The organism is Undibacterium sp. Ji22W (assembly GCF_049340305.1).
In the GTDB taxonomy this organism is placed as follows: domain Bacteria; phylum Pseudomonadota; class Gammaproteobacteria; order Burkholderiales; family Burkholderiaceae_D; genus Undibacterium.
In genome coordinates, this window is record NZ_JBMPOU010000005.1 from 57,672 (window position 1) to 114,761 (window position 57,090).

Below are 57,090 nucleotides of genomic sequence, written 5' to 3' on the forward strand. Positions count from 1 at the left end.
CGCGCACAGTAGCACGATGTGACTCGCGCGTACCGATCAAACCCTTGACCAATTGTACTTTAACTGTAGTTGTCATTTCGCTCACCTTAGCCCAAAATTTCTTCAACGGACTTACCGCGCTTTGCAGCGATATCGGAAGGCGTACTCATTTTCGACAAACCGTTCAAAGTTGCACGAACCATGTTGTATGGATTAGTAGAGCCATTAGACTTAGCAACTACATTAACCACACCCAACACTTCGAAAATCGCGCGCATTGGACCACCAGCAATAACGCCAGTACCTTCTTTAGCAGGCATCATCATGACTGATGAGGCGCCGTGCTTACCAGTCACTGCATGTTGCAATGTACCGTTTTTCAAAGTTACTTTAATCATTTTGCGGCGGGCTTCTTCCATCGCTTTTTGTACGGCTACTGGAACTTCTTTCGATTTTCCTTTACCCATACCGATGCGACCGTCACCATCACCAACGACTGTCAGTGCTGCGAAACCCATGATACGACCACCTTTAACCACTTTGGTTACACGGTTGATCGCGATCATTTTTTCGCGCATGCCATCATCCGGCTTGTCGGCTGCTGTTTTTGCTTGCATTTTTGCCATGACAATATTCCTTAGAACTTCAAGCCGGCTTCACGCGCGGCTTCTGCCAACGCCTTCACACGACCGTGGTAACGAAAACCGGAGCGATCAAACGCGACTTCGGTAACTCCTGCTTTCAATGCTTTTTCCGCAACGCGCTTACCAATCAAAGTGGCTGCCGCAGCATTACCACCGTGCTTAGATGCCGCTGCCAATTCTGCACGCACTTCAGCTTCCACTGTAGAAGCAGATGCCAATACTTTGGAATCTGCATCAATGATGCTAGCGTAGATATGCAGGTTCGTACGGTGCACAGATAAACGTGTGACCTTGAGCTCTGCGATCTTGGCACGGGTTTGAGTCGCGCGGCGCAGACGTGATTGTTTCTTATCCATCGTCTAACCCCTATTACTTCTTCTTGGTTTCTTTAATCACAACCACTTCGTCCGCGTAGCGGACACCCTTGCCTTTATAAGGCTCTGGGCTGCGGTATGCACGAACTTCTGCAGCGACCTGACCAACCTGCTGCTTATTCACACCTTTGATGAGAATTTCAGTTGGAGTTGGTGTTGCACATGTCACGCCAGCTGGCATGTCATGAACGACAGGATGAGAAAAACCCAAGGAGAGATTCAACTTGTCGCCTTGCGCTTGCGCTTTATAACCAACGCCGACGAGGTTCAACTTCTTCTCAAAACCTTTAGTAACACCGTTAACCATGTTATTAACCAAGGCACGCAAGGTACCGGTCATAGCATTGGCTTCACGGCTGTCATTTGCCGGTTTGAAATTCAGGACACCACTTTCGTTTGCGATAGACACTAAGCCATTCAAGCTTTGTGTCAACACGCCCATTGGACCTTTTACTGTAATCGCCGCTGCTGAGATTGCAACTTCTGCACCTGCTGGCAACGCGATTGGCATTTTACCTACTCGAGACATCTTGCACTCCTTAGGCGACGTAGCAAATAACTTCGCCACCGACACCGGTTGCGCGCGCTTTGCGGTCAGTCATAACGCCCTTAGGTGTGGACACAATGGCCACGCCCAAACCGTTCATCACACTTGGGATCTCGTCTTTACCTTTGTAAATACGAAGACCTGGACGTGATACACGTTCCAAGCGTTCAATAACAGGACGTCCTGCATAATATTTCAAACCGATTTTCAATTCAGATTTACCAGCAGCGTCAACTACTGCGAAATCCTCAATGTAGCCTTCGTCCTTCAGTACATTTGCAATTGCAATTTTTACCTTAGAGGACGGCATCGCGACGGCAGTTTTTTGAACAACTTGCGCGTTACGGATGCGGGTCAGCATATCGGCGATAGGATCGCTCATACTCATTGCTTATTCTCCTATTACCAGCTAGCTTTAGTCATACCCGGGATTTCACCACGCATGGCGAATTCACGGACTTTAATACGGCCCAAACCGAACTTACGGAATGTGCCACGTGGACGACCTGTCAAAGCGCAGCGATTGCGCTGACGAGTCGGATTAGAATTACGTGGCAATGCCTGCAACTTCAAACGAGCTAAATATTGCTCTTCTGGAGTTTTTGATTGGTCATCAATGATGGCCTTCAATTCGGCGCGTTTGCCAGCGAATTTCTTCACCAAATCTGCACGCTTTTGCTCACGATTAATCAGTGCCAATTTTGCCATGGCGACCTCAGTTTCTGAACGGAAATTTAAATGCGGCGAGAAGCGCTTTTGCTTCTTCGTCGGTCTTAGCTGTCGTAGTAATACTGATATTCATACCACGCAACGCGTCAATCTTGTCGTACTCGATTTCAGGGAAAATGATCTGTTCCTTAACACCGATATTGTAGTTACCACGACCGTCAAATGCGCGGCCAGATACACCACGGAAGTCACGAACGCGTGGCAAAGCCACAGTCACGAAACGATCCAAGAATTCGTACATATGATTACCACGCAGGGTGACCATACAGCCGATTGGATAACCTTCGCGGATTTTGAAACCAGCGATCGCTTTACGCGCCTTAGTTACGACAGGTTTTTGACCTGCAATCTTCGTCAAATCGCCAACTGCGTGCTCAATAATTTTCTTATCAGCGATCGCTTCGGACAAACCCATATTCAGGGTGATCTTCAAGATGCGAGGAACTTCCATTGGTGATTTGTAAGAGAATTTCTCAGTCAAATCAGCAACGATTTTTTCTTTGTATAATGCTTGTAGACGGGCCATGACCTTATGCCTTCACAACTTCGCCAGTAGACTTATAGACGCGGACTTTCTTACCATCCACGACCTTAAAACCTACACGGTCTGCTTTACCAGATGCAGCATTAAACAACGCCACATTGGAAACATGAATCGGCATCACTTTATCCACGATGCCACCAACTGCTCCAGTCATTGGGTTAGGCTTAGTCGCTTTTTTGGCAACGTTAACACCTGCAACAACAACGTAATTTGCATCAACGCATTGCTGCACTTGACCGCGCTTACCTTTGTCTTTACCCGTCAAGACGATGACTTCGTCGTTTTTACGAATCTTATTCATCACGACTCCTTACAGCACTTCTGGAGCAAGCGAAACGATCTTCATGAAACGCTCAGTACGCAGTTCACGCGTTACTGGGCCGAAAATTCGAGTTCCGATAGGCTCAAGTTTTGCATTTAACAACACTGCAGCATTGCTATCGAACTTAACCAAAGAGCCATCTTGACGACGAACACCTTTAGCAGTACGAACCACAACTGCATTGTAAATTTCACCTTTTTTTACGCGACCGCGTGGAGCAGCAGACTTGACTGTTACCTTGATAACATCACCGATCCCTGCATAACGACGCTTAGAGCCACCCAATACTTTAATGCACAAAACTTCGCGCGCACCAGTATTGTCAGCCACTTCTAGCCGGCTTTCTGTTTGAATCATATTGTTCTCTTTCCCAACTTAATCCACACAATCCGCACACTGCAAATCTGTAGTCAGTCTTGGTCCCGCCAGCCAACTCTTTTATTGTCAGACGCCTTAGAAGCACAAATAACAATGCACGAGTCAACCGATTAGGTGGACGATTTTTTAACCACTCTCAAACTACTCCTTGAGAGACATTTAAGCTGTCATTCGCAAGCTTTGCAAATGACAGCCCATCATTATTACATCAAAAAACGATTGCTGCAACAACTATTTATAAAACTGGCGCAACTTGTACCACGCGAGTCAAAGTCCAAGCTTTAGTTTTAGAGATTGGACGACCTTCTTGAATCTCGACTGTGTCACCGGCTTTTGCTTGGTTAGCTTCATCGTGCGCATGATATTTCGCAGTGCGCATAATGATCTTACCGTACAAAGGATGTTTAACGTGACGCTCAACCAATACTGTCACCGTTTTATCCATCTTGTCAGAGACAACTTTGCCAATCAATGTGCGCTTCAATGCAACTTTAGTTTGATCGTTCATTATTTGGCATCCTTCTGATTCATGACTGTTTTAACTCTGGCGATGTCACGACGAACTTTTTTGAGTTGCGAAGTGTTATTCAATTGTTGCGTAGCGATTTGCATACGCAGGCTGAATTGTGCCTTCAACAAATCATTCAATTCTTTCGTCAAAGCTGCGGAGTCTTTGCCTTGGAGTTCAGATACTTTCATTTACAACTCCCTATTAAGTGCCGACTTGACGTACGACAAACGTTGTCAACAATGGTAATTTAGCAGCTGCTAAGCGGAAAGCTTCGCGTGCCAGCGCTTCATCAACGCCATCCATTTCGTACAACATTTTGCCTGGTTGAATCTCGGCTACGTAGTACTCTGGATTACCTTTACCATTACCCATACGAACTTCAGCTGGTTTCTGAGAAATTGGCTTATCTGGGAAAATACGAATCCAGATACGGCCACCACGTTTGATATGACGAGTCATAGCACGACGTGCAGCTTCAATTTGACGGGCTGTGATACGACCACGTGCAATTGATTTCAAACCAAATTCACCGAAAGAAACTGCTGTGCCACGGTCATGGGAAATACCCTTGTTGCGGCCTTTTTGTTCCTTACGATATTTTCTGCGTGCTGGTTGCAGCATGATTATTCTCCTGCTTTCTCAGCTGGTGCCGCCGCGCCGTCAGCTGCTTTCGTGCGAACACGCTTAGCCGCTGGAGCTGCTGCTGTACCAGTTGGAGTTTGACCTTCAGGGCGCTTTGCACGTGGACGGCTATTTGGCTTGCCATCTTCGCGACGTGGGCCACGACGTTTTTTGTCGTCTTCTGGTGTGGATTCAATTACAGGAGCATCGCCATTAGCTAAACGATCGCCTTTATAAACCCATACTTTAACGCCAATAATACCGTATGTCGTAGATGCTTCACTTGTACCGTAATCGATATCAGCGCGCAAAGTATGCAGAGGCACTCGGCCTTCGCGATACCATTCTTTACGAGCAATTTCGATACCATTCAAACGACCACTAGACATGATCTTGATACCCTTAGCACCCAGACGCATTGCGTTTTGCATCGCACGTTTCATCGCGCGGCGGAACATAATACGTTTTTCGAGTTGCTGAGAGATAGAATCAGCGATCAATTGCGCATCGATTTCTGGCTTACGAATTTCTTCGATATTCACGTGCACAGGCACGCCCATAATCTTTGCCAAATCCGTTTTCAAGGATTCGATATCTTCGCCTTTTTTACCAATCACAACACCTGGACGGGAGCTGTAAATAGTAATACGTGCGTTTTTCGCTGGACGCTCAATAGTGATACGACCTACTGATGCATTTTTCAATTTCTTTTTGAGGTACTCACGTACTTTGATATCTTCGTTGAGCATAGTGGCAAAATTTGCATTGCCAGCATACCAACGTGAAGACCAATTACGTGTTACCGCTAAACGGAAACCGGTTGGATGTATCTTCTGTCCCATCGTGACTCCTTAGTTACCAACAGTCACATAAATGTGACAGGATTGTTTAGAGATACGATCACCACGACCTTTTGCGCGCGCTGTAAAGCGTTTGAGAATTGGTCCTTTTTCGACATAAATCGTCGTAACTTTCAATTCATCGATATCGGCACCATCATTGTGCTCGGCATTAGCAATTGCTGATTCCAAGACTTTCTTAATGATAGTCGCGCCTTTTTTCGGACTGAAGGCTAAGATGTTTAATGCTTGATCGACTTTCTTACCACGGATCAAGTCTGCAACCAAGCGACCTTTTTGCTCGGACAGACGTACACCCTTCAATATTGCTTTGGTTTCCATATTATCTCTTCGCTTTCTTATCCGCGATATGACCTTTAAATGTGCGAGTCAATGCGAATTCGCCCAATTTATGGCCTACCATGTTTTCAGAAACGTACACTGGTACGTGCTGCTTACCATTGTGTACAGCGATAGTCAGACCGATGAAATCAGGCATGATTGTCGAACGACGTGACCAAGTCTTAATTGGCTTTTTGTCTTTATTTGCTTGCGCAGCTTCGACTTTCTTTACCAAATGGGCGTCGCAAAACGGCCCTTTTTTAGCTGAACGTGTCATGTGTTACCCCTTATTTCTTGCCACGGCGTGAAACGATCATGGAAGTCGTACGCTTGTTGCGACGTGTCTTCTTACCCTTAGTTTGCTGACCCCATGGAGAAACTGGATGACGTCCCGCTGCTGTCTTACCTTCACCACCACCGTGTGGGTGATCGATCGGATTCATGACAACACCGCGAACTGTCGGGCGTACACCGCGCCAACGCATCGCACCAGCTTTACCAATTTTACGGAGGTTATGCTCACCGTTACCGACTTCACCGATAGTTGCACGGCATTCGATATGGATACGACGAACTTCACCAGAGCGCAAACGCACTTGAGCGTATGTACCTTCGCGAGCCATCAACACCACACCAGCACCAGCAGTACGAGCGATCTGCGCACCCTTGCCTGGCAACATTTCTACGCAATGCATAGTTGTACCAACTGGGATATTGCGGATTGGCAAGCAGTTACCAGATTTGATTGGCGCTTGTGAGCCATTCATTACCTGATCACCAGCAGCCATACCTTTGGATGCAATGATGTATGCACGTTCACCATCCGCGTAGCACAACAAAGCAATGTGCGCTGTACGGTTAGGATCGTATTCAATGCGTTCAACTTTCGCAGGAATACCATCTTTAGAACGTTTAAAATCGACTAAACGATAGTGCTGCTTATGACCACCGCCGATATGACGAGTAGTGATATGACCATTGTTGTTACGGCCAGCAGTTTTATTTTTCTTTTCCAACAAAGCAGCAAACGGACGACCTTTATGCAGGCCTTCAGTTACCACTTTAACCATACCACGACGGCCTGGTGAGGTTGGCTTCATCTTAACGAGTGCCATGCTTATGCCCCCTCGGTAAAGTTAATTTCTTGACCTGGTTTCAAGCATACAAAAGCGCGTTTTGTATGATTGCGACGGCCATTAAATTTACCAGTACGTTTTTGTTTGCCCAAGCGGTTAGCTACTTGCACAGATTCAACTTGAACCTTAAACAGCAACTCAACAGCAGCCTTGATTTCTGGCTTAGTTGCATCTGGCATAACCAGGAAAACAACTTGCTCGTTTTTCTCTGCAACCATAGTTGCTTTTTCAGAGATCACCGGAGCCAGCAACACCTTCATCAGGCGTTCTTCACTATGCTTGATTACGCTCATGCCAGCATCTCCTCAATCTTTGTCAAGGCCGCTTTAGTGATCAACACTTTCTTGTAGAACACCAAAGAAACTGGATCAGCATAACGTGGCTCAACAACCAAAACGTTAACCAGATTGCGAGCAGCCAACATCAAGTTTTCGTTGAAGTCTTCAGTAATAATCAACACTGAATCCAAGCAACCCATTGTCTTCAATTTTTCAGACAACAACTTAGTTTTTGGCGCATCAACAGTCAGACTGTCAACAACATTCAAACGACCTTCACGAGCCAGCTGAGACAAGATCGAGCAGATACCTGCGCGATACATCTTCTTGTTAACTTTGTGAGAGAAGTTCTCATCAGGAGAGTTAGGGAAAGCGCGACCACCTCCACGCCACAATGGAGAAGATGACATACCAGCACGAGCACGACCCGTACCTTTTTGACGCCATGGCTTCTTAGTTGTGTGGTGAACTTCGTCACGACCCAATTGTTTGCGGTTACCACTGCGAGCATTCGCCTGATAAGCAACAACAACTTGATGGATCAAGGCTTCATTGTAATCACGACCAAAAATAGTATCTGGCGCAGCGACATTAGAAGCAGATTGACCATCTGCATTTAGGAGCTTCAGTTCCATAGATTAAGCCCCCTTCTTTGCTTTAACTTTAACAGCTGGCGATACAATCACCTGACCGTTTTTCGCGCCTGGAATAGCACCTTTCACCAACAACAATTGGCGATCAGCATCTACACGAGCGATAACAAGATTTTGCACTGTACGCGTCACATCACCCAAGTGACCAGTCATGCGCTTACCTGGGAAAACGCGACCAGGATCCTGCGCCATACCGATAGAACCAGGAACATTATGCGAACGTGAGTTACCGTGAGTTGCACGACCAGATGCGAAGTGGTGACGTTTAATAGTACCGGCGTAGCCTTTACCAATTGTCACACCTTGCACGTCGACTTTTTGACCAGCTTCGAACAAGCCAACAGGTACAACATCGCCCGCTTTCAGTTCAGCAGCTTTAGCAGCGTCAACACGGAATTCTTTTAAGACAGTACCAGCTTCCACGCCCGCTTTTGCGAGGTGACCTGCAGCCGCTTTAGTTACACGGGATGCACGGCGCTGACCGAATGTTACCTGAACAGCGGAGTAACCGTCTGTTTCAGGAGTTTTGATTTGTGTCACGCGGTTGTTTGATACATCTAATACTGTGACTGGAATTGAATCACCATCATCAGTAAAAATGCGCATCATACCAACCTTGCGACCAACTAGGCCCAAGCTCATTGTTTTCTCCATTCTCACCTACGATTGGGTGAGGCTGATGTTTAGAAACTTACTTTTAAGACTTAAAATAGACAGGCAAAAGCCTATCAAAATCTAAGCCTTCGATTGTAACCCGAAAAATTTCCACTTACAAGAAAAATTTATTTGAAAATGGAATATTTTATGGTATGTCAATTTTTCTGATTTCTTGATGATTACTTCGATTCAAGCAATCATCAATTCCTCGAGAATTATTACTGATTATTGCAATTTGATTTCTACGTCAACGCCAGCTGGTAAGTCGAGTTTCATCAAAGCATCAACAGTCTTGTCCGTTGGATCGACGATGTCCATCAAACGCTGGTGCGTGCGGATTTCGAATTGATCACGGGAAGTTTTGTTGACGTGCGGGGAACGCAATACGTCGAAACGTTGAATACGTGTTGGCAAAGGAACTGGGCCCTTAACAACAGCGCCGGTACGCTTAGCTGTTTCTACGATTTCCAAAGCTGATTGATCGATCAATTTGTAATCGAAAGCTTTCAAGCGGATACGGATTTTTTGATTTGCTGTAGACATGATATTTCCTATAAAGAACGAGCCACGATGTACGAAATGTGGCATTTTAAACAAAGAGCAATTATTACTAATACTAAAAAAACTACGGCTATCGAGCTAAAAAGCACGACAGCCGACTAGTGTACACCAAATTTCGAATTATTCTAAATTTTATCGATGAAGCCAGCTTTGGCCTCATCGATAACTTTTGAAGAATAATTAACCAACGATAATTTTAGCAACAACACCTGCACCAACAGTACGACCACCTTCACGAATCGCGAAACGGAGACCTTCTTCCATCGCGATCGGATTGATCAACTTAACTGTGATAGAAACGTTATCACCTGGCATAACCATTTCTTTATCTTTCGGCAACTCGATCGAACCAGTTACGTCCGTTGTACGGAAGTAGAACTGTGGACGATAGTTATTAAAGAATGGCGTATGACGACCACCTTCATCTTTAGACAAAACGTAGATCTCGCCTGTGAAATGATCATGCGGCTTGATTGAACCTGGTTTCGCCAAAACTTGACCACGTTGAATATCTTCACGCTTAGTACCGCGCAACAATACACCAACGTTATCGCCTGCTTGACCTTGGTCGAGCAATTTGCGGAACATTTCAACACCAGTACATGTTGTTTTTACTGTATCTTTAATACCAACGATTTCGATCTCTTCGCCGACTTTAACGATACCGCGTTCGATACGACCAGTCACAACTGTACCGCGACCAGAGATTGAGAATACGTCTTCTACTGGCAACAAGAATGCGCCGTCAACAGCACGTTCTGGAGTTGGGATGTAAGAATCCAAAGCATCAGCCAATTTCATGATTGCTTCTTCGCCCAATGGGCCTTTGTCGCCTTCGAGCGCCAATTTTGCGGAACCTTGGATGATAGGCAAATCATCGCCTGGGAATTCGTATTTAGACAATAACTCACGAACTTCCATTTCAACCAATTCCAACAACTCAGCGTCATCAACCATGTCGCATTTGTTCAAGAAAACGATGATGTATGGAACACCAACTTGACGTGCCAACAAGATATGTTCACGCGTTTGCGGCATTGGGCCGTCAGCTGCGGAACAAACCAAGATCGCGCCGTCCATCTGAGCAGCACCAGTAATCATGTTTTTAACATAATCAGCATGGCCTGGGCAGTCAACGTGAGCGTAGTGACGCGCTGCTGTTTCGTATTCTACGTGGGCTGTATTAATTGTAATACCGCGTGCTTTTTCTTCTGGAGCTGCATCGATCTGATCGTATGCTTTAGCTTCGCCGCCGAATTTCTTAGACAATACTGTCGCAATCGCTGCTGTCAATGTCGTTTTACCGTGATCCACGTGACCAATTGTACCGACGTTAACGTGCGGCTTGGTGCGTTCGAACTTACCTTTTGCCATTTTATTCTTCCTTCAAAAAGAACGATTAGATTAATTACCTACTCGACTTACATGGCGTAAGACAGGTAGGATTTCCGATTTAAATTACTTAGCTTTAGATGTAACGATTGCGTCGATAACATTCTTCGGTGCTTCAGAGTAGTGCTTGAATTCCATAGAATAAGTCGCACGGCCTTGAGTCGCTGAACGCAAAGATGTTGAGTAACCAAACATCTCAGACAATGGCACTTCAGCTTTAATGATCTTGCCGCCACCACCAGCAATCTCATCCATACCTTGAACCATACCGCGGCGTGAGGACAAATCGCCCATCACTGTACCAGCGTAGTCTTCTGGTGTTTCTACTTCCACAGCCATCATTGGCTCCAGAATAACTGGACTTGCTTTACGGCAGCCATCTTTAAACGCCATCGAACCCGCCATACGGAACGCGTTTTCGTTGGAGTCAACGTCATGGTATGAACCGAAGAACAAAGTGACTTTAACGTCAACCACTGGATAACCAGCCAACACACCAGATGTCAATGTTTCACGTACACCTTTTTCAACTGCAGGGATGTATTCACGTGGAACTGTACCGCCTTTGATCGCGTCAACGAATTCGAAACCTTTACCTGGTTCTTGCGGTTCGATCTTCAATACAACGTGACCGTATTGACCACGACCACCGGATTGCTTAACGAACTTACCTTCGATTTCTTCGCAAGTTTTGCGAATTGTTTCGCGGTATGCAACTTGTGGCTTACCAACAGTTGCTTCCACGTTGAATTCACGCTTCATACGGTCAACGATAATATCCAGATGCAATTCACCCATACCGGCGATAATTGTCTGCCCAGATTCTTCGTCCGTACGTACGCGGAAAGATGGATCTTCAGCCGCCAAGCGATTCAATGCCAAGCCCATTTTCTCTTGATCTTGCTTAGTCTTTGGCTCAACTGCTTGAGAAATAACTGGCTCAGGGAAAATCATGCGCTCTAATACAACGATCGCTTTTTCGTCGCACAATGTATCACCAGTCGTTGTGTCTTTCAGACCAACTACCGCAGCGATATCACCCGCTAACATTTCTTTGATTTCTTCGCGTTGGTTTGCATGCATCTGCACCAAACGACCGATACGTTCTTTTTTCTCTTTAACAGAGTTATAAACTGTATCACCAGAATTCAAAGTACCTGAGTAGCAACGAACGAAGCATAATTGTCCAACAAACGGATCCGTAGCAATCTTGAACGCCAAACCGGAGAACTTCTCCGTGTCTTTTGCTTCACGAACTACTGGCTCATCATCTTCATTCGTGCCAGGAACTGGTGGAATATCTACAGGAGATGGCAAGTACTCAACAACCGCATCCAACATCGCTTGAACACCTTTGTTCTTAAATGCTGTACCGCACAACATTGGAACAATCTCAGAAGCAATCGTACGTTGACGCAAAGCGGCTTTGATTTCAACTTCAGACAAATCACCTTCTTCAAGGTATTTGTTCATCAATTCTTCACTGGCTTCAGCAGCTGCTTCGACCATGTTTTCGCGCCATTTTTTCGCATCAGCTAACAAATTCTCAGGAATTTCGCCGTATTCAAACTTCATACCTTGCGATGCTACATCCCAGATGATCGCTTTCATCTTGACCAAATCGATCACGCCTTCAAACAAATCTTCAGCGCCGATAGGTACTTGCAAAGGCACAGGATTTGCTTTCAAACGCGCGCGCATTTGATCGTAAACTTTGAAGAAGTTCGCACCAGTACGATCCATCTTATTGACGAATGCCAAACGTGGAACCTTGTACTTGTTAGCTTGACGCCAAACTGTTTCAGATTGTGGCTGAACGCCGCCAACTGCACAGTAAACCATGCAAGCGCCGTCCAATACACGCATGGAACGCTCAACTTCAATCGTGAAGTCAACGTGGCCTGGGGTATCAATAATATTAATATGATGTGGTGCGAAATTGTTCGCCATACCACTCCAGAAACAAGTTGTCGCAGCGGAAGTAATAGTAATACCGCGCTCTTGCTCTTGCTCCATCCAGTCCATGGTAGCCGCGCCATCATGCACTTCACCGATTTTGTGATTTACACCGGTGTAGAACAAAACACGTTCGGTTGTCGTGGTTTTACCAGCATCAATGTGAGCCGAAATACCGATGTTACGGTAGCGCTCAATGGGGGTCTTACGGGCCATAGCTATTCCTAAATCTTTTAATGGACAAAACCGAGCGTAATTTTCAAGAAGAAATCACGCCCGGCCTGATTCAATATACCTAGAAAAACCACTGTAAAAAATTCATACAATGGCCTCTCACTTTTAACGCAACGACTAAATAAATTAGAAGCGGAAGTGGGAGAAGGCTTTGTTGGCTTCAGCCATACGATGCACTTCATCACGTTTCTTCATTGCGCCGCCGCGACCTTCAGCAGCTTCCAACAATTCACCAGCCAAACGTTGTGGCATAGATTTTTCGCTACGCTTGTTTGCAGCTTCACGCAACCAACGCATAGACAAAGCCAAACGACGAACTGGACGAACTTCAACTGGAACTTGATAGTTAGCACCACCAACGCGGCGGGACTTAACTTCAACCAATGGTTTAGCATTGTTAATTGCAGTTGCGAACACTTCCAAAGGATCTTTACCAGATTTAGTTTGGATGTGATCAAACGCGCCATAGATAATGCCTTCAGCAACAGATTTCTTGCCAGACAACATCAACACGTTAACAAATTTTGATACTTCAACATTACCGAATTTTGGATCCGGCAAAATATCCCGTTTCGGGACTTCACGACGACGTGGCATTTCAATTCCTTTCAATCTTCAGTTGAGCGGTCGATAACAAATTTATCAACGCTCGCGGTGAACCATCATAGCCACCACTTACTCGGCTCATTCGAGACCGACACCTATCCGAATTACGGAGATTTTACAGAGGTTAATTTACAAGCTGATTACAAAACAAAATTCTAATGAATTAGAAAATTACTTCTTAACAGCCTTAGCGCGCTTAGAACCATACTTGGAACGAGCTTGCTTACGGTCTTTAACGCCTTGAGTATCCAAAGCACCACGAACCATATGGTAACGCACACCCGGCAAATCCTTTACACGACCACCGCGCAACAAAACCACGCTATGCTCTTGCAAGTTATGGCCTTCACCGCCGATATACGAAATAACTTCGAAACCGTTGGTCAAGCGTACTTTGGCAACTTTACGCAAAGCCGAGTTAGGCTTTTTTGGAGTTGTCGTATAAACGCGAGTACATACGCCGCGTTTTTGTGGGCTGTTTTCCAGCGCCGGAGATTTGCTCTTAACCACTGCAGAAACACGTGGTTGGCGAATCAGTTGATTGATGGTTGGCATCGTTTTTAATCCAACAAAATACAACGTTAAACACACGCCCGGAAACGGTTGCCCGGGCACTTAAAATCTATATATTCACTCGCAAACAAAGTCTGCAAGTCCCCGAACATTCACGCTCACTCACAAATTGGCAGTGCGTAAGAATAAACCATATAAAATCGAGAACTCGCGAGTGTACACCTTTATTTCAAGCAAAGTCAATGAAAAACAATGGAAACAACAACTTAGCTCAGCACCCAGCACGCCCGACACCAGTTCAAAATGACTAGATAAAGTGCATTATTTATAGGGCGGCATCTATTTAGGAAAGCTATTTACGCCCTTCAAGGCTAAAATGCCTGACAATTTATAACAAGGGATAGCAGAGGCAAGGCTCATCTCACTTATTTTGCCCTTATTGAATGCACAGCCCTTCCAGAATCTCCAAATTTTACTTATTAACCAGTTACTTCCTTATCAGTTGCTTGCCCTTTTTTGATTATTTATTAGGCAAACCTGTGGAGCATGCGTCACGCATAGTGGCGTATGAAGTCGTTTGTTGGCTACTGTTGTGGAATATTTTCCAGGGACCGCGCTGGTTTCACTACTTATTGTTACCAGCGTTTTTAGCGATTCCAGTCGAGATTTATCTGCGCCTCTACTTTGGACAAGGCATTTCCACCCACCATCTCGGGATCATCACAGAAACCAGTCCAAAAGAGGCTTTGGAATTTTTAGGCCATAAAGTCTGGCTACTATTGCTGATCGTCATTGCGATTGTGGCGTGGTGGTGGTCGTTATTGCGTGCGTCAAAAACAACGCCCTCGCTAGATTGGCGACATTCATCGCGTTGGATCTGTCTCGCCATTTTCGCAAGCCTCTCAATATGCTGGAGCTATGGTCTGCGTGTCGGCGTTGCCAGCGCCTCCGCCAAAGAAAATGCCAGCACCATAGCAGTGAGCTCCAGTGATGGAGCGCATTTATGGCAGATACGCTCTTGGTCGTCACTTCAGGAATTCTTAGATCAGCAACCAGCGCTTCCCAATTGGGTCGAGGCACTTTACGATCTCGATAGTTTTTCACGTAGCTGGCCAGCAGGAATCTGGGTGCGCGCTGTCGACTTTTATCAAGAACGTAGTTATCTGGCGACACTGAGTGAAAAAAGCCGCTCATTTCGCTTCAATGCTCAACAAGCTGCGGGCAATGATTTTCAACAAACGATCGTTGTCGTCATTGGAGAATCATCGCGCTATGATCGTTGGAGTTTAAATGGCTACCAAAGAATCACCAACCCTTACCTAAGTCAAGAATCGAATCTGGTTAGCTTAAGCAACATGATTACTGCCGTTGCAGCTACCCGCTTATCGGTCCCCATCATCGCTACCCGCAAACCTGCGACCCAAAGCCTCAAGCCTGGATTTAGCGAAAAATCTTTTCTGAGCGCGTATCAGGAAGCAGGATTTAAGACTTTCTGGATTTCGAATCAGATGAGTTTTGGACAATTTGATACGCCGACCTCGGTGATTGCCAAAGAAGCCGATGTCACGCAATTTTTGAATCTTGGCGGCTTCACAAATAATTCCAGCTACGACCAAATTCTATTCACCCCGCTGCAAAATGCCCTGAATGACGGCGCGCCCAATAAGCTCATCGTGATTCATAGTCTTGGTAATCACTGGAATTATAGTCATCGCTATCCACAAAGCTACGATCAATGGAAGCCTTCCTTATTTGGCATTAGCAATCCAGCATATACCAATTTAAAAAACAAAGAAGCGCTGAATAATAGCTATGACAATTCCATTTTGTACAACGACTGGATCTTGGCGCGCATGATCGCGCAACTCAAGACAATGCCTTACATGACAGCTCTTTGGTATGTGTCAGATCATGGGCAAACCTTGTATGACGGCAGCTGCAATCTGGCGTTTCATGGTCACAACACCCAGTTTGAATTTCATATTCCGGCATTTGTCTGGTACTCCGATCAATATGCAGCGCAACATCCACAAAAAATTCACCAACTAAAAGCACATCAGAACGCGAAACTGACGACTGAAAACATCTTCCATTCGGTCGTCGACATGGTAGACATTCGCTATCCTGACGAAAAGTTAGACCGTAGTATTTTTAGCCCGCTTTGGAAATTTCATACCCGCTATGTTGATAGCTACGGTTGGACCAACTATGACGATGCGCATCTAAAAGGTGATTGCCGCGAAGTGATCGACAATAAAACGCCGCTGGCGCAAGAAAAATAGTTTGGGAAAGTGAGCCTTTTCCCAGAATGGAAGGCAAAACCATAAATGCCTCCCATATCAATTGCCCACCTTCCATTTGTGCCTTACACTTAAGTCATGCGTCACGACATCACACCCACTGTCCTTTTTATCCCCACCGCCCAGCCTACTGTGCAAATTTACGGTGCCTGGCTGACTGACATGTTGGCTGAAGCGAGCCTGATGCAAACCATCCATCTCAGCTTACAAGAACTCCAAGGGAAGCTGGAATTGGAATGGGACTTAACGCAACTAACTGCACTCGACCATATCGGTGCGCAACTCCTGTGGCAAGCATGGGGCAAATCTTTTCCAGCCAAATTAAAAGTCCTTGAGCAACATCAAGCCTTATTTGAACGACTGGCGACAGTACAAAAGATTGTCATGCCGGTCACGCAAAAGCCACTCGTACCGCCATTTGGCAAACTTGGCCGTTTGTCATTAAATTTCGCTTTACATCTGATCGGCGTGACTGAATTACTCGGTCAGCTCGTATTGGATTTAGCGCGCTTAGTGCGCCATCCAACGCGTGGTCCTTGGAAAGAAATTTCTGCCAATATCTATCGCACAGGGTTTCAAGCGATGGCCATTACTGCCCTAGTCGGGCTCTTGATCGGCGTGGTCTTATCGTATTTATCGGGGCAGCAATTACGCAGTTATGGCGGTGACTTATTCATCGTAAACCTGCTGGGGATCAGTATTATTCGCGAATTAGGACCAATGTTAGCGGCGATCTTAATCGCTGGACGTTCTGGTTCGGCAATTACCGCTCAATTGGGCGTGATGAAAGTCACCGAAGAACTCGATGCCATGCGCGTGATGGGGATTCCCGTCGGGTTTCGCTTGATCATGCCAAAAGTGATTGCACTAGCATTTACAATGCCCTTGATCGTCATTTGGACCGATGTCATGGCGCTGATCGGTGGTGCCATTTCTGCCCTATTCATACTCGATATGTCGCCCGGATTCTTCTTACACAAATTACCGGATGTCGTCAGTCTGGCTAATTATTGGATAGGGTTAGGGAAAGGCGTAGTGTTCGGCATACTGATCGCCGTAATTGCTTGTCATTATGGTTTAAGAATCAAACCAAATACCGAAAGTCTAGGTCTGGGAACGACCAGTTCCGTCGTTGTTTCAATTACCTCTGTCATTGTTGCAGACGCTTTTTTCGCGGTATTGTTCCGCAATATTGCGTATTGAATCTATGGAAACCTTGCCTCCAACACCGCCGATCAAGCATGTCATAGAAATAGAAAATCTGCGCACGCAATTTGGGCGCACGGTAATTCATGATGACCTAAATTTGCAAATACGCCGAGGTGAAATCTTCTCTATTGTCGGCGGCTCAGGTTCTGGAAAAACAGTACTTATGCGCCAGATGCTAGGATTAGAGATTCCCAAAGGCGGCATCATCAAAGTGTTTGGCGAAGATATTCATGCGCCAAAACAGCACCATGTTGAACACCTACGTCGACGCTCGGGCATGTTATTTCAACACGGCGCTTTGTACTCGGCGCTCAACGTGATTGAAAACGTAGCCCAGCCGTTACGCGAATTAGGCGACTTGCCTGAATCCTTAATCATGGATATCGCGTATCTGAAGCTACACATGTCAGGTATCGGATTTGAACACGCAAAAAAAATGCCCTCAGACCTATCGGGCGGCATGATCAAACGTATCGCTTTAGCCCGTGCCATTGCGCTCGATCCTGAATTATTGTTCTTAGATGAACCGACTGCAGGTCTAGATCCTGACAGTTCAGACAGCTTCGTCAGCTTAATTCAATCGCTGCATCAGTCACTCAATTTAACAGTCGTGATGGTCACCCACGATCTCGATACTCTATTTGCACTGTCTTCAAGGATAGGTGTCATCGCTGATAAAAGAATGATCGCAGTTGGCAATGCACGCGAAGTCACACAAGTTGCGCATCCTTTTATTCAAACTTATTTCCGTGGTGGCCGCGGTTTGCGCGCCATGGAAGTATTGCCGTTGTCGGGTGACCAACTGCCGATGATCGATCCCAAGTCAGTAGATAATTTAGAAGACAATTCAGGAGCAATACATCATGGAAAGTAAATCTCACGCCTTAATCGCCGGAGTATTTGCGATAAGCTTGGCTATCTTGGCGGGGGTATTGGCGCTTTGGTTAGGCAAAGACGAAATCCAGCGTACACCATATACCATAGCGACATCGTTAAAGGTGTCTGGCCTGAACATACAAGCTGCAGTGCGCTACAAAGGAATTAAGGTTGGCAAAGTCACCGATATTGATTTTGATAGCAAAGTTCCTGGTCAATTATTACTGAGTTTGGATATCGTTTCTGATACACCAGTCACGCAATCCACTTACGCTACTTTGGGTTATCAAGGCGTGACCGGAATCGCCTTTATCGAACTCGATGATGACGGCAGCAAACCTGCTGCGGTGATACGCGATCCACAATTAGGGGCGCGCATTCCCTTACGTCCAGGCTTACTACAAGAGGTGGAAAAACATGGTCTGGCGATCTTGAATCAAACCGAAGAATTAAGCAAACGCTTAAACGCATTGCTCGATCAGGATAATCGCGCTTCCCTGACCAACGCGGTCAAACAAATCGGCAAGACCGCGGCTGCCTGGGAAGGCTTGCCCGCCAAACTCGATCCTGTTTTGAGTGAGTTACCACAAACCGTTAGACAAGCCAAAGAAAGCGCGCTGGCCTTCAAACAATTTTCTGACAACGCCAAAAACACCAGCAACAATTTAAATCTACTCATCAATAATCTGCATGGTGAAAACGGAAGCCTTACCCGACTGAGTAAGAATGTCGAAGACATGAGCCAAAGTCTGCAATATGAAACGCTACCCGCCATCAATAACTTAGTGCGCGATGCTGGCAGCACGCTGCGCACCATCAATCGCGGCGCAGAGACATTTAACGACAGGCCACAAAGCCTGATCTTTGGTGCCAAACCTGTGTCCGCCGGACCAGGTGAAGCAGGCTTTAAAAATGACAACGGAAACAAATAATCCCACGCTTGCCCTTAGTTTTCCCTTTTTTATTTTACTGATTTTCAATTTACCAAACTAATATTCTGCGCAGGAAATGACCATGTCAACCACAGCACGTCACGCCACCAGCATCAAAAAAATTGGACACACATTGGGCGCATGCATTGTCATCGCGCTGCTAAGTGCCTGCGCTACGACGAGCGTACAGCAACAATATGACTTCGGTAGTGAAATGACCAATTCGAGCGGTGTTAGCACGGAAAATTTGTCCGCATTCAAAATTCAACTAGCCGAGATTCAGGCTCCGGTAAGTCTAGAAAGCTCAGCCATGCTGTACCGCTTGCAATATGAGAATGGACAAGAACTCAAGCCGTATGCGCAGAGCCGTTGGAATATGCCTCCCGCACAATTACTCAAACAAAGAATCAAATCACAAATCAATCGTCTGGGCGGTGCGGTATTGGCTAGCAGCGATGGCGTCAAAGCCCTGCCTTTATTACGTCTTGAACTGGAAGAATTTTCTCAGCAATTTTCGACACCCAACCAAAGTCAGGTGCAGCTTCGTTGGCGCGCTAGCCTGATCAAGAACAATCAATTGCTTGGGCAAAAAGAGTTCACGGCGCAAGCAGCAACTGAGACGCCCGATGCGCGAGGAGGTGCAAAAGCGATGCCTCAAGCAAGTGATCGCGCGATTATGGAACTAATTAGCTGGATGCAGACTCAATTGAAATAAGTCTAAGCTCAAGCAAAGGTTGTGTATGAGCTTCAATAAAAAAATTCTCCCATAGAAGCTAAGCTATTGTGTCGAACCAAAATCTCACCGCTTCGCCGCTGTCACGCGCAAGTTTGATCGCTTATGCAATTCTAATTGTATATGCCAGTCTTTATCCTTTCTCAGGTTGGCAGTTTGAAAATCTGGCAGCATTTAGCGCACAAATCTCGCAATGGCCACGTTATTGGGCTAAGTTCGATGCCATCGTCAATGTACTGGGGTACATACCTTTTGGCGCACTGCTGGTATTTTCACTTTACCCTCGAGTCAAAACACGCTGGGCGTTATTGATTGCGAGTATCTGCAGTTGCGGTATCAGTTTACTCATGGAAAGTGTGCAATATTTTTTACCTAGTCGCGTCACCTCGGTATTAGATTTATTGACGAATGCTGCGGGCGGGATAATCGGCGCTCTATTAGGCGTCGTATTACTCCCGCTACTGATGGAAAATGGACGCTTACAAGCACTGCGCACTAAGTGGCTTCACAGAGATTCCTCCCCAGAAATGGTCGTATTAGGACTATGGCCCTTAGCCCAAATTTTTCCACAGGCATTTTTATTTGGTCATGGGCAAATCCTGCCGCTCATTTCATTGTGGTGTGAAGAATATCTCGACATAACAATTGATCTCAGCGCCTATTTGCGCCACGGTCTAGAGCTGAGCGCGGAAACTTATTTGCTTTCCGAAACTATTATTACCGCCTGTGGCTGTACTGGGGCAGTGTTAATTTGCTTGTCTTTATTAAATCGACATGCTCCTAAATTTATTTTGGCCTGCTTGTTGCTAATTGTTGGGTTGGGAGTTAAAGCCCTATCCACAGCGCTGATGTTTCAGCCCGAAAACGCCTTCTTATGGCTCGCACCCGGTGCGCAAGGCGGCATTTTAATCAGCACCATCATGCTTTACGGTTTTTCTTTTGCACCAGCCCATGTGCAGCGAAGATTGGCGTTCTTACTGCTCGGGATGAGTCTTTTAATGGTAAATTTCATTCCTAGCAACCCCTATTTTCTGAATACCTTACAAACTATGGTGCAGGGAAAGATGCTCAACTTTTATGGGGCTGCGCAGTTCCTTTCTTTGGCCTGGCCCTTTGTGGCGATTTGGTATTTATTGAAACCTATGGAAAGCAATAAATAGCGTAACGACCAAACGTGCCAATACCGACAATTCGCGATCTCAGTCTTAAACTATTGCTCTATTCTGCAACCTTACGCAGCCTCACGACACGCCTTTTAAAACCAAGACCATGCAACACTTCCCTCAACAGTTAACGCAAAGCTTTCAGCATTTTTTCGATTCAGAAAAAGCTGGCGGCATACTCTTAATCCTTTGCACTGTGCTGTCTTTAATGCTCACCAATTCCGAGCTAGGCCAACAGTATTTACAGCTGTGGCACATGTCGTTCGCAGGTTTAAGCCTGGAGTTGTGGATTAACGATGGCTTGATGGCGATCTTTTTCCTCTTAATCGGTTTGGAATTAGAACGCGAATTGTATAGTGGCGAGTTATCTGATTTCCGGAATGCGCTGCTCCCTCTCATTGCGGCACTCGGTGGTACCGTCGCACCTGCGCTGTTGCACTTCGGCTTCAATGCAGGAGCGCCAACGCAGGCAGGCATAGGCATTCCTATGGCAACCGATATTGCCTTCGCCTTAGGTGTATTAGCTTTATTGGGAAAGCGGATTCCGAGCGCACTGAAAGTCTTTGTCGTTGCTTTTGCCGTGATTGATGATTTGTGCGCCATCATCGTCATCGCCCTGTTTTACACCGCGACGGTTAATCTGACCTACCTCGCTTTGGCGATGGCGATCTGGTTAGGCTTACTGGCCCTCAATCGCAAAATGCGCTGTATGGTTTTATGGCCATATCTAGTCGGCGGTATCGGCATGTGGATTTGTATGTTGCTATCCGGCGTCCATGCAACGATTGCAGGCGTCATGCTAGCATTTGCAATCCCCTTCTCCGCTAAAAGCGAAGATCTGGAGTCGCCTTCGCATCAACTCGAACACTTCCTGCACAAACCCGTCGCTTTTCTCATTTTGCCAATTTTCGCATTGGCAAATACCGCCATTGCGATCGGTGCAGATTGGGCGACAAGCTTGAGTAGCGCGAATAGCTTAGGGATTATGGTGGGCTTGAGTTTAGGCAAGCCACTAGGTGTCAGCGTATGTTGTGCTTTAGCGATCGTGACGGGACTGTGTCAACTGCCAACAGGGATGCAATGGCGTCACGTGGTTGGTGCCGGAATTTTGGGCGGGATAGGTTTTACGATGTCGATCTTCATCACAAATCTGGCGTTTGCCAATCAAGCTGAATTGATCAATGCGTCAAAAATGGCAATCTTGGTCGCATCGCTATGTGCCGGCTTCGTCGGTTTTATCTGGCTCAGATTTACTAGTCGACACGCTTAGCTCACGCTATGCAATAGGATGGGGCAACTTATTAGCGCTTCCGCTACTAACTAATGCCTAGTTATCGCTACTTCGTTGCCTCCTCTATTTGCTTTTGCTGCGTTTCACTCGCTTTCGCTATTTCTTGCTCAACCTGTTTAGCCTGTTCGAGCGCCTGACGCTGCTGCTCTGCAATTTTAAAAGCCGGTGCGGAATCTGCTGATCCTGATGTAGTATTCACTTTTGGCTCCGCTGGTTTTTTACAGGCACAGCACAACCCGAGCACAAGACTCGCTTGGAGAAACAGAATCAGAATTTTCATAGCTTTTTTTCATGAAAAATAATCAAAGTTGATCGCACATCATTTGTGCTGGGTTTTCGATTTAGACGTCATCTTCCCCAGCTAATCGTTGTATCATAATGCCTAACTGAGCGCGTGGTGAATTGAAAGCTGGCCTGATCTTCGGCAAAACAGTTAAATCACCCCGTGGTTCTCGATCTTTCCTGAAATCTTTCGAAATCCTCATGTCTGACAATCTCTATTTCCAAAAACACGTGTTCTTCTGCATGAATGAACGCGATGACGGTCGTGCTTGCTGCGCCGAACGCGGCGCACAGGCGGCGCAAGAACATGCGAAACGCCGCATCAAGCAACTAGACTTAAATGGCGCAGGCAAAATCCGAATCAATAAAGCCGGCTGTCTGGATCGTTGTGAACAAGGTCCGGTCTTGGTCGTATACCCACAAGGCACATGGTACACCTATGTTGACCAATCAGATATTGATGAAATTATCGACGTCGATCTGGTCGGTGGTGGCGTTGTTGAGCGCCTCAAAGTTTAAGCTGACATGCTTCGCGTTGACATAAACTAAGTATGAACGCATTATGAATATACACACTGAACAATTACTAATTACCGGTAAGGCTGGACAATTAGAGTGCGCTTTGAACCATCCTGATTCAGAGATGTATCCCAATCCACGCGGCCTGGCTTTAGTAGCGCATCCACATCCGCTGTTTGGCGGCACCATGGAAAACAAAGTCGCACAAACTCTGGCGCGCACTTTCGTGTCGCTCGGCTATGTCACAGCGCGCATGAACTTTCGTGGCGTTGGCAAATCCGAAGGAGTCCACGATGCGGGCATCGGCGAAACTGATGATATGGAAACACTATTACTGCATTTGCGCCAGCGCTATCCCGATTTGCCCCTGGTCTTAAGCGGATTTTCGTTCGGCACCTTCGTGCAATCGCGCCTACATCAACGCTTAACAGCCGCCGCAATTCCGGTTCAGCGGCTGGTACTGATTGGCGCGGCCGCAGGCAAATGGGCGATGCCAGATATTCCTGCCGACACCATTTTGATTCATGGTGAGCTAGATGACACCATTCCACTCCAAGCGGTGTTTGATTGGCTAAGGCCACAGGATATTCCGGTTGTCGTAATTCCAGGTGCAGACCATTTCTTTCATCGTCGCTTGCCTCACATCAAAAAAATTGTGAGCGATTTGTGGTCGTGATTGCCTCTCTATTTTTTAAATCTACTATTTGCTTTAACTTCCAATGAAAAAATATTTTTCCTCGTTATTTTCCGCACTGCTGGCTATTTCGATCGCTAGCGTCACACTGAGCAGTACAGTGGCACAAGCGCAGACCTTGCCCAAACCTCTGGTCGATGCCAAGTCCTGGATCTTATTAGATGCCACCAGCAATCAGGTCATCAATTCAGATAATGCGACTTTGCAGATTGAACCAGCCTCGCTGACCAAGATCATGACTGCGTATTTAGTCTTCAATGCATTGAGGGAAAAGCGACTGGATTTGAATCAACAAATTACGGTATCGACACGGGCTTGGAAAGTGGATTCCAGCAGCTCAAAGATGTTTATCGATCCAGCAACGCCCGTCAGTATCGGCGATTTGTTATATGGCTTAATTGTGCAATCTGGCAATGATGCTTCAGTTGCTTTAGCAGAAGCCGTCGCTGGTAGCGAAGATGCTTTCGTGGTTCAGATGAATCGCGAAGCCGCGCGCCTTGGAATGAAAGCGACGCGTTATGCGAATTCTCATGGTCTACCTAGCCCAGATAATTTTTCAACGGCTTTCGATCTGGCGATTTTAGCTTCACGCCTGATCGCGGATCATCCTGAGTATTACAAAACGTATTACTCCACCAAGAGCTTCACCTATAACAAAATCACACAAGCGAACCGCAATCGTTTGCTGTGGTTGGACCCGACCGTTGATGGCATGAAAACCGGACACACCGAAGCAGCTGGCTATTGCTTGATTTCTTCTTCTATTCGTCCAAATGGCACTGGTCAGCGTCGTTTGATTTCGGTTGTCACAGGCACCAAAAGCGATCAAATCCGTGCGCAAGAGAGTTTGAAACTTTTGAACTGGGGCTTCCTCAATTTCGACACTGTCAAGCTGTATGACAAAGCGCAAGCGATAGAAACCTTGGATGTATGGAAAGGCAATCAGAGCAAAATCAAAGTCGGTTTTACGCAAGACTTATATGTGACTTTACCGAAGGGTAGTGCAGCGCGTTTGAAGCCAACGCTAGAGCGCAAAGATCCGTTGGTTGCACCGATTGCAGCGAATAGCAAAATTGGTACGATGAAGATGATGTTGGATGGCAAACCAGTCGCAGAATTCCCGGTTTTGGCATTAGAAGAAGTCCGTCAAGCCAGCATCTTTGGACGTGCCTGGGATTCTTTGCGCTTACTATTCAAATAAATTCCCAAAACATTCCGAGCACTCATAAAAAAGCCTGCACAGATATTTTCTGTGCAGGCTTTTTTTCTTGAATCATTGATGAAGTGCTGCCAGAAAATTCTTATTTTGAGGCAGCCTCTTTATCCAAGATCGACTTCGCCAACTGCGGCACAAAACCGACGATCGCCAACCATGCAATAAACAACAAGCCAGTGCGCAATGCGGCGAAGCACAGCACGAACACCAACATCTGCGGCACACTGTCTAAGTGAATGATACCCGCCGCTTGCACCAATAAATAAGCGGCATAACCTGCGATGAACGTGATGGGGAACATCAGCCACCAGATTTTTTGTATTTGTTTGGGCATGGGGCAACTCAAAAATAGTACGTAAAAAAATAAAGCTTAAAAGGAAAAGACTAAAAGGACAAAGCCTAGTTACAAGCATCATACAAGAGATCAGTCACTAGCAGTGATCGCTTTTTCTCTTCTTACCTCTGACCATGCTCACTTTCCTCTGCGTTTTGAATTTGTACATAATCCGCACCATGCAATGCCGTCAATATCATGTCGCCATTCGGTGCCACACGAAACGCGCCATATTTTGCTTTTGCATAGGTAGTCGCTTGCCCTTCCTCGAAAAAATAAGCGTTGGTGCCGAATTTGACTTGATTGTTCCGAATCCTATAGCGCATCAAAACTTGATTGCTCTGCACTTTTTCATCCATTTGAGCAATCTTTTGGAAGTGAGCGACACCATGCTCATCCACATTCAACAGCAGATGTCCATCAGCAAGCGCATCAGAATTTTTTTCCACCAAAAAACCTCTGCGCCAATTCAAATTCACATTTGGAAATGCCTCATTCGCGACTTGAAATCGCAAGGCCATATAATCACCTTGCATTAAAGAACGTGGATCGACTGGTGCCAATTCCAACAACACTACGCGCCCTTCTGTCAGTAATTTTTCGCGGGAAAAGATAGTCCAGTTCACCGCCGACAAAATCAACAGACCGATGATCAACGCCCACATACTTCGACGTTGGCCAAATGCGTTCATCACTAATTTAAGCATGATCGCGCTCCTTCGCGGAATGTGCTGCAGGAATCGGGAAACGATGATTTAAGTACCAGCGAACCAATAACAAAAACAAGGCCAGACTGGCTAGAACAATCGACTTGTACAACAGGCTGACTTGCAACTGGTAATAGTAATGCGACAGAAAACTCAAAAGTGATAACAAGCCTAGCCCGAGCAAGAGCTTTTCACCAAAGCTATACGCAATTAAAATCAATAACAGCGCATGACTTAGTCCCGGTGCCACATACCCAAAACTGCAGAGCAATAATGCACCTACGATTGCTAGTAGCGCAGGGAAAGAAGTCCAACGCAAGCCTTCGCGTCGTAATACCAGTAACGTGGTCGAAAGTAGCGCCAAATTTACCAGCGTACCTGCCACACGCCAACCATGTTTAAACCACCATGCATCACCATTTTGCAACATCAACAAAGGGAGCAATCGACTGCCCTCAGTCGTAAGCAAAGTCAACGCCAGGGCGAAACCTATCGGACGCCAAATTTCGGGTTGATGGAGGCAGCGTGGCGACCACCACAACAGCGTCAATAAAATCGCTACGACGCCAGATGTGAAGCCAAACATGCCTAGTTCTTGGAACAAAAAATAGGCGGCATACACTGCACTCACGGTACTTAAAAACCTGTGTATGAAACTCGGTACCAGCAGCACCAAAAAAACTTCAAACAGCAAGATCGCCGCGAAGATCGCCGCATGATTCTGTGAACTCTTCTGGAATAGAGAAAATACTACAAAACCTTGCCCTGCCACGCTCAAGGCCAGAGCCAATTGCAAAACGAAATCATTATCGGAGCCTGAGCGAAAGATCACATACGCCGAGGTACATAAGGCAATGCCAATACTAATTCCAGCAATCATACTTTCGCGAAAGAAGCTGAAACCTATGCCTATAAATCCCATCAAAAATAGAGCGCCCAACCAACCAGAAAACCCTAACATCACGCGGATGTACCAAGCTGGGGTCTCACTACTATCAGTCTTACTCATTGCGGGCATTTCTCCACTAACCACATTTGCCTGAAGTAAGGTTTGCCATAACTCGGCACACTTGGATGAAAGTGCCAAACTTGTATCGGGATACGTGTTCATGATTGAATTTCCTTCGCGATTCTCTTCAACCAAATACCACCCGCGGCGGAGCTGGCGATAATCGTGAGGCCGACCAATAAGAATCCTCCAGCTTCACTGTGATGCAAGAATTGTTTTGCCAACACCGCGTTGCCAACCACAATCAGGCTGAGTATTGTGCCTGCCAGCATATAGAGGTCTTTCAGATGACGCCGATACATCCACATGACCGTTAACATCCAGACGCCATAGCAAAGCACACTGGCTATCCGTGACGATAAATTCCGGTTGAGTCCGGCATTCGAACCATTGAAGATCGCATCGAGTGCCAAAGTACTAATAACCACGCCACTCAAGGTCCCAAGTACTCGCACCTCCCAACGTGTTTGCAAGTGTTGAACCCCACGCCAGGCTGCGAATTCCCACGCGATCAGGGCAAGCGTGTTCCAGATCAATAGCACCCACAATTGCGCATTCCAATTAAAAAAGAAACCAAAAAGACCACCGAATGTTTGAAAGTACAGCACGATCGTTAGATTAATCAAGCCTAACCACAGTAGATACATCGCACCCAGTTGCGCCACGAACACCCATGCAGTCGCCGCAAGTGCCCATACCAGAAAGAGTTCATAAGTATCTGCCCCCGTCTGGTAGGTCTGTCCAACTAAAGCAAGTAATGCTCCAAGAAATAGAGTCGCCAGAAGCAAACAGGCCTTGCTAGCCATACTTCCTAATCCTTGTTGTGCTGAAAATCGCCAGCCCGCCAACAAACTAATCAAGATAGCCCCTTCAACTAAGGCAAACTTGGCATAACGCCCTATGGCTTGCCAGTTATAAGCCAGAAAAAATATCAGAGAAGCGCCGAGTGCGATGGCACCCATCCATAACATAAGCTGGTCAATAAAACGGCGCCATTGATTCGCATCAGGATACCAACCGGCAAGCTTGAATGCTTCTTGCTCGCGTCCGGCAGCGATCCTACCTTGTGCCAACCACGTCATAATTTCTATCTGTTTTTCCATCTCGGTTCCTCATATAAAAACGACATCGTGCAACAATCATAACACCGCGTATTCACCACATGTCCAGCACAATTCCCCGAGTCGCAATTCACAACGCAAGTAGACGCATTTTGCGCAACTTCAGGAGGTCAAAGTCACAAGTGTTTTACATGCCGCTACGCAAACAAGGCTTGCAGTATGGAAGATAGAAGTTCAAACTATTGGTTTTTGGGGAAATATCCCCATTTATGCTCGTGAAGCAGGCAAAAACAGCACAATAATCGCCAAAAGCAATCAAGTAGCGATTGCCTTTCTGGAAATGTCAGTCCTTACCGAAAAGCGGTAGGTACGCACAATCCCCCTGCAGAATTCTCACTCAGCTTGCCTTTTTAAGAAGTTTTATCATGCACGAAATCAAACCAGAAGACAGCCTTATTGAATATCCTTGTGACTTCCCTATCAAAGTGATGGGTGTCATGCAGGAATCGTTCGCCCAAACTATCGTCGAAGTGGTGATGATTCACGATCCCACTTTTCATGCGGGCAAATTAGAAATGCGTCCGTCCAGCAAGGGTAATTATTTGGCGTTGACGGTCACTATTCGTGCAATTCATCGTGAGCAACTCGATAACCTGTATCGCGATTTATCGGCTCACCCTATGGTGAAAATGGTGCTTTAAGTGCATGCCGTCAGCTTATCTACAATCAAGCTGACGCTCACCATGCGCATGACATTGCTACACGATCGACGAGTCACTATCGACAACGACACATAGAAATATTTCACCTTCATGCAAGCATTACAATCCATTATAGACAAACAAAAAGTTGGTGCGCGCTTCGTCATTTCAGCACCGATGCTTGGATTAGATCCTGTGGCCTTTGACCGCCTTGCGCAATCATGGATCGCAAAAGGTGGGCCGGGATTTGTGTTGGATGGTATTCCGTTTCGCAAAGTGGTAGATGGCCAATTTTTCATCCAAAGAGTCACGGTTAAACGCCTAGCGGAGCCGTTATGATCGAATTGTCCAATCCGATAGCAAACGAGACAGTGACCAATGTGCCGCAAATTATGATCCGGCAACGTGGACAAGAAGACTATCAAACGAGTTTCGCAGCGATGCGCGCCTTCACCGATGCGCGTACTGCAGATACACCTGATGAACTTTGGATTGTTGAACATCCACCCGTATTTACCTTAGGGCTCGGCGCGAATCAATCGCATGTACTAGCGCCGCATGATATTCCAGTCATCCAAACCGATCGCGGTGGCGAAGTAACATTTCACGGCCCTGGCCAAGTGGTAATTTATCTCTTGATCGACCTCAAACGTCGTCACACTAAGGGTCGTTTATTCGCGCGTGAATTCGTCCATCAGATTGAACAAGCGGTAATCGACACCTTGGGAGCGTATAATATCGCTGGTGAACGGATTGCTGGAGCGCCCGGAATTTATCTGAAACAAGGTGAATGGCAAGGCGCAAAAATTGCCGCATTAGGATTAAAAGTGCGCGCCAATGGCTGTACTTATCATGGCGTATCGCTGAATGTGGCGATGGATTTGCAACCATTTTCCTGGATTAACCCTTGTGGTTACGAAGGACTCGCCACCATTGACATGCGAACGCTGCAAGTACAAGTACCGCTGGAACAAGTACAAACCGCCTTAGCACAACGTTTACAATATTTATTGACCGTCGCCTAATTGAGCTATTGACTAAGCTACTAACTGAGCAATGAACTGAGCTATGACTATCGAAAATACACCCCTCGCGGCAGACAATGCCAACTACGACCCGACAGCAAAACAAAAGGGGGCTAGCAAGACTTCCCGTATTCCTATCAAAATTGTGCAAGCTGAACGTTTGCCTAAGCCTGATTGGATACGCGTCAAAGCAGGTTCGCCAACCACACGTTTCTACGAAATCAAAGACATCCTACGCGCGAATAAATTAGTTACCGTATGCGAAGAAGCGAGCTGCCCGAACATTGGCGAATGCTTCGGCAAGGGTACGGCAACCTTCATGATCATGGGTGACAAGTGCACACGCCGTTGCCCATTCTGCGACGTCGGTCATGGTCGCCCAGATCCACTCGATGTCGATGAACCCTTGAATCTGGCAAAAACCATTGCCGAATTACGTTTAAGCTATGTAGTAATCACGTCCGTTGATCGTGATGATTTACGTGATGGCGGCGCAGCACACTTCGCCGAATGCATTACCAAAATTCGCGAGCTATCGCCGATGACGCGCATCGAAATTTTGACACCAGATTTCCGTGGTCGTATGGATCGTGCATTAGAAATTCTGAACATGGCACCACCGGATGTGATGAATCACAATCTAGAAACGGCACCACGTTTATACAAAGAAGCGCGTCCAGGCTCGGACTATGAATACTCATTGAATTTATTAAAACGCTTCAAAGAGAAACATCCCAATGTCCCAACCAAATCCGGCATCATGGTCGGCTTGGGCGAAACCGATGAAGAGATTCTACAAGTCATGCGCGATATGCGTGCACACAATGTCGACATGCTGACGATCGGTCAATACCTAGCACCAAGCGGTCACCACTTACCCGTGCGCCGCTACGTCCATCCTGATGTGTTCAAAATGTTTGAAGAAGAAGCTTACAAAATGGGCTTCGCCCACGCGGCAGTTGGTGCGATGGTAAGGTCTTCATACCACGCGGATCAACAGGCACATGGTGTGGGAACAGATGTGAATGATCAGAAGTAAATGAGACAATTCAACAGATGATGAGACAATTCAATAGTCACTCATTACCTACTTCTACTGATAAAGCATTTAACTTCAATAACTTACCAACGATTTCTGCCTTCCCAAAGGATGAAAAAAATTGGCGAATTGACTGGTTCGGCGAAATCGCTTTCCCGAACCGGCTAATTCGAAGAAAACAGCCCTCCGTTCTCGTACATTTATCCCGCGTCTTTAGCGATCGCTACGAAGAAGATCAAACAATATTACTCTCCCCCAAATCGACTTCTCCCGCACGATTTCAACGCAAAATTTGGATTTCTGTCGGTACACTACCATTGTTGCGCATTGGCGATATTTGGCGAAATGGCCAACTAGACTCGCAGCCAGATTACGAGTTAGAAAAATTTCCAGACACCTTAATTAATCGAGACACCACCCATCTTGTGAAAGCTGGCTTAAACCTGAATGACAAAGGTTTTCTATTGCCACTTGCTGAACATCCTTGGCACATGCATTGCACTCAATCCTACTGTGTGGTTGTCGAGTTAGCAGATAACCGGCGCATCATCGTCCCTTGCATCGAATTGATCCGGTTTTACTTTGGATCATCGAGCAATTTAATTGCCAAGTTATTTCAACCGCCGCTTGAGCGAAAGTCGCTTTATAGCAATGCGCACTTCGACAAATCTAGTGGACGCTTAACATTAGAATTAGCTGACCATATTTCAGGAGCATCTGCAGCTGATATTGCGAGAATTCATCAATCAAAAGCGGCTTGGCATGCAGCCGTGCAGATTAGCACTTCAATACTCGCTGCCTCGCTAAATAGGCAGGAGATACATCCTCAAGGCTTGTTTCCATTCGAGGGTTTTACAGTTTTGGTCGCCGCAGGAAAATGGCTGTCATTTGAAGACAATCCGCGCGCCACATTTATCGTCTTCAACTTGCGAACTTGCTCCCACCCATTTCCATTTCGATCTCTTCGATACGAAGCAAAGAAGAAGTCCGATGAAGCTAATAATTCAACGCCAACGTCAGCTTCATCGAATACACAAATTCGTCGGGCAGCAAAAGATTCCATTAATCAAAACTTAGTCGAACGCGATGCCTCAAACTCACTGGCATCTAAATCCAAACCTATCCGACTTGCTCCGCGCTTTCCTGATTTGACAAAAAAATCCATCTGGAAAAACAAGGTTCTTTTGGATTCCGAAGATTTGAAATGCGGTTATGTGACAACGGCGTCTTCAGTGCAAAACACGTCAGTAGGTGAACCAGGATCAGAGCAACGAATTCGATCTATCGACTTAACGGTGCTTCTTAACAAAGATCTTTCAAAGCACCAGCCGGTACCGGATTTTCTAAAAAATGTGGTTTCTGAATTGATGCAACTTACCGATCTAACAGTGGAACTACTGACTGGAAGTGAGGAGGATGGATGGACTGTTCCTATTTCGATTTTCTCAGATGAAGAAGGCGAAATTGACTTGAAACTTTTTATCGAAGACGACTCACGAGGCTTACGCCCACGTCGTGTAGCCATTTTCTCGATTAAAGACTCAACTAAACATTTTTCCGCAGCAATTATTGAGTTCACTCCGACATATGTAAGGGTCTATGACGATCATTGCATGCACATCGATCACATATTATCAATCGTGTCGGCCGATTACATCAACCGTCGAGAATTAAAGAGCCTTTCCATTTTAAATTTATTGAAAGAAAAATCTAAAGAAGGTTTGACCTAATTTCATGCCAAGAACGATGAAGTATCTACTCCGAAAAAAAGCGTCGATTCCGATTAGACAATACGTTTTCTCAAAGAGAAATCTAGAGTGAGAATACCTCGCAATGGGATACCGTTTCATTCGAAACCCAAGCTTAAGGACTGATCTGATCGCGGCAATCGGGTGAATCATTATGATGTCCATGATAAGGTAGTTTAATGCCAATCGACCCTGCATGGTCATCAATTGCTCGAAGCCAATGCTGATGGCAACTTGATGCTTTGTGCGTCACAAAGTACTGCGATACATTCGTGATACGTCCCACCTCTCCATCGGTTGTCCCCGGATGGCAGTCTCATTCCTGCATTCTTTTTACCGCAGCGAGCAGACTAACCTGGCGTAGACGACATTTCATTGGTAGGATATAGGGTAAGAAAGCACAACAATTACAAAAGGTAGAGAATTAATGGATTTCACTAAGATTGAACTTAATACCAGCGAACGGGGCAGTACGTTCCCTTTCGAAGATGATCGCGACTACTGGTCATTCGAGGGTCGATCAGAGCGAGAGTTTTCACATGCTTTTCTCCAATATCCCGCCATGATGGTACCTCAAATGCAAGGCGAGATCATTGACCATATTTTAAAAGAATTCCCGAGAACGAAACACGTCTGGGATCCATTTGTCGGATCTGGTACAAGTTTGGGCGAAACGATGCTCCGCGGCTTGGATTTTTCTGGAAACGACATTAATCCACTGGCAGTATTAGTTTCGAAAACGAAATGCGGTCCACTAAATGTTGCGGCTTTAAAAGAAAAAATGAAGAAGTTGTTTCTGCTTATTGCGGCTGACCCCTCTGATCGCGTCGAGGTAACCTTTCCTGGTATAGATAAATGGTTTACACCCGAGGCCGCGTTGGCATTATCAAAAGTACGTCGTGGTGTGTGTCAAGAGGACTCATTGTGGGCGAGGCGTTTTTTTTGGGTCGCATTTGCTGAGACAATTCGTTTGACGAGCAACTCTCGCACTTCGACTTATAAATTACATATTCGAAGCACGGAAAATTTATTAAAAGAGCGCAAAAATCCAATTTCAGTATTTACTACTACTCTTACGAATAATGTTAATCACCTCAGTGCATTTAAAGAACAACTCGCAAAGCGAAAACTACTTTCTGGAGGATGGTACAAGGGTGAAACGACAATTTCATTATGTAACACTATTGACTTGCCGAAAAGTTTTATTCCCGCCAAGAATGCCGATCTCATTATCACGTCACCGCCTTATGGCGACAATCAGACCACCATTCCCTATGGACAATATTCATATCTACCATTGAATGACGGCGCAACGAGGAGGATATTTGGCATCCGCGTGATACGTGGATAGTTCAGCAGCTCTTCCATGCGCGCCAAGATACGCTTGGCATCCTTGTAACCGAGCCATGAACCTTCTCGGATTGCATAAATACGCTGTTCATCTGTGCGTCCGATTAAATCCAAAGCGGCATCATTGAGATGCGGATACAACTCTTTCTTGTGCATCAATCGTCCTCCAACGGTTGCACTGCATCAGGATCGTAGCCGCGCACACCTGGTGGTAATGCTGTGGGCACGATGTTACTGGCTGTTGGCAAATCTTCTTTCGTCTGTTTGCTTGCCACCGCATGTTGCTTTCGGCGTTGCTGCGCACGCCTAGCAGATTTGGTTTTCTCGGCCGCTTCTGCCTCAATAACCCGCTGTTCATTAATTAAGGCAAATACCGCTTTCTCATTTTCGTGCGGAATACCTTTTTCATCTGCCTGTCGATGTGCATCACGCAACTCCCAAATACTGACCGGTGGCAAGCTGGTATCGCGATATGGTATTGGAAAATATCGCTGTGCAATTTCATCATAAAAATACAGTACGCTAATATCGCGTGGATCTCGATGGAACCTAAATTTTCGACGATGTTTCTTAAACTCTGGATGCGGCGCGTTGATCCATGGGCGAAGCACATCATGGTAGTAATGCACGTCGTCGATCAGAACACCATAGTTTTGAACGGTACGCTCGATAAATGGCATGAAATTTATGCGCAGTCGTTCATCGTCCAATCGCCTTGCTGGTAAACCGCGCCCAGGCTTACCTTTTGTTCCCAATAAACCTTCTCGCCACTTTGTCAAAGGCAAAGTGCCAATTCCGGTGTGCTTTTTCCGATGGTACGCTGCAAAGAACAAAATCAACCACTTTTCAATCTCATCAAAAGTCATGCAGGCATTACCCTCTGCATCATATTGACCTTTCTCATCAGGGCCAGAAAACGTTGCCCCTTTAACGGTCTTCAACCCTTCTGAAACAGTGCCCATCAGGCGCTCAATATGTGCTCCATAGCGAGGCTTTTTAACCGGTCTTAAATGCAGATCGATATCGTACTGTTGGCACGCGACTTTCAACATATCACCACGAAACTCTCTGGCATTATCCATATGAAGAACGCCCATGGTTCCCCAGCATGGCCAATCTGTCGTCGTAATATTGAAGCGTGTCAGCCAACGTTCCTTCGGCAAAATAGCGTGAGAGATACACATACCAGCGGACATTGCCGAAGGCGGATCCAACGACAAGTGCATACCTAAACACACACGGCTATACACATCGATTGCTAGCGTGATCCACGCGCGGCGTATCGATTTTCTATGAACGTCATCTACGATAATAACTGGTAATAAAGTATGATCGATTTGCACCATTGCCAGCGGCCAATCGGCATCTGGAATACTGCTTTTAATCGGATCAAATTGGTCATGCGCTGCGGCCTCACCTTTGCGCCGTAAAATGCGTTCCCGACCTTCGGTACGCTCGATACGCGCTCTGATTGTATTGCCAGCCGGGATACGCAGATTCGCATTAGAACAGCGACGACGGATTTCTACTATCGTTGAAGCAATGGAATTGCTTTGATCGGTATCATGAAAATTTTCAATGCAATCATTGATGATTGTTTCCACTTCCGCTGACAGGCGCGAGTGTCCTCGACCACCTTTTGCCTCATGGTTTGGCAGTAGTGATGAAAGCAATCCAGTCTCTTTAAATGCAGCGACCCATCTGTAAATAGTGGCGCGTCCAACGCCAACTTCTGCACCGATTTCCTCTGCAGTGATATTGGTTCGACTTTGGAGATTTCCTAACAACGGCTCAATAATACGTCGCCTGTCTTCAGCCAAAAGCCAATCTTCATCTGAAATAGCGGCCAAATCGCGTTCCGTCTTTGGCAATGGTTGAGCGTGTTTAATAGTTCTGGGTGGATCTACATCGCCAACTTTCAATAAGACCTTTTCCCCAGATTCAAGGTCTTTGGCCAACACCAAATTAATATCAGCGAGAGCGACGATCACGTACTCCCGTCCATTTTGACTAATGCTTGCACCTTCCTTGATCCATAGCTGTGCGCTGCCTTGTTTGCTCATAGAATATCCTGACGTAAACGAAGGATGGTTTCATGATCGAGAGGTTTATCCAGATCAGCGATTAGTTCTCGAGTAAGAATAGAATGCCAAATCACTGGCAGCCAATGCAGTTGATCGTCAACATTTACAACCAACTGCTCAAGAAGCGCCGCAGGAGTAGCCGTACCGCCAAGATTTTTGGCCAAACGAATTAGTCTGGCAGTGTCCTCTGCGGATGGTTCTATATTGCGATATTCACGAAGAAATTTGATGTTTGCGAGCCGCGGAATACGAATATCGTTTTGTGTCGTGACACGAAACTCCCAATTATTCTCAAGCGCGTATTGCTCCGCTGCAGCGAACTTAGACGCATATTTTTCTGCATTCCGTTTGAGATCATCGGTATGCTTAACCTCCGTAAGCAACGGTTTGCGTATGTCGCCTGAGTTTGGGTTTGTTCGAAAATAGACTAAGACATCAGGCGTGTAGCCCTTAGGAATACCTGGAACGGGAATGGTGACAGGTTGAGCTTCAAAGCGCTCGACATGCTCATCGAAATCCAGAAGCAGCATGTATTCCTTTTCCAACAAGGATTCAAAACCATCCATTTGGTCATTTTTTCGACTGGCGAAACTGCCGGTAACGACCAAATGATTTTTTGGTATTTTGCGAACTGGCATTTTAAATCCTTTAGAATCTATTATCTGCTATCCGTAATCTTTGATTGAATCTACATTCTTTCAAAATAAAGAACACAATGATTAAATCTCATTTTATGATTGACTTATTTGCATTACAAGCTTAAACCAAATAATTGGGACGTAGAGAATTTTGAATTTGTTGTTATGCGCGGTATCAGCAAAAATCAACTTTTAGCAGATAGCACAACCCACACCTTTATCTCAAAAAAAGGCGTATGCAGATCGCCTCCACCAATAAACACGACACCATGAAATCTAAACCTACGTTTTTTATCTCATCGACTATTTACGACTTCGCCGATCTTCGATCAGCGATCAAGTACTACCTAGAGCAACAAGGCTGCGTCGTGCTCGCATCTGAATTCAACGACTTTGGTCAGCCACTTGATGAACACTCGTACGGCGCATGCTTAAAGCAAATTCAGGTGGCGGACTATTTCGTACTGCTAATTGGTTCGAGGATTGGTGGATGGTATGACAAAGGCGACCGCATTAGCATTACGCGTAAGGAGTTCCGAGCAGCATATGAGCTTCATGCTCAAGGTCAATTAAAGATAATAACTTTCGTTCGAGCCGACGTCTGGACTGTGAAAGAGGATCGTAAAGTACTTGTGAAATACCTTGAAAAGCTTGACCTAAACGATGCTGCCAAACAGCAAATTTCGAACGCTCCCTCCAAAGCGGTCGAAGACGCTCAATTCATCATCGACTTTTTAGAAGAAGTTGGTCGAAACAAAGAGACAGCTGAGGCCGCAAAGTCAGGAGAGCCTCCGCCTTCTGGAAACTGGATATACAGCTTCTCAAAGTTCGAAGATGTGATTAGTGTTCTTCAATCACAAGTCTTTGCAGGGCTCGCGAAAGTACACGCAGCAAATCGTAGAATTTTACGAAACGAACTGTTACGTATGTTGACTAGCATCTTGAGTAAATCGACAGAAGGGAAAACATATTTTCCTGAATATAGAATCGATGAACTAGCAAAGAAATATCCAATCCAGGGAGACGACATAGGAAAGAAAATTTCAATTGAAAGGCACGATCTTGAAATGCTCTTCATGATCATGGTTGATCAATCACGCAAAATTTCCACGCTACAGGTTATCGAACGTGTGCTTGCTACAGATACTTTTCTTGAATACGACGACGAGTCCGGGAACTTAAGGGAACATCCTATTTATGATGCTTTAATTTCCTTGCAGTCTGAAGTGTTCGATCGTAACAACTTTGACAGGAAACTGATTTCCGAAATTGGTTTAGCACTCCAAGCTCATCCCAAAGTCCAGAAAATAGCGATACCCGCCCTTCAATTACTCCCTATTCAAGGGTTGTTCGACCGAAGCGTCAATATTGTGAGGATATGTAAAGCCATTCTCTTGCACTTTGATGGAAATCAGTATGTTGCCCCTAAGCTGAGGCATCGAAGCCCAATTACTGACCAAAAGCAGCAGCTAGATCATGAAAGGGTTGCTATCGCTGACGTAGAGAATTTCATAAACCAATGAATAAAGAGAAACGTGCGACGGAGATAAAATGATACAAGGGCATATATGTTGTAATAATTGGCTCAACTCAATAGTTGGCAATTCAATTAGTCTCACTAACTATTGATACCTATCTCACTAACTTTTGAACAAGATACGTCAAAATAAGCAATTTGTCTCATTTACTCCTGATCTTTCACAACAGATATAAAATAAGATTCTAGAACGACGCAATCACAACGGCATAGGGTTAAAAAAACTATGCCGTTTTTGTTTTACACTTACCTCAACAAATTGGCTGCCACGGATATCCACGCTGCGATAGCGCGAACAGGCATCACACCGCTGGACTTGATTTTGTGATTGTTTGTATCCTATGAAAAATGACTCCGCATTCCTGCAAAATTTAAGGATTCCACGTTTCGTTTAAATAGGAGCTGGGCACGTGTCGTACGATTTTTGACCGCTCAATGCAAAACTTTTAAAAATCAAATTTCTTACACTTCTCAAAACTCTCAAACGTCTCAAACAATGACGCGACGAGTAGATGCGGACATTGCAATGCCTTGCGATACGTTCTGACGATCAATGCAATCAAAGTCGACAACTCAAACTCCTCAACTCAATACCCGAAAAATCGCATAACTTTAAACCGACGACGGCAAATCGATTGCAGCCACCCAAAAAACATTTCCGCAGTGCAAGTTATTGTTTATTAAGGACTTTTCTAAAGTTATTCGACATTCTTGCCGTTACAGCGTGATCACTCTCATTCTTGCAATACTCATCATGTTACCGCTGCAACTCTCTCGAATCTTTGATTATCAACGTCCCTCTGCTGAACAGACAAGGAGCGATAGCGTCCGCACGGCTCAAATGATTGCAGAACAAGCAACCGGCGTTCTCCCTGAAGCTCCGGAAGATCGACGCAAGCAAACTGACCGGCGAACCATTGAGAGACGTGAAAAACAGCAAGCGTCCTATCTCGATACGCGAAAAATACAAGGTAGGCGACGCTCTGCTGGACGTAGAGGCAGCGATACCATGACCGAATATCGCCCGATTTCACTAAAAGGTTGACGCAGCTCTTGCGAGTGGTCTAATTCGAATGCCTTGAACCAAGTACAGCACAGCATATTTTTTACATGTAAAGAAATAACGGGCTTCATTCAAGCGCTACCATTTAAACATCGTTCACAGTTCGCAAGGGCTATGTCCACTTCCAGCTCCTATAATTCAGACATACCAGAGACTCGGCAAAGCAGGCACAGAATCTGCTATCGCCATTGTGGTATGCAATTGAGTAAGAACTTAGGAGAGCTAGCATGACATTCATGCAGATTTTTAATATTTTTTCAAATCACACTTCGTCATCAACTATGATCACGTGTCCAGCGACCACAAACTCATTCTCGCAGGAACAGTTGGCGCCAAGCTGGCCAGAAATTGAAAGAAGAACAAATAGCGACAGGCGCCAACAAGAACGACGTAACATTAATTTTCAACCGTATATCGACACCAGAAAAAATCATGGCAGACGGCGAAGTTTTGGTCGACGCGCCACCGATCAAATTCCTGCCTTACCATTTTGATGCCTACGAATGCATTCGCGTAGTGCGAACAAATTTTTTGACGCAATTCAATCATTAAACTTAAATATTTCTTTTTTAAATATTACAAAAAATCATTTCCTTACAAATCCACGCTCCTCATGACAAAGAATCGGCCGACTGGCATACCGGTGCGCCGAAATACTCGTGAGGAAATCCACAATTCTGGTACTTTTGAACAGTTTTTGTGCAGTTTTTTTGCTAAGTGGGCAATCAATTGGTAGGATGGAGCCTGCGCAAAATTCCTTGAATTTTGCGCATGTTTAAGCAACTTAATAAGGTTTTCATCGCACAGTCCAGATGTGAGTAAATCACTTTCAAGACTGCTTGCTATGTTGACATTTTCCATTCATGACTGATCTGCAATATGCAAAATAGCCTGACCCGCAAACCTATAGAAATAAAAATATCCACGGTTGTGGCAGTTGCTGTCATTTTGAACGAAGCGGCATTGGATCGTCTTGAAGTCGCCTTAAAAGAAATGACAGGCGGTGCAGCAGATTTTTTTGATGACGAGTTCGCCATCATCGATATCGAAAGCATCGCTAACGAAACAATCGACTGGCAAGGCATCATAGGGTTGTTCAAGTCTTGTGGTCTGAATGCGGTTGCGGTGCGCAATGCTCATGACGATCAACATCCGGCAATTCGTGCTCACGGCTTGAGTATCGATTTCGTCAGCAAAGCCAAACCGGAACTGCCTAAGGATTTGGCACCAACGCCAGCGCCTGCCATAGAAGTGCGTGCCGAAGCTGAAGTTGCAGCGGTGAGCACAACACCGAGCCCTATGCCAGCAGCAATTGAACACATTCCTGCAATGTTGATCGACACGCCAGTGCGTGCTGGTCAGCGTATTTATGCGCGCGGTTGCGATTTAATTATCACTGCCTCGGTCAATAACGGTGCAGAAGTGATCGCTGATGGCAGCATTCATATCTATGCACCATTACGTGGCCGCGCCTTAGCAGGTGCACGTGGTAACACAGCTGCACGAATTTTTACAACTGCGATGGAAGCCGAATTGGTTTCCATTGCAGGTATTTACCAAACATTTGATGGTGGCTTTCCCAAGCTGGCGCCAAATCAACCAGTACAAATCAAGCTGGTTGGCGACAGTATTGAAGTATCATCACTAAAATCTGCTTAATCTGCGTAATTTCAGTTTAAATTTAGTTCAACAAAGGAGTACCCTGTGGCAAGAATCATCGTTGTAACATCCGGTAAAGGCGGTGTAGGCAAGACTACTTCAAGCGCGAGTTTCGCTTCTGGTCTGGCGCTGCGTGGACACAAAACTGCCGTGCTCGATTTCGACGTCGGTCTGCGTAATCTTGATTTGATCATGGGATGCGAACGCCGCGTGGTGTACGACCTAGTCAATGTGATCAGTGGCGAGGCGACATTGAATCAGGCACTAATCAAAGACAAACATTGCGATAATTTGTTTATTTTGCCTGCGTCGCAAACCCGCGATAAAGACGCTTTGACCGAAGAAGGTGTGGAGCGCGTATTAAATGATTTAATCAAGATGGATTTCGAGTACATCGTGTGCGACTCGCCAGCTGGTATCGAACGAGGTGCAGTGATGGCATTGACCTTTGCAGATGAAGCAATCGTCGTCACGAATCCTGAAGTCTCTTCAGTGCGCGATTCAGATCGTATCCTCGGCATTATTCAAGCGAAATCTAAACGCGCACAAGCAGGCGGCGAGCCAGTGAAAGAACATTTATTGATTACCCGCTATTCACCAAAACGCGTTGAAGCAGGTGAAATGCTGTCCTACACCGACGTACAAGAAATCCTACGGATTCCGTTGATCGGCGTGATCCCAGAATCAGAAACAGTCTTGCATGCATCGAATCACGGCAATCCGGCGATTCATGTCAAAGGCAGCGATGTATCAGAAGCTTACGGTGATGTTGTATCACGCTTTTTAGGTGAACAAATTCCACTACGCTTTGTCGATTACGAAAAGCCTGGTTTGCTGCAACGTATTTTCGGAGGTAAGTAAGATGGCTTTGCTTTCTTTTTTGTTTAAGTCGCAGCCAAAAAGCGCGAGTGCCGCAAAAGAACGTCTGCAGATTATCATTGCACGCGAGCGCAATGGTGGTCGTGAAGGTTATGATTTTTTACCAGCGTTGCGTGAAGAGCTAATTGCCGTGATTTCTAAATACACGAAGGTCAATCCAGACGACATAAAAGTGTCGTTGGACAAGCAAGGTAATTTAGAAGTTCTCGACGTCAATGTGATTTTGCCTGACGCAGACTCACGTATTTAGGGAAATCTGTGCGTCAGAGAGAGCATAGTCTGTTCACGAAGCTCTCTCCGAAATGTTCACTCAAAACATTCACTCAAGTTTTCTTTTTTTTATTCGTAAACAAGATTTTCTACCAAAAACAATATGCGAATTGCCATACTGGATGATGACCAGAATTTACTCGATCTTACCGTCGCAACCTTAATGGATGCCGGTCATGCTTGCCATCCATTTTCCAGTGGCAAAGCAATGCTGCATCAATTGCATCGCGAAAGTTTTGATCTGTTGATCTTAGACTGGCAAGTGCCCGATCTAAGTGGCACCGAAATTTTGCATTGGGTTAGGGAAAAACTGTCGACCACTTTGCCTGTCTTATTCATGACCAGCCGTTCTGGCGAGGACGATATCGTCGCAGGTCTGGCCGCTGGCGCGGACGATTACATGATCAAGCCCATTCGTCGCGCGGAATTGATTGCCCGTGTCAATGCCCTGCTACGACGTGCGTATCCCAGTCAAACCGCGAACGAAGTCATCACATTTGGCAACTACGAATTTGATGTGCGCGCAAGTCGTGCCAAACTGCAAGGCACAGCGATTGAATTAACTCAAAAAGAATTCGATCTGGCCTTAGTCCTGTTCCAAAATTTAGGTCGCCCTTTATCCCGCGCTTACATATTAGAAGCAGTATGGTCACGTGATATCGAGATCCCATCTCGTACGATGGATACGCATATTTCACGCGTGCGCAGTAAGCTCGATTTGCGCCCCGAGAACGGTTATCGACTCGCCCCCGTATATAGCTATGGTTATCGCTTAGAACAAATCTCGAAAGAGTAAATGTAATTTAACAATAAACAAGAGTGAAGTTAGCTTCACTCTTTTTATTTTCATTGCCCGATTTATTAAGCTGCTTGTCTAATGGGTCGGCGCATCATGATGAACAGGGCTAAGAGCCAACAACGTCTTGCTGGAGAATGACATGCACCACCGTTTTCGACTTAATCCCACAGTAAAATTCCTTGGCGTCGCAATTTCAGTCATTTGCGCATTGAGCTTTGCCTCCATTAGCCAAGCAGAGAAAATCAAGGGTGCTCCGGGAACGATTAAAATCGAAACGGCCGGTATTACTTATTTTGCCTCAGAACGCGATACCTTGACCACCATCGCCAAGCGCTTTACAGCGACACCAAATAACTGGGAAGCCTTGGGCAAATTAAATCAAGTGCGCAATGACCGTGCTATTCCTATTGGCTCTGGCATCCTCATCCCTGCCGAATTACTGATTGAAGAAGCCAGTCAAGCGAACGTGGTGGCATTGGCTGGCAATGTGAAAGAAATCTCTAGCAAGGGCACAGAATCGCGTCTTGCGGTCGGCAGTGTGGTGCTTGAAGGCAGCCAAATCAGTACGGACAAAAACAGCTTCGTCACCTTCGCTTTGCCTGATGATTCACGCATCTCAGTACCATCGAATAGCCAAGTAAATCTAGCGAAATTGCGCATGACGCAATTTATCAAAAGCCCGCGCACCTTAATCAAATTGGTCCAAGGCAAAGTCGAATCCAAAGTGACACCTTTGACGAATAACAAAGGTCGTTTTGAGGTCAGTTCGCCGCTAGCAATTGCGGGGGTGCGTGGCACGCACTTCCGGGTTGGTGTTAACAACAATGGAATTGCGAATGAAGTATTAGAGGGTGGTGTTGCAGTCGGCACTCAGGTGCAACCACAAGCAGTAGTACTACCTGCCGGAAAAGGTACCGTGGTTAGCGGCGCAGGTGTTGGCAAACCAGTCGACTTATTGGCTGCACCTTTATTGGCAGAAGGTTTTCAATTGCAAGAACGTCCGGCTTTGCAATTTACAGTGCAGCCAGTGGCGGGCGCGGTGTCATATCATGCGCAAATTTCGAAAGATCGTGAAAGTCAAAATATCATTGCAGAAGGCGTCGATAAAGACATGCGTTTCAAATTTGAAGACATAGACGATGGAAATTATTTTATTCGCGTGACGGCGATTGACCAGAATCAGCTAGAGGGCATTCCTAGCACGCAGGCTTTTGTTCTCAAAGCCCGTCCTGAGCCCCCATTTCCTTTAAGCCCCAAACATAAAGTACGCACTGAAACTGTGAGCTTTACTTGGACCCAATCGAGTGAAGCCAAGACGTATCGTTTACAAGTGGCGAGCGACGCGTTGTTTAAGCAGATCGTCCTCGATCAGGGCAATATCAGCGTAAGCGAGGTCAGTACTGACAAGTTCTCATTAGGCAAATATTTCTGGCGAGTTGCTTCTGTGATTGAAAGGAATGGCGGGGAGGATCAAGGTCCATTCTCACCAGTACAAAGCTTTCAGTTACTTTCGCCACAGGCGATGAATGAAGTGCAGGACAAAGGTCAAAATACGATGGACTTTGGTTGGCCAGCAGAAGCAGGGCAAAGTTTCTTGGTACAGATTTCGCAAGATGCGGATTTCAAAAATCTGTACTTAAGTAAAGAGTTGGAGCAAGCGAGTTTGAGTATTCCTCGTCCAGAAGCTGGTGTGTATTTTATCCGGGTACGTGCGACCGATGCCGATCGCTTTGTTGGTAATTTTTCCAAACCGCAAAAATTTGAAATCCAATTACGCTGGACGACGAGTGGAGGTGATCCGTTAGAATCCATGGGCGGTGCGGTACGACCGCAAAAACAATAAGCAAGATCCGTCAACGAGCTCATGTTCAAGATCCTTCGCTATTCTGACAAAGATCAGATCACCCAACAGCACGCCAAGCGCTACGCTAAACCCAGCAAATCAATTGCCTTGCATGAGTGGTTAATACTTGCCCTGTTTTTATTGACATTGACAAGTATCCTGGTTTTTTTTGATGGGTTAAAGCGACTAGATCAAACGGCATATGATCAACTGCTGCGAAGTCAAAGTGAGCCAGCACGAGACGATATTCTGATCGTCGCCATTGATGATTTTAGTCTGGCTGAATTGGGTAAATGGCCATGGCCACGCGCACGTCACGCTGAATTAATTCGCCAAATTAATGCAGCAAAGCCACGTGCTATCGGGATCGATATTTTATTTGCAGAGCCAGAAATTATCGCGATGCAGACAGGTGTGGATGCTGGAACAAATGGCGACGCATTACTCGCGCAAGCGCTCGCTACAGCGGGTAATGTAGTACTCCCGCTGGTATCTATCGATGCGGGGAAAGGTTTACAGGCAGTGCAAGCTATCCCCGCACTAACCCAGGTTGCAGCCGGTTTGGGGCATATCCATATTGAACTCGATGATGACGGTGTGGCGCGCAGCGTGTTTTTGCGTGAAGGCACTCAGGGTCAATGGTGGCCGCATTTTTCTATGGCGGTATACGATGTGGGCAGAAACAAGGCTCTGACTGCGAACAAATCCTCCAGCCTGCCTGCGACCACGGTCAATCCGCAATTATCCAATACCCTGCCAGGGATTTGGCATCGTGATTTCCAGATGCATATTCCCTATTACGGGGCGAGTGGGCATTTTAGTTCCGTTCCCTATGTTTCGGTATTGCGTGGTGAAGTTCCCGCTGAATACTTCCGCGATAAATATGTCTTGGTCGGCACGACTGCGCAAGGCATGGCGGATGCATTTCCTACGCCAGTGACGTCGAACGAAGGCGCCTTGTCAGGCATAGAAATCAATGCCAATATTCTCGCCAGCCTTTTGGATGGTCGCTCGATTATCAAAGCACAAGCCTGGCAAACTCTGGTGGTGAGTACCTTGCTGGTTTCGCTTGCTTTGCTTAGTTTCTTGTTTCTCTCACCTCGCGCTGCTTTATTCACGGTAGTCGGGCTAGTTGTTGCATTGTTGATAGCTAGCATCGTTTTACTCAAGTTCGGTTTTTGGTTGCCACCCTCCAATGCCGTCTTAGTATTGATAGTAGCCTATCCTTTATGGAGCTGGCGACGACTGGAAGCAGCCATCGCGTTCTTGGGCGAAGAGTTCATACTTCTCGATCAAGAGCCGCATTTACTACCAGAATTCAATCCCGACCTGACTCTTCCCAATGGTGCTCAGGCTCCCGTGCGCCGGGCGATTCAAGACAAGCTGGAACGTCATCTTTTGGCGATGCATGCGGCGGCGCGCCGTGTGCGTGATTTGCGCCAATTTGTGACCGATAGCTTGACCAGTTTGCCGGACGCCACCATGGTCACGACCACCGACGGCAATGTGGTGCTCACCAATCCTGCTGCAGTCGACTATTTCAAAAGCATAGGCATGCCGCATGTGATTGATACTTTAGTGCCATATCTGTTTTCAAATATGAGCCACCCGCACACCATGGTTGCGAATGAACGTGAAAACTTTAGTTGGTGGCACATCCTCGACCTAAACCAGAGCGATATTTTAATCAAAGGTGTCGAAGTTGTTGACCCCAAAAATCGTGATTTGATTATCAAGAGTGCTCCATGCTACTCAGGACAACAAGTGTTAATCGGCTGGATAATCAGCATTCTTGATATTTCAGAAATTCGCCAAGCAGAACGGCGTCGTGATGAAACTTTACATTTCATTTCGCATGATATGCGCGCGCCGCAAGCGTCCATTCTGGCTTTGATCGAGCTTCAAAAAAATCCAAAGACAGCCATAGAGCATGAGGAGTTTTTGAATCGTATAGAAAAAGCATCGAACACGACGTTGAGCCTTGCTGATAGTTTTGTGCAATTGGCACATGCAGAATCAAATGAGTATCGTTATTCTCAGCTAGACTTCCAGGACATCTTGATCGATGCCACTGAAGAGATGTGGACACTAGCCAAAGCGAAACGCATACGCATCGTCACGGAGATTCCCGAAGGCGAATATCCGGTGCGAGTCGATCGTAGCTTAATGACGCGTGTGCTGACGAATCTGCTCTCGAATGCGATTAAATACAGCCCGAGTGACACCACAGTGACCTGCACACTAGCCTTCGAAACCAAGAGTCTCAACGATAGCATCGTGTGCACCATTCAAGATCAAGGCTATGGTATTGCCCGTTCAGATCAGAGTCGTTTATTTCAACGCTTTCAACGTTTGGGTCACAGCAAGACTGGCGAACATATCAAGAACGACGGCATAGGTTTGGGCATGGTGTTTGTCAAAACTGTTATAGATCGCCATTTTGCGCATATCAGTTTTAACAGTGTGCCGGGAGAAGGTACTTGTTTTACCATCACTCTTTCCGCCAATAATATGTAATTGGCAATTGATTTTGCGCAAGAACCCTAGCCCAGCCGTGAACTGCAGGGCGAGTCGCGTTATAATGGCGCGCTTAAACTCCAATATCCTATGCATTTACTCGCCGTTGGCCTCAATCACACGACTGCCCCTGTCTCACTACGAGAAAAAGTGGCCTTCTCTCCTGAGCAAATTTCTCAGGCGGTGGTCGGTGCGCGCGCTTGGTTTGCACGTAATGGATCGCAGCACGCATCTGAGACGGCAGTGCTCTCAACTTGCAACAGGACGGAGTTGTATGCGGTTGCCGATGTGGATAATCCTATCGACATGACGGCGCATTTTTTGGCAGATTTTCATAAGTTGCCCTACGCTGATTTGCGCCATCACTTATACACGCTGCCGCAAGACAATGCGGTACGTCACGCTTTCCGCGTTGCTTCTGGCTTAGATTCTATGGTGTTGGGCGAACCGCAGATCCTCGGACAAATGAAAGAAGCGGTACGCCAAGCAGATGAAGCGGGTGGACTCGGTACCTATTTACATCAATTATTTCAGCGTACTTTTGCGGTCGCAAAAGAAGTCCGTAGCACAACTGAGATCGGTGCACATAGCGTTTCTATGGCAGCAGCGGCAGTACGTTTATCGCAACGCATTTTCGATAAGATCGCTGATCAAAATGTATTATTCATCGGCGCCGGTGAAATGATTGAACTGTGCGCGACGCACTTCGCTGCGCAAAACCCCAAGAATATTACAATTGCAAATCGCACCTTAGAGCGTGGTGAAACCTTAGCGAATCGTTTCGGTGGCAAAGCCATCCGCCTTGCAGAATTACCCAATTGCCTGCACGAATTTGACATCATTATTTCTTGCACTGCGTCTTCGCTTCCGATTATCGGTTTGGGGTTGGTAGAGCGTGCGGTCAAAGCCCGCAAACATCGACCTATCTTCATGGTCGATCTGGCCGTACCACGAGATATCGAATCCGAAGTTGCGAAACTCGACGACGTATTTTTATACACGGTGGATGACCTCGCAAGCGTCGTACAAAGCGGCTTAGAAAATCGTCACGCAGCAGTAGCACAAGCCGAAGCGATTATTGAAACTCGCGTGCAATCATTCATGCATTGGGTTGATGGTCGTCATGTGGTCCCCATCATCCAAGATCTGCACGAAAGCAGCGAGCAAGTGCGCCAACACGAATTAGAACGCGCGCGCAAAATGTTAGCGCGTGGTGATGATATTGAAGCCGTACTCGAAGCCTTATCGAAAGGCATCACGGCCAAATTTCTGCACGGCCCGCAACAAGCTTTACATCAGGCGCATGGCGAGGAACGTGCACATCTGGTACGCCTGTTACCACAATTATTCCGCACTAAGCGTTAGCTGCTTCAAGCCAATCGAGCCTGCATGATGCAGGCTACGTCGTCATTACGACCATCCAAAACTCAACATTCAACATTCATGGCTCAGTTTATTTCAGAGCTCATACACGATAAAGCGAAACAAGATCATGAAACCATCCATGCTACATAAACTCGATCAACTCTCTGAACGCTTGGTCGAAGTTGGGCAACTTCTGGTACAAGAAGGTGTCACCAATGATATGGATACGTATCGCAAACTCAATCGTGAACATGCTGAACTTGAGCCTTTGGTTGCGCTGTATCACAACTACCAACAAGCACAAAATGACATCGTCGAAGCGCAAGAAATGTTGAACGATCCCGACATGAAGGACTTCGCGCAAGAAGAAATCCAAGCAGGCAAAGATCGCATTGAAGGCTTGCAACGTGAACTGCAAACCATGTTACTTCCGAAAGATCCTAACGATGAACGGAATATTCTGTTAGAAATCCGCGCTGGTACTGGGGGAGACGAAGCTGGTCTGTTTGCTGGCGATTTGCTGCGTATGTACACGCGCTTTGCGGAACGAAACCGCTGGCAAGTGGAGGTGATGTCCGAGTCACCGTCTGAACTCGGTGGCTATAAAGAAGTCATCATTCGTATCGCTGGTTTTGGCGCGTATTCCAAACTCAAATTCGAATCCGGTGGACATCGTGTTCAACGTGTTCCAGCCACAGAAACTCAAGGCCGTATTCATACCTCCGCCTGTACGGTTGCCGTCATGCCCGAAGCCGACGAACTCACTGACGTCGTCATCAATAATGCTGATCTACGTATCGATACTTTCCGCGCTTCCGGCGCAGGTGGTCAGCATATTAATAAAACTGATTCCGCCGTACGTTTAACGCACATTCCAACAGGCATCGTGGTCGAATGCCAGGATGGTCGCAGTCAACATCAAAATAAAGCCCAAGCGATGCGCGTTCTGGCGACCCGCATCATGGATGGTCAACTGCGCAAAAAACAAGCCGAAGAAGCAGCAACCCGGAAGAGCTTGATCGGTTCGGGCGACCGTAGCGAACGCATACGTACTTACAACTATCCGCAGGGCCGTATGACCGATCACCGTATCAACCTGACTTTGTACAAGCTCGATTTCATTATGGATGGTGAATTGACCGAACTGACCAATGCTTTGGTGGCGGAACATCAGGCCGAATTACTGGCTAGTCTTGGCGATGATTAAGGAGGGCAATCGCATCGCCATCGCCTAACATCATCAGAAAACTGCGGTGATCTAAAAAAATACTAGTTTGATTTAAAACCATCCGGCAAGCTCTAGCGTTCTTCCGTTTGCATTATACAAATTCCTGCTCGACATTATTCCGGTAATGTCGAACAGCCGCCTTCGTCGTCATTTACATCCTTACCGCTTTTACCGAAGTGACGGCTGTCGAATATGCAATTAAGCGTTTGGACGCAGCGACTATGTCTTATCAAGGGCGCATCAGCGAAGGGAGTTTTCAGAACTTACTTCCGCATTTGAATGCTGAGATCAATACGCTTCGAATACGATCCGAAGGTGGGGATGCTGAGGAAGCGAGTTTGATCGGCGCAGATATATTCGGCCGAAAATTCAACATCATTATTGATCGCTATTGCCTATCAGCTCGAGCAAATTATGTATTTTTAGCTGCTCACAAAAACACTTAATACCCGACAGTGTGTTTGGATATCAAGGTTCAATCTCCTTCAAAAATAAGTCCGCGCTCAGAAGGAAATTTGAGATCACAATACATTGACCATTTTTAAGTCAATATAAAAGGTCGCTCCAGCGCCAGGAACACTGGAAAAACCTATGCTACCGCCCATTTTTTCTATCATCGCTTTTGCTAGGCTTAAGCCTAATCCAGTGCCGGCATGTTTACGCGTACCAGAACTATCTGCCTGGGTAAATTTACTAAATATTTGTTCGGCGAAAATACTATCGATGCCGACGCCATGGTCGATTACATTAATCCGCACCCACTCTTGGTTTGCTTCAGCCACGATATTGACGATGCCATTTGGATGCGAAAATTTAATGGCATTTGACAACAAATTACATAGCACTCGCATCAAGCGATTGTCATCTACATTCACGATAATATCGGCTCCTTGCTCGTCATCAAGATGCAATTGCACTGCGAATTTTTCAGCGTAACCCCGATTGTATTCAAGCGCTTTTCGCAGTTGATCCATCAAACGGTGGTTTTCAAGCTTAAACAACATTCCACCATATTCCAGTTTCTCAAAATCCAGAATATCGTTGATGAGTTGATGTAAACGTTCGGCATTACTATTCGCCAGTTTAATCAAGCTCAGTGCTTTTTCTGGGATCTCGCCCATCGCGCCACCCGCGAGCAACCCAAGGGAGCCACGGATCGATGTGAGAGGCGTACGCAACTCGTGCGAAACCGTAGAGACAAACTCCCCTTTAATTTTATCAATACGTTTTCGTTCCGTTAGATCATGCATCACAACAATATAAATCGCCTGACTTTGTTGCGTGATTTTGGCAATTGATAACTCTAAAAATAAAAGACTTCCATCTGCACGTTGGCGTTGCACCTCAATCGTCGTTCTACTTACAGGATTTTCACTGGCAATCAACTGTAAAAAAGACAAAGGAAAATTGCTTCCATCTGTGAAGAAATTTTCTAATGAAATCCCCGCTAACGCGTTACCGGTCAACGCCAAAGATTGCTCTGCGGCGCGATTGTAAGATAGGATTTCACCTTGGTTCGACACAGTCAGTATGCCATCGGCAGCATGTTCCAAAATCGCCAGTCGATTACCATCACTATCCTGTAATTGTTTGGTTCTTTGCACAACCAAGGATTCAATTTGAAAAGCCCGGCCGCTGATCATCAGAAAATACATTCCCACTAACCCCGAGAACAACATGCCGGCGACTAAAGAAATCCACGCAGCCCACGGACGATGTGATTCTAGATAGAGATCCGTAGGATGTGCTTGTAGTTCCCAATATCGTTCACTAAATCTGATCTCTTGAACAACAGTCATACTACTACGCTGCGAACCAATCTCATCAACAAAGATTTCTTTTGGCGCTGATTTGTCGTTGGTGTTGACACTCATGAGCTTCAATTTAATGTCGCGCCTGTCCTGTTCGTTCAATAAATTATTCAGAACAGTGCTGGGTCGCAGCACGCTAATTACGACGCCCGAAGTAGATTCAAGATTGTCCTGAGTCGGTTCTTGACCGGTGTTAGTGATGCCTTTATGCCTCGCAGCGGTGATCAGTATCACGCTCAGTTTTCTGCTTTTTTCCTGAACTGCGATAACCGGTTCCGTCGCGACGGTGCGTCTGCTTTCCACCGCCTGCTGTATGCTCATGCGCCGGTTTGAAATGGAATACAAATCAAAACCGAATGCCATCTCATTACCTTCAAAAGGCGCAATGTAGAGGACAGGGAAATACACATCACGTGCCGCAGCCGACTGGAATATTTTCTGTTGATCACGTTGGCGAACCAGAAAATCCTTTTTCAAAATTTGCGATTGTTTAGCCTCAAAACTGGCGCGTTCCGCATGCCTCAACTTTGGTACCCACTCCACCGCAAGTAGTTCGTCCTTATGCTGCATTAAGGGCGCGGCAATCGCCTCGAACTGTGACACAGTTATATCTGGAAAATTTTCGAACACGCTCGTAAGCTCTTTTTGCGCCTCAACATGCGCTTGCAAACGTGCCTGAAATGCATGAGAAATACTCTGCAGCCGATGCCTGAATTCCTGCGCTTGCCGATCTTGTTCCCAATTTCTGACATTCACATACATCGTGACCATCAGCACCAGAATTATCAACTGTGGCAACATAACCGAGTAACGACGGCCCAGCCACAGCTGACGAGGTTCTGCAAATAAGACAAAGATGACTGGCGTCATTACCAACACGCCCAAACAATCCCCACCCCACCATGTAATCCAATTTCCGAACGCGACATTCGTCGGCATAATACCAACCGCAATCAGTGTCGCAATTCCCACGCTGGCATTGATGAGGCAAGCAAGTGGGCCAGCCAATAACATGAACTTCAGAATTTCGTTGTGATGATTCAGTTCCAAAGGAGCTGACAAGAATTTTTTTACTAACCAACTTCCCATTAACGCTTGCAACATCGCCCCGAGCGCGATCGCACCAGCCAAGAACCATGCGACTTGAGATAGAGTCTGCTGGCTTTCCCAAGTAATCCACAAATTCAATAGAAAGGATCCAACAGCGATACCCGGTGCCAAACGGTATCCGCCAAGCAAAACCGCCGCCACTGCCAGCCCAGCAGGCGGATAAATCGCCATTGCATAACCGGGCGGTATCGCTAAAAGTAAAGAGAGCCTTCCCAGAGAAAAATAGGCAATCGCCAACAGCATAATACGCAATATGCTGGATTGAGACTGAAACATCTTGGCCGTCGCATGGAAGAGCATTGTTGCATTCCCATTCTGTTTAACTTATGCAAAAGAGCTGTAAGTACACCCTCATCAAAACACATCGCTGGAAGAGAATTAGATCTCGGGCAAGTAGTTGATCCGCCAAACTTCCAATAAGGTATTTTCAACAGGATAGTGTGTTTGTCGACTGATTGTCAGTGAAATTGAGATGCTTAGCAAGATAGACAGATGCATCGTCACTGACAATGTTGTCGAATAAAAACGGATGTAAGCTTGGCAAGCGCTCTTAGTCAATGGCTCGTTCCGCATTTGACATCTGTCTTTGACCGTTCAATGGCAGTGCAGAAAAACAAATCATCCTTGGTTCATCTTGGGAAGAACTTAAATTTATACTCATAAAGTCATTCACTTGCTACAATAAGTTTCCCCCCTTTATCCCATTAATATCATGCCTATCTTAAGAAAATTTGTCGCTGTCATTGCCGTGTCGGTGTTGAATCTCGGTAGCCTTGGCACCCAGTCTGCAAATGCCGCGGAATACGCGATTAAACGCATAGATAGCAGCACGCTGAGCTTTCGTGGCAAAATCGTAGAAGGCAGTGCACAAGAATTAATGTCCCAATTGACTACAGAGACCAGACTCTTACAGATAACGTCACAAGGCGGCAGTCAGGTTGAGGCGATACTGATGGGGAAATTATTATCAGAACAAAACATGACCTTAGTCGTCGATCAATATTGCATCGCAGCGTGCGCCAACTATGTATTCTTGGGTGCAAAAAATAAATTTCTACAGCCTGCGAGCTTGCTTGGATTTCAAAACACCAATCCACTTCAAGGTTTGGCAGAGCTTAAGCGCCGCTTCGAAAATAAGGAAGTTAATAGTCAAAGTTTTAATGTCAACATTAGTAAAACTAACTCCGCAGAATTTCTACAAATCCTAGAATGGGAATATTTACAAACACTGCAACTTGATACCAATACACTAGCAATGATTCATAACAAGATGTTAGAGGGTATCGAAACCAATAAAGATATCGCAAAACAAATGCGCGTATCAAACAGCCCGATGACTACCGGCTTCTATGAAGACGTTGCAGAGCCCAATCCTATCGATCGAAGGTTGCAAATCGCAAAGAGCCGTAAGAGTTACAGCATGAAGGCTGACAAAAATGGAACGGGTTCGGTCTATTTTCCACCGCGCGATTTTTTGTTAGCGTTGGGGATCAAAGGGATAGGAAGCTATCCCTATCCGACAAATGAAGATGCTCTCAATGCCTTGTTCCACAGAGACTTGGAAAATATCACAACAATTGCCTACTCAAATGGACATCCTTCTAGTGTCGGATCACAACCGTGAAAATGCCGATGTAGTGCACTGGTAACTGCGACGATGAATTCTCTCTGGGCCATGAATCACCCAAAGATACCTTTCTACGTAAAGAACTCAAGGAGGAAACCAACGCTTTTGAATCTTTTTCAGGGTGCCGTTGGTTTCAATCTTTTGATAGCCAGATTCAAATTTTTCAAATAATGCCACTCCCTGCGAATGCTTCAAACTAAATCCTATAGACCCCAATTGCACACCGCAATTAAATGCATAGCGCACTTTGTCACCCGTGCCAGACAAAGAAATCTTTCGTGACTTGGGCTCGAAATCGTTAGTCATAATAATCGCGGCGGAAAAACGTTTAGCAGCCAACATCTTGAGACTATTTTGATCGGTAACGGCTTCCACAAAAACGATGCCATTTTTGTTCAATGCCAAAATTTCCTCAGGATACTCATAACCACGAGTAACACCCAAATGCATATCTTTTTTAAACTTACATTCAGTCGATAACGTACGTGGAATCGGATGCTCAACATGTTCAAACACGTCCGCATTTACTTTGAATAAGGGCTTCGATGAAAACCGTAAGACGCCACTGAACTCTGGTAGCCACCCCATGCTAAAACAAGCCGGAACGGCAGCAGACAGCACTTGTGACTTACACCGAGCATAGGGAACGACTTCCAATTTAACAGGTACGTCAACCGCTTGAAATGCCGCCAACACGACTTCATTTGCATACCCACTTCCGTCTGGATATGACCAAGGCTCTGCGGCATCTTCCACCATGATCCGAATAAAGCTTTGCTGTGCTTGTACTGGATAGTCCAACGACAACAGCGAGCAAGCTAGGAACATAGCTAAGAGTTTTGCTGTAGGAGAAATTCGGAAAGAAATAGGATGCATAAGTCTTTTTCAACTGAGTCATAACCAATCACTAGTATTAACTTACAACATTTCTGGATTAAAAGCAGGTTTTACTATTCAAACCTCCAGAAAGAACAAAGCCGGACTACAAATACCTTGTAGTCCGGCTGTTTATACAACAGCAATCTTACTTCTTCAATTCAATCAGTCTATTTAGCTTCGTGCTGACATACCTAAAATTTGTCTTGCTTCAGCCGGCGTTGCGACGGGTCTGTCCATCTCACGACTAATGCGTGCGACGCGCTCAACTAACTGTGCATTACTGATCGCAAGTTCACCTTTGCGGTAGTACACATTATCTTCAAAACCAACCCGTACATGACCGCCAAGCAAGATCGCCATCGTCGCCAGCGGCAACTGTGCGGCACCGATCCCGGCGACGGTCCAACTTGCGTCGACTGGTAATTGCGAACGCATATACATCAGAGCCTCTGGCGTACCAGCCATCGCGCCGGGAATGCCAAGTACGAAATCGACGTGTAATGGCGCGGTGATTAGGCCTTTTTTGAGCCAACGGTTCACGGTCGTGATCATGCCGGTGTCGAACACTTCATACTCGATTTTGACGCCCAAGTCTTTCATGGTCGTGGCGAAGATATCCATATCGTCGGGGTGATTCATGAACACGTCGTTACCGAAATTAACCGAGCCCATCGACAGGGTTGCCATTTCTGGCTTCAACGTAACTGGCGCGAGGCGCTCTTGCGCGGTCATGCCGACTGCACCGCCTGTTGAAACCTGTACGATCACATCGCAACGCTCGCGGACTTTGTTGATAATCTGGCGATAGACTTCTTTGTCTTGCGTTGGGGTGCCATCATCGTAGCGTCCATGTACGTGGACAATGGAGGCGCCGGCTTTGGCACATTCGAAGGCGGCATCGGCGATTTCGTCTGGGGTGATGGGGAGGTTGGGTTGTTGTTCGCGGGTGACTTCCGCGCCTGTTAGGGCGGCTGTGATGATGAGTTTTTCCATGATCTTGGTCTCTTTATTCAATACATTCTTTGTGCATTCTTGCACAGACTTTTTAACTCATTTGTAGGGCGGGTGCAACCCGCGTTGTTCTGCATTTATCTATCTTGGTTCAATGTTCTAGCTTACTCGTCGTTCACAGGTCGGGTGTGGCCCGACAGCCAATCACCTTTTTTTTGCTTCGCCAAAAAAGGTAATCCAAAAAAGGCGACCGTAGACTCGCCCCTACGGGGTGCTTACGCTTCGCTTCAGCATAATTTGTGCATCACAAAAAATGGGAAAGTGTTGAAACTCGCTACGCTCAGACAACAACACTTTCTTATCCATTTTCTGTGACGCACAAATTACATCGTCTCAAACGGGGGTAGGTCAAAGGCAACTTCAAAAACAACCCCAACAACAAAACAATCGGTATCAATGGGCATTCAATTTCCTATTAGCCTTTGTAGGTCGTTGTTTTTGAATTTGTTTTTGACTTTCACCCACTTCTGACACTGCCAATTGTGCTGGACAGAAAATGGATAAAGAAAGTGTCGTTGTCTGAGCGAAGCGAGTTTCGACACTTTCCCATTTTTTGTCTTGCTCAATTGGGAAGCCGAAGGCCAGTGGCAGCGTGGTCGCCTTTTTTGGGTTACCTTTTTTGGCGAAGCAAAAAAGGTAACTAGCTGTCGGGCTACCCCCGACCTACTAACCTACAAACAACAAAAGACATCAAATCAAAGTACGAAAAACAAAGCAGCGCGGGTTACACCCGCCCTACAGAAACCACGTCAACCCAAACTCAAC

General features: G+C 46.1%; 62 protein-coding genes and 2 pseudogenes (1 of these 64 cut by a window edge). 27 read left to right on the forward strand and 37 right to left on the reverse strand.

Going from position 1 to position 57,090, the window contains the following annotated elements:
* The 24 genes from rpmD to rpsL form a co-directional block, all read right to left on the reverse strand.
* Positions 1–76 carry the start of a 50S ribosomal protein L30 gene (rpmD, locus tag ACO0KW_RS19555; protein ID WP_186892597.1) on the reverse strand. The gene continues 104 nt to the left of window position 1, outside the view, so 76 of the gene's 180 nt are visible here — the first part of the coding sequence; the start codon lies at positions 74–76; the stop codon falls past the left edge of the window.
* A 10-nt stretch (positions 77–86) separates the two neighbouring features.
* Positions 87–605: a 30S ribosomal protein S5 gene (gene rpsE, locus ACO0KW_RS19560; protein ID WP_186892596.1), complete on the reverse strand. Its 519-nt coding sequence runs from the start codon at positions 603–605 to the stop codon at positions 87–89.
* Between the two features lie 11 nt (positions 606–616).
* A complete protein-coding gene (gene rplR / locus ACO0KW_RS19565; RefSeq protein WP_186892595.1) occupies positions 617–979 on the reverse strand; it encodes a 50S ribosomal protein L18 in 363 nt (120 codons plus the stop codon).
* Positions 980–992: 13 nt separating this feature from the next.
* Positions 993–1,526, reverse strand: a complete 534-nt coding sequence (gene rplF / locus ACO0KW_RS19570) for a 50S ribosomal protein L6 (protein WP_186892594.1) — start codon at positions 1,524–1,526, stop codon at positions 993–995.
* Positions 1,527–1,536: 10 nt separating this feature from the next.
* Positions 1,537–1,932 (reverse strand): 30S ribosomal protein S8, encoded by a 396-nt coding sequence (gene rpsH, locus ACO0KW_RS19575; RefSeq protein WP_186921441.1) that lies wholly within the window; start codon positions 1,930–1,932, stop codon positions 1,537–1,539.
* Positions 1,933–1,946: 14 nt separating this feature from the next.
* Positions 1,947–2,252, reverse strand: a complete 306-nt coding sequence (gene rpsN, locus ACO0KW_RS19580; RefSeq protein ID WP_186892592.1) for a 30S ribosomal protein S14 — start codon at positions 2,250–2,252, stop codon at positions 1,947–1,949.
* A gap of 7 nt (positions 2,253–2,259) precedes the next feature.
* Positions 2,260–2,799 (reverse strand): 50S ribosomal protein L5, encoded by a 540-nt coding sequence (rplE, locus tag ACO0KW_RS19585; RefSeq protein WP_186892591.1) that lies wholly within the window; start codon positions 2,797–2,799, stop codon positions 2,260–2,262.
* Between the two features lie 4 nt (positions 2,800–2,803).
* Entirely contained in the window at positions 2,804–3,118 is a 315-nt protein-coding gene (gene rplX / locus ACO0KW_RS19590; protein WP_186921437.1) for a 50S ribosomal protein L24, read from the reverse strand.
* Between the two features lie 9 nt (positions 3,119–3,127).
* Entirely contained in the window at positions 3,128–3,496 is a 369-nt protein-coding gene (gene rplN, locus ACO0KW_RS19595) for a 50S ribosomal protein L14 (RefSeq protein ID WP_016836029.1), read from the reverse strand.
* Between the two features lie 256 nt (positions 3,497–3,752).
* Positions 3,753–4,025, reverse strand: coding sequence for a 30S ribosomal protein S17 (gene rpsQ, locus ACO0KW_RS19600; RefSeq protein ID WP_314857935.1), 273 nt, complete (start codon positions 4,023–4,025; stop codon positions 3,753–3,755).
* Positions 4,025–4,216 (reverse strand): 50S ribosomal protein L29, encoded by a 192-nt coding sequence (gene rpmC / locus ACO0KW_RS19605; protein WP_186892588.1) that lies wholly within the window; start codon positions 4,214–4,216, stop codon positions 4,025–4,027. The genes rpsQ and rpmC overlap by 1 nt, the downstream gene beginning before the upstream one ends.
* A gap of 13 nt (positions 4,217–4,229) precedes the next feature.
* Complete coding sequence (rplP, locus tag ACO0KW_RS19610; RefSeq protein WP_186892587.1) at positions 4,230–4,649, reverse strand: 50S ribosomal protein L16; 420 nt, start codon at positions 4,647–4,649, stop codon at positions 4,230–4,232.
* A gap of 2 nt (positions 4,650–4,651) precedes the next feature.
* Complete coding sequence (gene rpsC / locus ACO0KW_RS19615) at positions 4,652–5,491, reverse strand: 30S ribosomal protein S3 (protein WP_423055043.1); 840 nt, start codon at positions 5,489–5,491, stop codon at positions 4,652–4,654.
* Positions 5,492–5,500: 9 nt separating this feature from the next.
* Positions 5,501–5,830: a 50S ribosomal protein L22 gene (gene rplV / locus ACO0KW_RS19620; RefSeq protein WP_186892585.1), complete on the reverse strand. Its 330-nt coding sequence runs from the start codon at positions 5,828–5,830 to the stop codon at positions 5,501–5,503.
* Between the two features lies 1 nt (position 5,831).
* The gene (gene rpsS, locus ACO0KW_RS19625) at positions 5,832–6,107 is read right to left on the reverse strand and encodes a 30S ribosomal protein S19 (protein WP_186892584.1); all 276 of its coding nucleotides are present in this window, start codon (positions 6,105–6,107) and stop codon (positions 5,832–5,834) included.
* 10 nt (positions 6,108–6,117) lie between these two features.
* Positions 6,118–6,945 (reverse strand): 50S ribosomal protein L2, encoded by an 828-nt coding sequence (rplB, locus tag ACO0KW_RS19630; RefSeq protein ID WP_186892583.1) that lies wholly within the window; start codon positions 6,943–6,945, stop codon positions 6,118–6,120.
* A gap of 2 nt (positions 6,946–6,947) precedes the next feature.
* Positions 6,948–7,259 (reverse strand): 50S ribosomal protein L23, encoded by a 312-nt coding sequence (gene rplW, locus ACO0KW_RS19635; RefSeq protein WP_186892582.1) that lies wholly within the window; start codon positions 7,257–7,259, stop codon positions 6,948–6,950.
* The gene (gene rplD, locus ACO0KW_RS19640; protein WP_186892581.1) at positions 7,256–7,879 is read right to left on the reverse strand and encodes a 50S ribosomal protein L4; all 624 of its coding nucleotides are present in this window, start codon (positions 7,877–7,879) and stop codon (positions 7,256–7,258) included. The genes rplW and rplD overlap by 4 nt, the downstream gene beginning before the upstream one ends.
* A 3-nt stretch (positions 7,880–7,882) precedes the next feature.
* Entirely contained in the window at positions 7,883–8,539 is a 657-nt protein-coding gene (gene rplC, locus ACO0KW_RS19645) for a 50S ribosomal protein L3 (protein ID WP_186892580.1), read from the reverse strand.
* Positions 8,540–8,779: 240 nt separating this feature from the next.
* Positions 8,780–9,097, reverse strand: a complete 318-nt coding sequence (gene rpsJ, locus ACO0KW_RS19650; protein WP_186892579.1) for a 30S ribosomal protein S10 — start codon at positions 9,095–9,097, stop codon at positions 8,780–8,782.
* A 198-nt stretch (positions 9,098–9,295) separates the two neighbouring features.
* On the reverse strand, positions 9,296–10,489 hold the full coding sequence (tuf, locus tag ACO0KW_RS19655) for an elongation factor Tu (protein ID WP_315472496.1): 1,194 nt from the start codon (positions 10,487–10,489) through the stop codon (positions 9,296–9,298).
* A gap of 84 nt (positions 10,490–10,573) precedes the next feature.
* Positions 10,574–12,679 (reverse strand): elongation factor G, encoded by a 2,106-nt coding sequence (fusA, locus tag ACO0KW_RS19660; protein WP_423055044.1) that lies wholly within the window; start codon positions 12,677–12,679, stop codon positions 10,574–10,576.
* Between the two features lie 144 nt (positions 12,680–12,823).
* A complete protein-coding gene (gene rpsG, locus ACO0KW_RS19665) occupies positions 12,824–13,294 on the reverse strand; it encodes a 30S ribosomal protein S7 (protein ID WP_186892660.1) in 471 nt (156 codons plus the stop codon).
* A gap of 180 nt (positions 13,295–13,474) precedes the next feature.
* The gene (gene rpsL / locus ACO0KW_RS19670; protein WP_186886132.1) at positions 13,475–13,858 is read right to left on the reverse strand and encodes a 30S ribosomal protein S12; all 384 of its coding nucleotides are present in this window, start codon (positions 13,856–13,858) and stop codon (positions 13,475–13,477) included.
* Between the two features lie 497 nt (positions 13,859–14,355).
* Here rpsL and ACO0KW_RS19675 point away from each other — a divergent pair, with 497 nt between their 5' ends.
* The 7 genes from ACO0KW_RS19675 to nhaA all read left to right on the forward strand — a co-directional run bounded on the left by ACO0KW_RS19675 (position 14,356) and on the right by nhaA (position 22,299).
* Positions 14,356–16,098 (forward strand): phosphoethanolamine transferase, encoded by a 1,743-nt coding sequence (locus ACO0KW_RS19675; protein WP_423055045.1) that lies wholly within the window; start codon positions 14,356–14,358, stop codon positions 16,096–16,098.
* 96 nt (positions 16,099–16,194) lie between these two features.
* Positions 16,195–17,319, forward strand: coding sequence for an MlaE family ABC transporter permease (locus ACO0KW_RS19680; RefSeq protein WP_423055046.1), 1,125 nt, complete (start codon positions 16,195–16,197; stop codon positions 17,317–17,319).
* A gap of 4 nt (positions 17,320–17,323) precedes the next feature.
* Complete coding sequence (locus ACO0KW_RS19685; RefSeq protein ID WP_423055047.1) at positions 17,324–18,199, forward strand: ABC transporter ATP-binding protein; 876 nt, start codon at positions 17,324–17,326, stop codon at positions 18,197–18,199.
* Positions 18,189–19,133, forward strand: a complete 945-nt coding sequence (locus ACO0KW_RS19690; protein WP_423055048.1) for an MlaD family protein — start codon at positions 18,189–18,191, stop codon at positions 19,131–19,133. The genes ACO0KW_RS19685 and ACO0KW_RS19690 overlap by 11 nt, the downstream gene beginning before the upstream one ends.
* 82 nt (positions 19,134–19,215) lie before the next feature.
* On the forward strand, positions 19,216–19,848 hold the full coding sequence (locus tag ACO0KW_RS19695) for an ABC-type transport auxiliary lipoprotein family protein (protein WP_423055049.1): 633 nt from the start codon (positions 19,216–19,218) through the stop codon (positions 19,846–19,848).
* 68 nt (positions 19,849–19,916) lie between these two features.
* Positions 19,917–21,026: a VanZ family protein gene (locus ACO0KW_RS19700; RefSeq protein WP_423055050.1), complete on the forward strand. Its 1,110-nt coding sequence runs from the start codon at positions 19,917–19,919 to the stop codon at positions 21,024–21,026.
* A 109-nt stretch (positions 21,027–21,135) separates the two neighbouring features.
* The gene (gene nhaA / locus ACO0KW_RS19705; RefSeq protein WP_423055051.1) at positions 21,136–22,299 is read left to right on the forward strand and encodes a Na+/H+ antiporter NhaA; all 1,164 of its coding nucleotides are present in this window, start codon (positions 21,136–21,138) and stop codon (positions 22,297–22,299) included.
* Positions 22,300–22,366: 67 nt separating this feature from the next.
* Here nhaA and ACO0KW_RS19710 read toward each other — a convergent pair whose 3' ends face one another.
* Entirely contained in the window at positions 22,367–22,600 is a 234-nt protein-coding gene (locus ACO0KW_RS19710; RefSeq protein ID WP_423055052.1) for a hypothetical protein, read from the reverse strand.
* Positions 22,601–22,803: 203 nt separating this feature from the next.
* Here ACO0KW_RS19710 and ACO0KW_RS19715 point away from each other — a divergent pair, with 203 nt between their 5' ends.
* The 3 genes from ACO0KW_RS19715 to ACO0KW_RS19725 are packed head-to-tail and all read left to right on the forward strand — an operon-like array spanning position 22,804 to position 25,016.
* Positions 22,804–23,121, forward strand: a complete 318-nt coding sequence (locus tag ACO0KW_RS19715; protein WP_423055053.1) for a (2Fe-2S) ferredoxin domain-containing protein — start codon at positions 22,804–22,806, stop codon at positions 23,119–23,121.
* A gap of 43 nt (positions 23,122–23,164) precedes the next feature.
* Positions 23,165–23,797, forward strand: coding sequence for an alpha/beta hydrolase (locus ACO0KW_RS19720; protein WP_423055054.1), 633 nt, complete (start codon positions 23,165–23,167; stop codon positions 23,795–23,797).
* Positions 23,798–23,840: 43 nt separating this feature from the next.
* A complete protein-coding gene (locus tag ACO0KW_RS19725; RefSeq protein ID WP_423055055.1) occupies positions 23,841–25,016 on the forward strand; it encodes a D-alanyl-D-alanine carboxypeptidase family protein in 1,176 nt (391 codons plus the stop codon).
* 100 nt (positions 25,017–25,116) lie between these two features.
* On the opposite strand, the gene ACO0KW_RS19730 is transcribed toward ACO0KW_RS19725, so the two are convergent.
* The 4 genes from ACO0KW_RS19730 to ACO0KW_RS19745 all read right to left on the reverse strand — a co-directional run bounded on the left by ACO0KW_RS19730 (position 25,117) and on the right by ACO0KW_RS19745 (position 28,184).
* On the reverse strand, positions 25,117–25,365 hold the full coding sequence (locus ACO0KW_RS19730) for a hypothetical protein (protein ID WP_423055056.1): 249 nt from the start codon (positions 25,363–25,365) through the stop codon (positions 25,117–25,119).
* 122 nt (positions 25,366–25,487) lie between these two features.
* Entirely contained in the window at positions 25,488–26,072 is a 585-nt protein-coding gene (locus ACO0KW_RS19735; protein WP_423055057.1) for a GDYXXLXY domain-containing protein, read from the reverse strand.
* The gene (locus ACO0KW_RS19740; RefSeq protein ID WP_423055058.1) at positions 26,065–27,183 is read right to left on the reverse strand and encodes a DUF4401 domain-containing protein; all 1,119 of its coding nucleotides are present in this window, start codon (positions 27,181–27,183) and stop codon (positions 26,065–26,067) included. The genes ACO0KW_RS19735 and ACO0KW_RS19740 overlap by 8 nt, the downstream gene beginning before the upstream one ends.
* Entirely contained in the window at positions 27,180–28,184 is a 1,005-nt protein-coding gene (locus ACO0KW_RS19745) for a DUF2157 domain-containing protein (RefSeq protein WP_423055059.1), read from the reverse strand. The genes ACO0KW_RS19740 and ACO0KW_RS19745 overlap by 4 nt, the downstream gene beginning before the upstream one ends.
* A gap of 383 nt (positions 28,185–28,567) precedes the next feature.
* Between ACO0KW_RS19745 and ACO0KW_RS19750 the strand changes: the two genes are divergently transcribed.
* The 6 genes from ACO0KW_RS19750 to ACO0KW_RS19775 all read left to right on the forward strand — a co-directional run bounded on the left by ACO0KW_RS19750 (position 28,568) and on the right by ACO0KW_RS19775 (position 34,006).
* Entirely contained in the window at positions 28,568–28,843 is a 276-nt protein-coding gene (locus ACO0KW_RS19750) for an HP0495 family protein (RefSeq protein ID WP_186942163.1), read from the forward strand.
* Between the two features lie 111 nt (positions 28,844–28,954).
* The gene (locus tag ACO0KW_RS19755) at positions 28,955–29,182 is read left to right on the forward strand and encodes a hypothetical protein (protein ID WP_423055060.1); all 228 of its coding nucleotides are present in this window, start codon (positions 28,955–28,957) and stop codon (positions 29,180–29,182) included.
* Positions 29,179–29,868, forward strand: a complete 690-nt coding sequence (lipB, locus tag ACO0KW_RS19760; protein WP_423055061.1) for a lipoyl(octanoyl) transferase LipB — start codon at positions 29,179–29,181, stop codon at positions 29,866–29,868. Before ACO0KW_RS19755 ends, lipB begins: the two co-directional genes overlap by 4 nt.
* Before the next feature lie 43 nt (positions 29,869–29,911).
* A complete protein-coding gene (gene lipA / locus ACO0KW_RS19765; protein ID WP_423055062.1) occupies positions 29,912–30,907 on the forward strand; it encodes a lipoyl synthase in 996 nt (331 codons plus the stop codon).
* Positions 30,908–30,924: 17 nt separating this feature from the next.
* The gene (locus ACO0KW_RS19770; protein ID WP_423055063.1) at positions 30,925–32,637 is read left to right on the forward strand and encodes a hypothetical protein; all 1,713 of its coding nucleotides are present in this window, start codon (positions 30,925–30,927) and stop codon (positions 32,635–32,637) included.
* 445 nt (positions 32,638–33,082) lie between these two features.
* Complete coding sequence (locus ACO0KW_RS19775) at positions 33,083–34,006, forward strand: hypothetical protein (protein ID WP_423055064.1); 924 nt, start codon at positions 33,083–33,085, stop codon at positions 34,004–34,006.
* On the opposite strand, the gene ACO0KW_RS19780 is transcribed toward ACO0KW_RS19775, so the two are convergent.
* The 3 genes from ACO0KW_RS19780 to ACO0KW_RS19790 are packed head-to-tail and all read right to left on the reverse strand — an operon-like array spanning position 33,928 to position 36,727.
* On the reverse strand, positions 33,928–34,161 hold the full coding sequence (locus ACO0KW_RS19780) for a TniB family NTP-binding protein (RefSeq protein ID WP_423055065.1): 234 nt from the start codon (positions 34,159–34,161) through the stop codon (positions 33,928–33,930). The genes ACO0KW_RS19775 and ACO0KW_RS19780 overlap by 79 nt on opposite strands.
* Positions 34,161–36,068 carry a Mu transposase C-terminal domain-containing protein gene (locus ACO0KW_RS19785; RefSeq protein ID WP_423055066.1) on the reverse strand — a complete coding sequence of 636 codons (1,908 nt, stop codon included), beginning with the start codon at positions 36,066–36,068 and terminating at the stop codon, positions 34,161–34,163. The genes ACO0KW_RS19780 and ACO0KW_RS19785 overlap by 1 nt, the downstream gene beginning before the upstream one ends.
* Positions 36,065–36,727, reverse strand: coding sequence for a TnsA endonuclease N-terminal domain-containing protein (locus tag ACO0KW_RS19790; RefSeq protein ID WP_423055067.1), 663 nt, complete (start codon positions 36,725–36,727; stop codon positions 36,065–36,067). Before ACO0KW_RS19790 ends, ACO0KW_RS19785 begins: the two co-directional genes overlap by 4 nt.
* Before the next feature lie 236 nt (positions 36,728–36,963).
* On the opposite strand from ACO0KW_RS19790, the gene ACO0KW_RS19795 reads away from it, so the two are divergent.
* The 10 genes from ACO0KW_RS19795 (at position 36,964) to prfA (ending at position 49,866) form a co-directional block, all read left to right on the forward strand.
* Positions 36,964–38,250, forward strand: coding sequence for a DUF4062 domain-containing protein (locus ACO0KW_RS19795; protein WP_423055068.1), 1,287 nt, complete (start codon positions 36,964–36,966; stop codon positions 38,248–38,250).
* 1,425 nt (positions 38,251–39,675) lie between these two features.
* The gene (locus ACO0KW_RS19800) at positions 39,676–39,879 is read left to right on the forward strand and encodes a hypothetical protein (RefSeq protein ID WP_423055069.1); all 204 of its coding nucleotides are present in this window, start codon (positions 39,676–39,678) and stop codon (positions 39,877–39,879) included.
* 327 nt (positions 39,880–40,206) lie between these two features.
* On the forward strand, positions 40,207–40,986 hold the full coding sequence (minC, locus tag ACO0KW_RS19805) for a septum site-determining protein MinC (protein WP_423055070.1): 780 nt from the start codon (positions 40,207–40,209) through the stop codon (positions 40,984–40,986).
* A 45-nt stretch (positions 40,987–41,031) separates the two neighbouring features.
* Positions 41,032–41,847 carry a septum site-determining protein MinD gene (minD, locus tag ACO0KW_RS19810; RefSeq protein ID WP_423055071.1) on the forward strand — a complete coding sequence of 272 codons (816 nt, stop codon included), beginning with the start codon at positions 41,032–41,034 and terminating at the stop codon, positions 41,845–41,847.
* A gap of 1 nt (position 41,848) precedes the next feature.
* Positions 41,849–42,115, forward strand: coding sequence for a cell division topological specificity factor MinE (gene minE / locus ACO0KW_RS19815; RefSeq protein WP_186942151.1), 267 nt, complete (start codon positions 41,849–41,851; stop codon positions 42,113–42,115).
* 123 nt (positions 42,116–42,238) lie between these two features.
* Positions 42,239–42,931, forward strand: a complete 693-nt coding sequence (locus ACO0KW_RS19820) for a response regulator transcription factor (protein WP_423055072.1) — start codon at positions 42,239–42,241, stop codon at positions 42,929–42,931.
* 142 nt (positions 42,932–43,073) lie between these two features.
* A complete protein-coding gene (locus ACO0KW_RS19825) occupies positions 43,074–44,777 on the forward strand; it encodes a FecR domain-containing protein (protein WP_423055073.1) in 1,704 nt (567 codons plus the stop codon).
* A 21-nt stretch (positions 44,778–44,798) separates the two neighbouring features.
* The gene (locus tag ACO0KW_RS19830) at positions 44,799–47,294 is read left to right on the forward strand and encodes a CHASE2 domain-containing protein (RefSeq protein ID WP_423055074.1); all 2,496 of its coding nucleotides are present in this window, start codon (positions 44,799–44,801) and stop codon (positions 47,292–47,294) included.
* A 90-nt stretch (positions 47,295–47,384) separates the two neighbouring features.
* Positions 47,385–48,659, forward strand: coding sequence for a glutamyl-tRNA reductase (gene hemA, locus ACO0KW_RS19835; RefSeq protein ID WP_423055075.1), 1,275 nt, complete (start codon positions 47,385–47,387; stop codon positions 48,657–48,659).
* A 127-nt stretch (positions 48,660–48,786) separates the two neighbouring features.
* Positions 48,787–49,866, forward strand: coding sequence for a peptide chain release factor 1 (gene prfA / locus ACO0KW_RS19840; RefSeq protein ID WP_423055076.1), 1,080 nt, complete (start codon positions 48,787–48,789; stop codon positions 49,864–49,866).
* A gap of 542 nt (positions 49,867–50,408) precedes the next feature.
* On the opposite strand, the gene ACO0KW_RS19845 is transcribed toward prfA, so the two are convergent.
* From ACO0KW_RS19845 to ACO0KW_RS19855, 3 genes and pseudogenes are all read right to left on the reverse strand, one after another.
* Positions 50,409–50,891 (reverse strand): sensor histidine kinase, encoded by a 483-nt coding sequence (locus ACO0KW_RS19845; RefSeq protein ID WP_423055162.1) that lies wholly within the window; start codon positions 50,889–50,891, stop codon positions 50,409–50,411.
* Positions 50,892–50,906: 15 nt separating this feature from the next.
* Positions 50,907–51,761 (reverse strand): annotated as a pseudogene (locus ACO0KW_RS19850) (histidine kinase dimerization/phospho-acceptor domain-containing protein); the annotation flags it as partial.
* Positions 51,753–53,108: pseudogene (locus tag ACO0KW_RS19855) on the reverse strand (CHASE domain-containing protein); the annotation flags it as partial. The pseudogenes ACO0KW_RS19855 and ACO0KW_RS19850, both read right to left, overlap by 9 nt.
* A 412-nt stretch (positions 53,109–53,520) precedes the next feature.
* Between ACO0KW_RS19855 and ACO0KW_RS19860 the strand changes: the two are divergent.
* Positions 53,521–54,432, forward strand: coding sequence for a hypothetical protein (locus ACO0KW_RS19860; protein ID WP_423055077.1), 912 nt, complete (start codon positions 53,521–53,523; stop codon positions 54,430–54,432).
* An 87-nt stretch (positions 54,433–54,519) separates the two neighbouring features.
* On the opposite strand, the gene ACO0KW_RS19865 is transcribed toward ACO0KW_RS19860, so the two are convergent.
* On the reverse strand, positions 54,520–55,311 hold the full coding sequence (locus ACO0KW_RS19865) for a substrate-binding periplasmic protein (protein ID WP_423055078.1): 792 nt from the start codon (positions 55,309–55,311) through the stop codon (positions 54,520–54,522).
* A gap of 174 nt (positions 55,312–55,485) precedes the next feature.
* Entirely contained in the window at positions 55,486–56,307 is an 822-nt protein-coding gene (locus ACO0KW_RS19870) for a 3-keto-5-aminohexanoate cleavage protein (protein WP_423055079.1), read from the reverse strand.
* Positions 56,308–57,090 lie beyond the last annotated feature (783 nt).

Coding starts and splice junctions, on each gene's coding strand:
- minE (WP_186942151.1), top strand. CDS start 41,849: ATGGCTTTGCTTTCTTTTTTGTTTAAGTCGCAGCCAAAAAGCGCGAGT.
- rpmC (WP_186892588.1), bottom strand. CDS start 4,216: ATGAAAGTATCTGAACTCCAAGGCAAAGACTCCGCAGCTTTGACGAAA.
- rpsQ (WP_314857935.1), bottom strand. CDS start 4,025: ATGAACGATCAAACTAAAGTTGCATTGAAGCGCACATTGATTGGCAAA.
- hemA (WP_423055075.1), top strand. CDS start 47,385: ATGCATTTACTCGCCGTTGGCCTCAATCACACGACTGCCCCTGTCTCA.
- rplW (WP_186892582.1), bottom strand. CDS start 7,259: ATGAGCGTAATCAAGCATAGTGAAGAACGCCTGATGAAGGTGTTGCTG.
- ACO0KW_RS19790 (WP_423055067.1), bottom strand. CDS start 36,727: ATGCCAGTTCGCAAAATACCAAAAAATCATTTGGTCGTTACCGGCAGT.
- rplN (WP_016836029.1), bottom strand. CDS start 3,496: ATGATTCAAACAGAAAGCCGGCTAGAAGTGGCTGACAATACTGGTGCG.
- ACO0KW_RS19740 (WP_423055058.1), bottom strand. CDS start 27,183: ATGAACACGTATCCCGATACAAGTTTGGCACTTTCATCCAAGTGTGCC.
- ACO0KW_RS19715 (WP_423055053.1), top strand. CDS start 22,804: ATGTCTGACAATCTCTATTTCCAAAAACACGTGTTCTTCTGCATGAAT.
- ACO0KW_RS19690 (WP_423055048.1), top strand. CDS start 18,189: ATGGAAAGTAAATCTCACGCCTTAATCGCCGGAGTATTTGCGATAAGC.
- ACO0KW_RS19720 (WP_423055054.1), top strand. CDS start 23,165: ATGAATATACACACTGAACAATTACTAATTACCGGTAAGGCTGGACAA.
- ACO0KW_RS19745 (WP_423055059.1), bottom strand. CDS start 28,184: ATGGAAAAACAGATAGAAATTATGACGTGGTTGGCACAAGGTAGGATC.
- rpsS (WP_186892584.1), bottom strand. CDS start 6,107: ATGACACGTTCAGCTAAAAAAGGGCCGTTTTGCGACGCCCATTTGGTA.
- tuf (WP_315472496.1), bottom strand. CDS start 10,489: ATGGCAAAAGGTAAGTTCGAACGCACCAAGCCGCACGTTAACGTCGGT.
- rplV (WP_186892585.1), bottom strand. CDS start 5,830: ATGGAAACCAAAGCAATATTGAAGGGTGTACGTCTGTCCGAGCAAAAA.
- ACO0KW_RS19680 (WP_423055046.1), top strand. CDS start 16,195: ATGCGTCACGACATCACACCCACTGTCCTTTTTATCCCCACCGCCCAG.
- ACO0KW_RS19865 (WP_423055078.1), bottom strand. CDS start 55,311: ATGCATCCTATTTCTTTCCGAATTTCTCCTACAGCAAAACTCTTAGCT.
- ACO0KW_RS19820 (WP_423055072.1), top strand. CDS start 42,239: ATGCGAATTGCCATACTGGATGATGACCAGAATTTACTCGATCTTACC.
- rplB (WP_186892583.1), bottom strand. CDS start 6,945: ATGGCACTCGTTAAGATGAAGCCAACCTCACCAGGCCGTCGTGGTATG.
- rplR (WP_186892595.1), bottom strand. CDS start 979: ATGGATAAGAAACAATCACGTCTGCGCCGCGCGACTCAAACCCGTGCC.
- ACO0KW_RS19860 (WP_423055077.1), top strand. CDS start 53,521: ATGCCTATCTTAAGAAAATTTGTCGCTGTCATTGCCGTGTCGGTGTTG.
- rpsC (WP_423055043.1), bottom strand. CDS start 5,491: ATGGGACAGAAGATACATCCAACCGGTTTCCGTTTAGCGGTAACACGT.
- ACO0KW_RS19830 (WP_423055074.1), top strand. CDS start 44,799: ATGTTCAAGATCCTTCGCTATTCTGACAAAGATCAGATCACCCAACAG.
- rpsJ (WP_186892579.1), bottom strand. CDS start 9,097: ATGTCTACAGCAAATCAAAAAATCCGTATCCGCTTGAAAGCTTTCGAT.
- ACO0KW_RS19775 (WP_423055064.1), top strand. CDS start 33,083: ATGGATTTCACTAAGATTGAACTTAATACCAGCGAACGGGGCAGTACG.
- ACO0KW_RS19725 (WP_423055055.1), top strand. CDS start 23,841: ATGAAAAAATATTTTTCCTCGTTATTTTCCGCACTGCTGGCTATTTCG.
- fusA (WP_423055044.1), bottom strand. CDS start 12,679: ATGGCCCGTAAGACCCCCATTGAGCGCTACCGTAACATCGGTATTTCG.
- prfA (WP_423055076.1), top strand. CDS start 48,787: ATGAAACCATCCATGCTACATAAACTCGATCAACTCTCTGAACGCTTG.
- rplE (WP_186892591.1), bottom strand. CDS start 2,799: ATGGCCCGTCTACAAGCATTATACAAAGAAAAAATCGTTGCTGATTTG.
- minC (WP_423055070.1), top strand. CDS start 40,207: ATGCAAAATAGCCTGACCCGCAAACCTATAGAAATAAAAATATCCACG.
- rpsG (WP_186892660.1), bottom strand. CDS start 13,294: ATGCCACGTCGTCGTGAAGTCCCGAAACGGGATATTTTGCCGGATCCA.
- rplD (WP_186892581.1), bottom strand. CDS start 7,879: ATGGAACTGAAGCTCCTAAATGCAGATGGTCAATCTGCTTCTAATGTC.
- lipB (WP_423055061.1), top strand. CDS start 29,179: ATGATCGAATTGTCCAATCCGATAGCAAACGAGACAGTGACCAATGTG.
- rplF (WP_186892594.1), bottom strand. CDS start 1,526: ATGTCTCGAGTAGGTAAAATGCCAATCGCGTTGCCAGCAGGTGCAGAA.
- ACO0KW_RS19750 (WP_186942163.1), top strand. CDS start 28,568: ATGCACGAAATCAAACCAGAAGACAGCCTTATTGAATATCCTTGTGAC.
- rplX (WP_186921437.1), bottom strand. CDS start 3,118: ATGAATAAGATTCGTAAAAACGACGAAGTCATCGTCTTGACGGGTAAA.
- ACO0KW_RS19735 (WP_423055057.1), bottom strand. CDS start 26,072: ATGCTTAAATTAGTGATGAACGCATTTGGCCAACGTCGAAGTATGTGG.
- ACO0KW_RS19870 (WP_423055079.1), bottom strand. CDS start 56,307: ATGGAAAAACTCATCATCACAGCCGCCCTAACAGGCGCGGAAGTCACC.
- rpsH (WP_186921441.1), bottom strand. CDS start 1,932: ATGAGTATGAGCGATCCTATCGCCGATATGCTGACCCGCATCCGTAAC.
- ACO0KW_RS19685 (WP_423055047.1), top strand. CDS start 17,324: ATGGAAACCTTGCCTCCAACACCGCCGATCAAGCATGTCATAGAAATA.
- ACO0KW_RS19710 (WP_423055052.1), bottom strand. CDS start 22,600: ATGAAAATTCTGATTCTGTTTCTCCAAGCGAGTCTTGTGCTCGGGTTG.
- rpsE (WP_186892596.1), bottom strand. CDS start 605: ATGGCAAAAATGCAAGCAAAAACAGCAGCCGACAAGCCGGATGATGGC.
- ACO0KW_RS19780 (WP_423055065.1), bottom strand. CDS start 34,161: ATGCACAAGAAAGAGTTGTATCCGCATCTCAATGATGCCGCTTTGGAT.
- lipA (WP_423055062.1), top strand. CDS start 29,912: ATGACTATCGAAAATACACCCCTCGCGGCAGACAATGCCAACTACGAC.
- rplP (WP_186892587.1), bottom strand. CDS start 4,649: ATGCTGCAACCAGCACGCAGAAAATATCGTAAGGAACAAAAAGGCCGC.
- ACO0KW_RS19825 (WP_423055073.1), top strand. CDS start 43,074: ATGCACCACCGTTTTCGACTTAATCCCACAGTAAAATTCCTTGGCGTC.
- ACO0KW_RS19770 (WP_423055063.1), top strand. CDS start 30,925: ATGATGAGACAATTCAATAGTCACTCATTACCTACTTCTACTGATAAA.
- ACO0KW_RS19730 (WP_423055056.1), bottom strand. CDS start 25,365: ATGCCCAAACAAATACAAAAAATCTGGTGGCTGATGTTCCCCATCACG.
- rplC (WP_186892580.1), bottom strand. CDS start 8,539: ATGAGCTTGGGCCTAGTTGGTCGCAAGGTTGGTATGATGCGCATTTTT.
- rpsN (WP_186892592.1), bottom strand. CDS start 2,252: ATGGCAAAATTGGCACTGATTAATCGTGAGCAAAAGCGTGCAGATTTG.
- ACO0KW_RS19755 (WP_423055060.1), top strand. CDS start 28,955: ATGCAAGCATTACAATCCATTATAGACAAACAAAAAGTTGGTGCGCGC.
- ACO0KW_RS19795 (WP_423055068.1), top strand. CDS start 36,964: ATGCAGATCGCCTCCACCAATAAACACGACACCATGAAATCTAAACCT.
- ACO0KW_RS19785 (WP_423055066.1), bottom strand. CDS start 36,068: ATGAGCAAACAAGGCAGCGCACAGCTATGGATCAAGGAAGGTGCAAGC.
- rpsL (WP_186886132.1), bottom strand. CDS start 13,858: ATGCCAACCATCAATCAACTGATTCGCCAACCACGTGTTTCTGCAGTG.
- nhaA (WP_423055051.1), top strand. CDS start 21,136: ATGCAACACTTCCCTCAACAGTTAACGCAAAGCTTTCAGCATTTTTTC.
- ACO0KW_RS19695 (WP_423055049.1), top strand. CDS start 19,216: ATGTCAACCACAGCACGTCACGCCACCAGCATCAAAAAAATTGGACAC.
- ACO0KW_RS19845 (WP_423055162.1), bottom strand. CDS start 50,891: ATGTTGTTTAAGCTTGAAAACCACCGTTTGATGGATCAACTGCGAAAA.